General features: G+C 57.0%; 49 protein-coding genes (2 of these 49 running past the window's edge). 17 read left to right on the top strand and 32 right to left on the bottom strand.

Annotated elements, in window-relative coordinates; genetic code table 11:
- From J0X19_RS15525 to J0X19_RS15470, 12 genes are all read right to left on the bottom strand, one after another.
- Nucleotides 1-653 carry the 5' portion of a TlpA family protein disulfide reductase gene (locus J0X19_RS15525; protein ID WP_206985297.1) on the bottom strand. The gene continues 28 nt to the left of window position 1, outside the view, so only the first 653 of its 681 coding nucleotides appear in the window; it begins with the start codon at nt 651-653; its stop codon lies off the left edge, out of view.
- Between the two features lie 270 nt (nt 654-923).
- Entirely contained in the window at nt 924-1,460 is a 537-nt protein-coding gene (locus J0X19_RS15520) for a pyridoxamine 5'-phosphate oxidase family protein (RefSeq protein WP_206985296.1), read from the bottom strand.
- A gap of 154 nt (nt 1,461-1,614) precedes the next feature.
- Nucleotides 1,615-1,911, bottom strand: a complete 297-nt coding sequence (locus J0X19_RS15515) for a GIY-YIG nuclease family protein (RefSeq protein ID WP_206985295.1) — start codon at nt 1,909-1,911, stop codon at nt 1,615-1,617.
- 243 nt (nt 1,912-2,154) lie between these two features.
- Nucleotides 2,155-2,565, bottom strand: a complete 411-nt coding sequence (locus J0X19_RS15510; protein WP_206985294.1) for a DUF3592 domain-containing protein — start codon at nt 2,563-2,565, stop codon at nt 2,155-2,157.
- Between the two features lie 3 nt (nt 2,566-2,568).
- A complete protein-coding gene (locus tag J0X19_RS15505) occupies nt 2,569-7,575 on the bottom strand; it encodes a DNA repair ATPase (RefSeq protein ID WP_206985293.1) in 5,007 nt (1,668 codons plus the stop codon).
- A 39-nt stretch (nt 7,576-7,614) separates the two neighbouring features.
- Entirely contained in the window at nt 7,615-8,037 is a 423-nt protein-coding gene (locus tag J0X19_RS15500) for an endonuclease domain-containing protein (protein ID WP_206985292.1), read from the bottom strand.
- A gap of 166 nt (nt 8,038-8,203) precedes the next feature.
- Entirely contained in the window at nt 8,204-10,372 is a 2,169-nt protein-coding gene (locus tag J0X19_RS15495; protein WP_242582743.1) for a flotillin family protein, read from the bottom strand.
- 90 nt (nt 10,373-10,462) lie between these two features.
- The gene (locus J0X19_RS15490; protein ID WP_206985291.1) at nt 10,463-10,870 is read right to left on the bottom strand and encodes a PH domain-containing protein; all 408 of its coding nucleotides are present in this window, start codon (nt 10,868-10,870) and stop codon (nt 10,463-10,465) included.
- Between the two features lie 29 nt (nt 10,871-10,899).
- Nucleotides 10,900-11,559 carry a hypothetical protein gene (locus J0X19_RS15485; RefSeq protein ID WP_206985290.1) on the bottom strand — a complete coding sequence of 220 codons (660 nt, stop codon included), beginning with the start codon at nt 11,557-11,559 and terminating at the stop codon, nt 10,900-10,902.
- A 74-nt stretch (nt 11,560-11,633) separates the two neighbouring features.
- Nucleotides 11,634-11,879, bottom strand: coding sequence for a hypothetical protein (locus tag J0X19_RS15480; RefSeq protein WP_206985289.1), 246 nt, complete (start codon nt 11,877-11,879; stop codon nt 11,634-11,636).
- Nucleotides 11,880-11,904: 25 nt separating this feature from the next.
- A complete protein-coding gene (locus J0X19_RS15475; protein ID WP_206985288.1) occupies nt 11,905-12,609 on the bottom strand; it encodes a PspA/IM30 family protein in 705 nt (234 codons plus the stop codon).
- Between the two features lie 65 nt (nt 12,610-12,674).
- Nucleotides 12,675-13,094 carry a CesT family type III secretion system chaperone gene (locus J0X19_RS15470; RefSeq protein WP_206985287.1) on the bottom strand — a complete coding sequence of 140 codons (420 nt, stop codon included), beginning with the start codon at nt 13,092-13,094 and terminating at the stop codon, nt 12,675-12,677.
- A 211-nt stretch (nt 13,095-13,305) separates the two neighbouring features.
- Here J0X19_RS15470 and J0X19_RS15465 point away from each other — a divergent pair, with 211 nt between their 5' ends.
- From J0X19_RS15465 to J0X19_RS15455, 3 genes are all read left to right on the top strand, one after another.
- Nucleotides 13,306-14,088, top strand: coding sequence for an XRE family transcriptional regulator (locus J0X19_RS15465; protein WP_206985286.1), 783 nt, complete (start codon nt 13,306-13,308; stop codon nt 14,086-14,088).
- A gap of 419 nt (nt 14,089-14,507) precedes the next feature.
- On the top strand, nt 14,508-14,792 hold the full coding sequence (locus tag J0X19_RS15460) for a hypothetical protein (protein ID WP_206985285.1): 285 nt from the start codon (nt 14,508-14,510) through the stop codon (nt 14,790-14,792).
- A gap of 177 nt (nt 14,793-14,969) precedes the next feature.
- Nucleotides 14,970-15,785, top strand: a complete 816-nt coding sequence (locus J0X19_RS15455; RefSeq protein WP_206985284.1) for an alpha/beta fold hydrolase — start codon at nt 14,970-14,972, stop codon at nt 15,783-15,785.
- Between the two features lie 162 nt (nt 15,786-15,947).
- On the opposite strand, the gene J0X19_RS15450 is transcribed toward J0X19_RS15455, so the two are convergent.
- Nucleotides 15,948-16,964 carry an OmpA family protein gene (locus J0X19_RS15450; protein ID WP_317194782.1) on the bottom strand — a complete coding sequence of 339 codons (1,017 nt, stop codon included), beginning with the start codon at nt 16,962-16,964 and terminating at the stop codon, nt 15,948-15,950.
- Between the two features lie 284 nt (nt 16,965-17,248).
- Between J0X19_RS15450 and accD the strand changes: the two genes are divergently transcribed.
- The 5 genes from accD (at nt 17,249) to J0X19_RS15425 (ending at nt 22,187) form a co-directional block, all read left to right on the top strand.
- Nucleotides 17,249-18,139, top strand: coding sequence for an acetyl-CoA carboxylase, carboxyltransferase subunit beta (accD, locus tag J0X19_RS15445; RefSeq protein WP_206985283.1), 891 nt, complete (start codon nt 17,249-17,251; stop codon nt 18,137-18,139).
- A gap of 213 nt (nt 18,140-18,352) precedes the next feature.
- The gene (locus J0X19_RS15440) at nt 18,353-19,099 is read left to right on the top strand and encodes an OmpA family protein (protein ID WP_242582739.1); all 747 of its coding nucleotides are present in this window, start codon (nt 18,353-18,355) and stop codon (nt 19,097-19,099) included.
- 450 nt (nt 19,100-19,549) lie between these two features.
- Nucleotides 19,550-20,257: an OmpA family protein gene (locus J0X19_RS15435; protein WP_206985282.1), complete on the top strand. Its 708-nt coding sequence runs from the start codon at nt 19,550-19,552 to the stop codon at nt 20,255-20,257.
- Between the two features lie 97 nt (nt 20,258-20,354).
- The gene (locus tag J0X19_RS15430; RefSeq protein WP_206985281.1) at nt 20,355-21,113 is read left to right on the top strand and encodes an endonuclease III domain-containing protein; all 759 of its coding nucleotides are present in this window, start codon (nt 20,355-20,357) and stop codon (nt 21,111-21,113) included.
- Nucleotides 21,114-21,203: 90 nt separating this feature from the next.
- Nucleotides 21,204-22,187, top strand: coding sequence for a radical SAM protein (locus tag J0X19_RS15425; protein WP_206985280.1), 984 nt, complete (start codon nt 21,204-21,206; stop codon nt 22,185-22,187).
- 3 nt (nt 22,188-22,190) lie between these two features.
- Here J0X19_RS15425 and J0X19_RS15420 read toward each other — a convergent pair whose 3' ends face one another.
- Nucleotides 22,191-22,550, bottom strand: a complete 360-nt coding sequence (locus J0X19_RS15420) for a DUF4870 domain-containing protein (RefSeq protein ID WP_206985279.1) — start codon at nt 22,548-22,550, stop codon at nt 22,191-22,193.
- A gap of 173 nt (nt 22,551-22,723) precedes the next feature.
- Between J0X19_RS15420 and J0X19_RS15415 the strand changes: the two genes are divergently transcribed.
- Nucleotides 22,724-23,236 carry a gamma carbonic anhydrase family protein gene (locus J0X19_RS15415; RefSeq protein ID WP_206985278.1) on the top strand — a complete coding sequence of 171 codons (513 nt, stop codon included), beginning with the start codon at nt 22,724-22,726 and terminating at the stop codon, nt 23,234-23,236.
- A 51-nt stretch (nt 23,237-23,287) separates the two neighbouring features.
- Here the strand turns inward: J0X19_RS15415 and J0X19_RS15410 are convergent, their stop codons facing one another.
- A complete protein-coding gene (locus J0X19_RS15410) occupies nt 23,288-24,619 on the bottom strand; it encodes a hemolysin family protein (protein WP_206985277.1) in 1,332 nt (443 codons plus the stop codon).
- A 201-nt stretch (nt 24,620-24,820) separates the two neighbouring features.
- Between J0X19_RS15410 and J0X19_RS15405 the strand changes: the two genes are divergently transcribed.
- The 4 genes from J0X19_RS15405 to J0X19_RS15390 all read left to right on the top strand — a co-directional run bounded on the left by J0X19_RS15405 (nt 24,821) and on the right by J0X19_RS15390 (nt 30,489).
- The gene (locus J0X19_RS15405; protein ID WP_206985276.1) at nt 24,821-27,046 is read left to right on the top strand and encodes a protein-disulfide reductase DsbD family protein; all 2,226 of its coding nucleotides are present in this window, start codon (nt 24,821-24,823) and stop codon (nt 27,044-27,046) included.
- Between the two features lie 85 nt (nt 27,047-27,131).
- On the top strand, nt 27,132-28,274 hold the full coding sequence (locus J0X19_RS15400) for an isoaspartyl peptidase/L-asparaginase family protein (protein WP_206985275.1): 1,143 nt from the start codon (nt 27,132-27,134) through the stop codon (nt 28,272-28,274).
- Nucleotides 28,275-28,854: 580 nt separating this feature from the next.
- Nucleotides 28,855-29,325, top strand: coding sequence for an Lrp/AsnC ligand binding domain-containing protein (locus tag J0X19_RS15395; RefSeq protein ID WP_022822369.1), 471 nt, complete (start codon nt 28,855-28,857; stop codon nt 29,323-29,325).
- Nucleotides 29,326-29,523: 198 nt separating this feature from the next.
- On the top strand, nt 29,524-30,489 hold the full coding sequence (locus tag J0X19_RS15390; protein ID WP_206985274.1) for an energy transducer TonB: 966 nt from the start codon (nt 29,524-29,526) through the stop codon (nt 30,487-30,489).
- A gap of 83 nt (nt 30,490-30,572) precedes the next feature.
- On the opposite strand, the gene trxA is transcribed toward J0X19_RS15390, so the two are convergent.
- From trxA to dnaE, 6 genes are all read right to left on the bottom strand, one after another.
- On the bottom strand, nt 30,573-30,902 hold the full coding sequence (trxA, locus tag J0X19_RS15385) for a thioredoxin (RefSeq protein WP_022822371.1): 330 nt from the start codon (nt 30,900-30,902) through the stop codon (nt 30,573-30,575).
- A 192-nt stretch (nt 30,903-31,094) separates the two neighbouring features.
- Complete coding sequence (locus J0X19_RS15380) at nt 31,095-31,478, bottom strand: hypothetical protein (RefSeq protein WP_206985273.1); 384 nt, start codon at nt 31,476-31,478, stop codon at nt 31,095-31,097.
- A gap of 45 nt (nt 31,479-31,523) precedes the next feature.
- On the bottom strand, nt 31,524-32,450 hold the full coding sequence (locus J0X19_RS15375; RefSeq protein ID WP_206985272.1) for a TIGR01777 family oxidoreductase: 927 nt from the start codon (nt 32,448-32,450) through the stop codon (nt 31,524-31,526).
- Between the two features lie 119 nt (nt 32,451-32,569).
- Nucleotides 32,570-33,088, bottom strand: coding sequence for a GbsR/MarR family transcriptional regulator (locus J0X19_RS15370; protein ID WP_206985271.1), 519 nt, complete (start codon nt 33,086-33,088; stop codon nt 32,570-32,572).
- A 63-nt stretch (nt 33,089-33,151) separates the two neighbouring features.
- Nucleotides 33,152-33,583 carry a hypothetical protein gene (locus J0X19_RS15365; RefSeq protein ID WP_206985270.1) on the bottom strand — a complete coding sequence of 144 codons (432 nt, stop codon included), beginning with the start codon at nt 33,581-33,583 and terminating at the stop codon, nt 33,152-33,154.
- Between the two features lie 100 nt (nt 33,584-33,683).
- Complete coding sequence (dnaE, locus tag J0X19_RS15360) at nt 33,684-37,367, bottom strand: DNA polymerase III subunit alpha (protein ID WP_206985269.1); 3,684 nt, start codon at nt 37,365-37,367, stop codon at nt 33,684-33,686.
- A gap of 730 nt (nt 37,368-38,097) precedes the next feature.
- Here dnaE and J0X19_RS15355 point away from each other — a divergent pair.
- Entirely contained in the window at nt 38,098-39,171 is a 1,074-nt protein-coding gene (locus J0X19_RS15355; protein WP_206985268.1) for a fatty acid desaturase family protein, read from the top strand.
- Nucleotides 39,172-39,255: 84 nt separating this feature from the next.
- Here the strand turns inward: J0X19_RS15355 and J0X19_RS15350 are convergent, their stop codons facing one another.
- The 6 genes from J0X19_RS15350 to J0X19_RS15325 form a co-directional block, all read right to left on the bottom strand.
- Nucleotides 39,256-41,514 (bottom strand): LysM peptidoglycan-binding domain-containing protein, encoded by a 2,259-nt coding sequence (locus J0X19_RS15350; protein WP_206985267.1) that lies wholly within the window; start codon nt 41,512-41,514, stop codon nt 39,256-39,258.
- A gap of 163 nt (nt 41,515-41,677) precedes the next feature.
- Nucleotides 41,678-44,617 carry a TonB-dependent receptor gene (locus J0X19_RS15345; RefSeq protein ID WP_206985266.1) on the bottom strand — a complete coding sequence of 980 codons (2,940 nt, stop codon included), beginning with the start codon at nt 44,615-44,617 and terminating at the stop codon, nt 41,678-41,680.
- Nucleotides 44,618-44,796: 179 nt separating this feature from the next.
- Nucleotides 44,797-45,441 (bottom strand): O-methyltransferase, encoded by a 645-nt coding sequence (locus J0X19_RS15340; protein WP_206985265.1) that lies wholly within the window; start codon nt 45,439-45,441, stop codon nt 44,797-44,799.
- A gap of 142 nt (nt 45,442-45,583) precedes the next feature.
- On the bottom strand, nt 45,584-46,027 hold the full coding sequence (locus J0X19_RS15335; RefSeq protein WP_206985264.1) for a YDG/SRA domain-containing protein: 444 nt from the start codon (nt 46,025-46,027) through the stop codon (nt 45,584-45,586).
- Between the two features lie 124 nt (nt 46,028-46,151).
- Complete coding sequence (locus tag J0X19_RS15330) at nt 46,152-47,384, bottom strand: M16 family metallopeptidase (protein WP_206985263.1); 1,233 nt, start codon at nt 47,382-47,384, stop codon at nt 46,152-46,154.
- Between the two features lie 196 nt (nt 47,385-47,580).
- Nucleotides 47,581-48,618, bottom strand: a complete 1,038-nt coding sequence (locus tag J0X19_RS15325; RefSeq protein ID WP_206985262.1) for a glycosyltransferase family 9 protein — start codon at nt 48,616-48,618, stop codon at nt 47,581-47,583.
- A gap of 200 nt (nt 48,619-48,818) precedes the next feature.
- Here J0X19_RS15325 and J0X19_RS15320 point away from each other — a divergent pair, with 200 nt between their 5' ends.
- From J0X19_RS15320 to J0X19_RS15310, 3 genes are all read left to right on the top strand, one after another.
- Complete coding sequence (locus tag J0X19_RS15320) at nt 48,819-50,114, top strand: aminopeptidase P N-terminal domain-containing protein (protein ID WP_206985261.1); 1,296 nt, start codon at nt 48,819-48,821, stop codon at nt 50,112-50,114.
- Between the two features lie 345 nt (nt 50,115-50,459).
- Nucleotides 50,460-51,923 (top strand): OmpA family protein, encoded by a 1,464-nt coding sequence (locus J0X19_RS15315; RefSeq protein ID WP_206985260.1) that lies wholly within the window; start codon nt 50,460-50,462, stop codon nt 51,921-51,923.
- Nucleotides 51,924-52,208: 285 nt separating this feature from the next.
- Complete coding sequence (locus J0X19_RS15310) at nt 52,209-53,774, top strand: OmpA family protein (protein WP_206985259.1); 1,566 nt, start codon at nt 52,209-52,211, stop codon at nt 53,772-53,774.
- Nucleotides 53,775-54,127: 353 nt separating this feature from the next.
- On the opposite strand, the gene J0X19_RS15305 is transcribed toward J0X19_RS15310, so the two are convergent.
- The 5 genes from J0X19_RS15305 to J0X19_RS15285 all read right to left on the bottom strand — a co-directional run.
- The gene (locus J0X19_RS15305) at nt 54,128-54,676 is read right to left on the bottom strand and encodes a DUF4252 domain-containing protein (protein WP_206985258.1); all 549 of its coding nucleotides are present in this window, start codon (nt 54,674-54,676) and stop codon (nt 54,128-54,130) included.
- Between the two features lie 116 nt (nt 54,677-54,792).
- Nucleotides 54,793-56,379, bottom strand: coding sequence for a hypothetical protein (locus J0X19_RS15300; RefSeq protein WP_206985257.1), 1,587 nt, complete (start codon nt 56,377-56,379; stop codon nt 54,793-54,795).
- Between the two features lie 169 nt (nt 56,380-56,548).
- On the bottom strand, nt 56,549-56,965 hold the full coding sequence (locus J0X19_RS15295; protein WP_206985256.1) for an EVE domain-containing protein: 417 nt from the start codon (nt 56,963-56,965) through the stop codon (nt 56,549-56,551).
- Nucleotides 56,966-57,012: 47 nt separating this feature from the next.
- Nucleotides 57,013-57,402 (bottom strand): hypothetical protein, encoded by a 390-nt coding sequence (locus J0X19_RS15290; protein WP_206985255.1) that lies wholly within the window; start codon nt 57,400-57,402, stop codon nt 57,013-57,015.
- A gap of 71 nt (nt 57,403-57,473) precedes the next feature.
- Nucleotides 57,474-57,671, bottom strand: partial view of a hypothetical protein gene (locus tag J0X19_RS15285; RefSeq protein ID WP_206985254.1) — the 3' portion only. Its footprint extends 195 nt past the window's final position; only the last 198 of its 393 coding nucleotides appear in the window; the start codon falls outside the window, past its right edge; its stop codon occupies nt 57,474-57,476.

Raw genomic sequence — 57,671 nt, 5'->3', positions numbered from 1 at the left:
TCTTCCAGCCGAACCGTATTGTCGGTGTACTCCTGGTCGTAGATGTATTGGCCCTGCTTGTTGAGCACGATGGTAGTGGGGTAGCCCGCAATGGCAAACTGCTGCGCAAAACTTTTGGCTTCCGGAACAACCGCAAACCCAAAGTCGCCGCGCTGCTCCAAAAACTTCTTCAGCCGTTCGGGCTTGTCGAGCGCGAAAGAGAGGAACACCACGCTGTCCTGGGGCTGGTAGGAAGTGACTACGCGTTTCAGGTTGGGCATTTCCTCAAGGCAGTAGGGACAGTTGACAAACCAGAAATTGAGCACCACCACTTTGCCGCGCAAGGTTTCCAGGGTAAGCGTGCGGCCCTGCAAATCGGTGGCAGTGAAACTAGGTGCCGCAGTGTTGAAGGCGCGCAGCGGGGTAAGGGCCTTCAGGCGCACCGCATCGGGCGTGTCGGCCGGCTGCAGGGACAGGGAGACGAACGACTTGCCTTCGGCCTGCGGATTGTACACCTTGAATTGGCCGGTGCGCAGCTTGGCTTTGTATTCGTCCTTGGATAGCACCCGGCCATCGACGTCGGTAAAAACCGTCTTGCGGTTAATACTAGCCCGTTGGGCGGTGGCCGTAAGCGTAAGCAGGCCTAGGGCCGAAGCAAGAAGGAACGGGCGCATCACGGAGCAGTATATAGTTGACACTAAGAGGCTAACAGCCGCTAAGTAACCTACTTTTATTTGTTAAGCTACCTAGGCTGTGTGGACAGCAAATAAAAAGAATGTCATGCTGAGCTTGTCGAAGCATGACGTTCCATGAGCAGCAAACTCCTTTTTCTCAATTGCTGTCCACGCGGCTTAGGTAGGCTACTCTATTTTAACGCTTCCTGCTTAGCTCCTAGGAGTATAGCACAGCAGGGGTAGGGGGGCTATGTATCGGTGCGGCCTAGCTTAGATACCGGTGGGCTTACCATCAATACTTTGAGCGTTGCGGGTGTGCCAGTACTGCTCCACCTGCTCGGGGCCGCGCTGTGCCATGTAGTCGTTTAGCTCGTCGCGCTCGGCCCGGTACTCGAAGAATGGCACGGCCATACCGCAGGAAGTTTGCACCAAATCCACGTCAACCACCACTACCTGCCGGGAGCCGGGCAGAGAAGGAAATAGTGGCAGCAACTCGGCCCATTCCGGGTCGCGCGGGTGGTACACGGTGGCGGTGCCGTAGAGGCGCAGGATATTGGGCTTGCCCTCGAAGGCGCACCACATCAGCGTAATGCGGTTTACCTCCAGCAGGTGGGCGGCGGTTTCGTTGCCGCTGCCGGTCAGGTTCAGCCAGGCCACGCGGTTGGCGTCGAGCACGCGCAGGGTATCCTGGCCCTTGGGCGAGATATTGACGCGCCCATCCGCGGCAGCCGTGCCCACGAAGAAGATGTGCTGCTGCTCGATAAACCCTTGAATGTCGGAGCTGATGGCGGGGTATTGCTTGCCCATTTAGGAAGAGGGTTTTGGCCAGATGAGCAAGGTAGGGTGGTTGGGGCCAATGGCAAGGGCGTGGCCGGCAAAGGTGACGCTTGGTTGAGCATCCCATGGAGGCTGGCCGGTAGCGGAGGTTATTGGAAGTCTTCCTTCAGATGGTTGGTAGCTATTACAAGTCGTCTGACCAAGTAGCGGGGTCGATAGTAGTCCAAGTAGGATTGAAGACAGCTATCAGTGCTTCTTTTTTTGCTCGGGTCCAACCTTTTAGCTGCTTTTCGCGGGCTATAGCTTGTATGGGGGCAGAGCATAATTCGAAATAGATCAGTAGATTGGTTTGATAGAGGCCTGTGAATTTGCCTGCATCACCCAGACCATTGCTATGCTCGTACAGGCGTCGTTGCAAATCGTTAGCAATGCCGATGTAGAGTACGGTATGCGCCGGATTGATAAGGATATAGACGTACATAGGGTAATAATTAATGAGTTGATAATTGAACGTCATGCTGAGCTTGCCGAAGCATCTCGCGTGCTGACGTAGGAGTACTAACTCAACCTCAGCACGCGAGATGCTTCGGCAAGCTCAGCATGACGTTCTTTTGTAGGGAGTTACTCCCGCTCAAGCCGTCGGCAATATTTTCCAGCCTATACAGCACTACAGGATCTAGGTGGGGATGGCGTGGCGGAGGTTGTTAAAGGGAGCTAGGATTATTTATGAACTATAATACTTCATAATTCCATAGGTAATGAGGCCTATGCCGACCAGGAAAAACAGCCAAAGGAACAGACCAGAATTTTCGGATGTAATAATAAAGCAAGTGGGGTCGGCTGGGTCGAACCGCAATTGAACAGAGTCACCTTCCGCGAAGCTAGCCGGATTAGTGCCTACATCATAGCGGGCTGTTATGCATTCCTGCTCTGGCGTCAGGAAGCGGACTACCGGATAATAAGTAGGCCTTCGGTAGCCTTCCTGCTCTAGCCTGATAACCACGCCTTCGGTGGCAATACCAGTTCGATATAGCCTAGCTCTTTGCTGAAGCTTGAATAGAGCAATAATCAAAAGACCTAAGCCTGTAATTACTAGTGTAATGAACTCCTTGTCGGCATCATTTAGTCCGAACATATACTACTCTCGTTTCAACGCCTCCCGAATCCCGCTCAAGCCTCCAGCAATGCTTTCCAGCTTGTCGAGCATCTGTAGGAGCTGGCCGGCGCCGGAGTTGCGGAGGTTGTCGCGGAAGGTGGCTTTTATTTCCTGCCAGCGGGCTTCCTCGGCGGGGGTGAGCCAGCCCAGTAGCTCGCGCAGCTTGAGCAGGTTGGCTTCGGTGGCGCTGGTCAGGGTTTGGGCTTCGCTTTCGTAGTGGGCGGCCAGCAGGTCGGTTATTTCCTGGTCGTTCATCACGGGGCGCACTTTCTCGGCCAGCTTGTTCATGTTGCGGTAGGAGCCCTGCAGCTTGAACGGCGGCTCGGTGCGGTAGGCATCGGCCTGGGCGGCGCTGGCAATGTAGGCGGTATTTACGCGGGCCACCACGTCGCGCAGGCGCAGCAGCTTTTGCAGCACGGCCACGTACTCGTCTAGCTCCTCGGGCGTGTGGTTGCCCTCGAAGCTGAGGCCGTCCTGCTGCCCGGTTTCGGCCAAGCGGATGAGGGCGGGCACGTCCTGGGGGCTTTGGGTGGCGAGGCGGCCCAGGGCGGCGTTGCTGGTGAGGGCGTTTTCGAGGTAGGAGAGGCGGAAGGCGTCTTCGGAGCCGGCCGTGAGAATGTCGCCCAGGTTGTAGATGTCGGCGCGGTTGGCCAGCATGTCGGGCAGCTGAAACACGTCGCCGCTTTCGGTGTAGGGGTTGCCGGCCATCACCACCGCCACCTTGCGGCCGCGGAAGTCGTAGGTGCGGGCGCGGCCCTCGTACACGCCCTCAATCTTGCGCTGGGCGTCGCAGAGGGAAATGAACTTCTGCAGAAACTCGGGGTTGCAGTGCTGGATGTCGTCCACGTAAATCATCACGTTGTCGCCCATCTCGAAGGCTAGGTTCAGCTTCTCCAGCTCCTGCCGCGCCCCGGCGTTGGGGGCCTGGGCGGGGTCTACGCTGGTCACGGCGTGCCCAATGGCTGGCCCGTTGATCTTCATAAAGATGAGGCCTAGCCGGTTGGCGACGTACTCCATGAGCGTGGTTTTGCCGTAGCCGGGCGGCGAGATGAGCAGGAGCAGGCCCATGAGGTCGGTGCGCTTGCCCTCGCCCGCCGTCCCGATCTGCTTGGCTAGGTTTGCCCCAATCAGCGGCAGATACACTTTATCAATCAGCTGATTGCGCACAAACGAGGTCAGCACCCGCGGGCGGAAATCTTCCAGGCGCATATCCTGGGCGGCCCGCACCAGCAGCTGCTTCTTCACCTCCTGAAACTGCTCGAACTGCGCCACCGTGGCGCGGTCGTAGTGCAGCAGCCGGCGGCGGAAGTCGGGGAAGTTGAGGTGGTAGCTGCGGTTTTCGAGGATGCGCGGGTGGCTGCCCTGGAGGTTTTCGAGCGTTTCGAGGGTAGGGGTGTGCACGACGCGGGCCGGGTCGTAGGATTGGGTAAGCAGGAGGACGGCAACCTCACCCCCCGGCCCCCTCTCCTCGGGGAGAGGGGGAGCCTGACGATTATCGTTGGTCGAGTTTTGTAGTTGGGTTTGTGTTGAACCAGCGCCGTTTGCTGACGACCGTCTCCCTCCTCTCCCCGAGGAGAGGGGGGCTGGGGGGGTGAGGTTCGCCGCCTGCACCCACTGCCGCACCAGCTGAAACTGCGCTACCGGCTGGTCGCGGAGCTGGGCTATGGACTGCTGGAACAGTTCCGTGGCCTGACGCTCCTGCAGCTGCTTCTGGAACTGCTGGTACAGCTCGGCGGCTTCGGCGGCAATAATGAAGGTACCGGTGTGGGTCAGCTCGTGGAAGAGGTAGTCGCCGGCTTCCGCTACCTGGCCTAGGGTGAAGAGGCCGGTCTGCTGGACGAAGGTTTCTATGGCGCCTTGCAGCTCGGTTTTGAGCGCATCGAACTCCTGCGAATCGGGGAACACCTGGAGCAGCACCCCGATGCCTTGCAGCTGCCGCTCCCAGTGGGCGCGCTGGTCGGGGTCGGCGAAGCGCAGCCAGTAGAGGGCCGCAGCGGCGCGGGTGTCTGCCGGGTAGCGGAGCAAGTCGGCGGTGCGGGTGAGGCGCACCAGGGCCGTGAGCAGCAGGGCGGCGTCGTGGTCGTGCACGCCTTTGAGGTAGCCTTCCTGGTAGCGCGCGGCCATAAACTGCTGCACGTAGGCCAGTAGCTCGGCGGCGCTGAGGTGGCCTAGCTCCGTTACCGACAGCACCGCGGTGCGGCCGGTTTCGGGGTTGGCGGGCGTGGGGTGCTGGGCCGCCTGCAGAATGCGCCAGGCCAGAAACTCGGCCCGGTATACGTCCTGGTTTTCCGACACCACGGTTTGTTCCCACACGGGCTTGGAGGCCAGCAAGGCGGGGTCGGTTATCTTCTGGAAAAAGTTGGTGCCGGTGAGGTGGTAGTGCAGGTCACCGTCGCGCAGCACCACGGTCAGCTCCAGCGGCTGGGTATTCACCGTGAAGGCGTGGGGGCCGAACTTGAGGGTCTGGCCGCCGTCAGCAAACAGGTCCGCCCGGTCGCGGAGCTGGCGCACGGCGTCTTCGCGCAAGGTTTTCAGCCGGCTTTGCACGTCATCCGACTTCACCGAGTCGCCGAGGCCTAGCAGCTCCTGGGCGGTCTGGCGCACCTTCTCCACCATCACATCGGCGGCAAAGTACCCGTTGATATCCGCCACCGATTCCAGGCGGGTGAGGCGGCTCTGCACCGCTTTCAGCAGCCGCTCGGCGCTTTGCAGCAGGGCCGTGGCACGCTGGTTGCGGGCCGCCACCAGGGCCGTTTTCTTCGACTCGAAGGCTTCGACTACCTGTTCGCGGCGGGTGGTGAGCTGCTCGATAAACTGGTCGAAGTCGGGAAACTTGCCTTCCAGTTCTTCCAGCTGCACCATGAGCTTGGTTTGGTACTCGTCGCACTTGGCGGGCGTATCGGCCAGGTCGAGGTAGTTGGTGAGGGCCTGCTCCAGCAGCTTGAGCTGGGCGGTAAACTCGGCCTGGGCCTCGGTGCCGGCCAACGCCTGCCGCCGCCGCTTCAGCGCCGCCCGAATCTGGTTGAAGCGCGCGTACACCGTCGAGATGTTGTCGATAATGGCCGTGGTCTGGGTGGGGTCGGGGATGGGCAGGTTGCTGACTACCTCAATCAGCAGCTCCAGCTCCTGGGCTACGGCAGTGGTTTCCTGCTCGCGCTGATCGGCTTCGATGGTCTTTTGGACCTGCTCCACGCCGTCGGCAATAGCCTGCACGCGCTGGGAATAGGGGGCCAGGGCATCGGGCTTGAGCAGGAAGTCCACGGTTTGCAGGGCTACTTCCTTGCTTAGGGCTTCCAAATCAGCGGCGTGCTTCTCCACGGCCGGCAACTCCACGTAGCGCAGCTCCTTGAGCGAAATAACCTCGCCGCGCACCCCGCGCAGATCGCCCAGCAGCTGCACAAATTCCGTGACGGAATCGGGCGCTGAGCGGCGGATGCGACCCGTTAGCTCGTCGGCTTTCTGGAACACGGCGGCCGTTTGCTGGGCGGTATTCTTGCGGATGCTCCGCACCTTCTCAAACTCCTCCACGGCGGCGGTGGCCGTCTGCCGGATTTCGCCCAGCGGCTCGGCCAGGGCCTGGGCGGCGGGCTCGCGCAGCCAGTGGTAGGCGTCGGTGAGGGCGGTGGTCTGGCGAATCAGGTCGAGGTAGAGGCCGGCGTAGGAGTCGTCCTTGCTGGTCAGCGTCAGGACCTCCTGCACCTCGCTCATGGCTCGCACAATCTCCTTGTTGCCCAGCTTGTAGAGGTAGGAATCGGAGGTGACGGGCAACTCAAAATCTGGGGCGGTGTAGGGCGTCTGCCAGATCTGCACGGCGTGGTGCTTCTTGGGCTCATCGTCGGCCCGGAAGTAGCACAGCTCCCCATTCTCAAATAGCGCGTAGCCGTGGCATACAATGGGGTTGTCGACGCGCTGGGCAATACGGTTGTAGCTCAGCAGCAGGTAGGTGCCCTGGTCCTTGTTGTAGAACACGTACAGGAAGTCCTCCCCGTTCGGCGACACGACGCGCTTCTCAAACAGCATCTCCCGCAGCCCATTGTCGAACAGCTTGTTGTCGCCGGTTTGCAGGTAGAAGCCGTGCGGGAAAATCAGGCCCTGCCCGTCGGGCAGCAGCACGCAGGCATCGGCCAGGGCATCGAGGCGCTGGGCGGTTTTGAGCTTGTGGTTGAAGATGAAGTAGCGGTACTGCTGCTCCTGGTAGGGCCGGATCTTGAGCAGAATCAGGTTGCCCACCACCGCAAAGTAGATTTCCGAGTCGTCGAGGGTCTGATCCTTGTCGTCGACCGGCTCACTCAGAATACCCTGCCCGGTGCTGGTGTTGTCCTCTACTTTGATGGTCAGGTCGCCGCCTATCGTTTCCACGAACACCTTGTCCTCGATGCTGATGTGGGGGTGCTTGCCGCCGCGCTGCATGTCGCGGGTAGCGCGCTTCCACTGAAACTCGTGCTGGGGCGGGAAAGTGTACTCGTGGTCGGACCGGTTGTCGAGGTAGCTCAGCGTGTCGCCCTGGATAAGCCACTTAAACGTCTTCACATCCGAGGCGCTGCGGCCCACCCGAAACACCATGAACAGGTGTACGCCAATAACGGCGAATTTCACAAACTGGGTGTTCTTGTAGTAACGGTACAGGTTGCGAAACTCCTCCAGAAATTGCGGGTTCTGCAGCAATTCCAGGCCCAGCGGCCGGAAGTCGTGCTCGGCGTACTCATACACGCCAAATACGTCGGCCAGGTCCGGCTCCGCCTTCAGCCCCAGCACCACGTTATACCCGAAGATAAAGCGCTGGCCCACCGGCACCATGTCCCAGGCCAGGCAGTTGTTTTCGGTGGTAATGCGGCCGGTGCCAATCAGACGGGTATCCACGGCCCCAAACACCTGCTTGCGTTCCGTGTTCAGCGCATCGAGGCGCTGGCGCAGGTCGGTGCTGCTTTTGAGCAGGCGGTTGCGCAGGATTTCGTAGGTGCCGGTTTCGAGTTGGGTAGTTTGTTCCATAAGAGTAGCCCGAACATTAGCTAGAGCTAAGACTAGAAACTAGTTCCCCTTCTCAGATGAGGAGGGGCTAGGGGTGGTTGATGAGGGTAGAACGATACGTTGAAAAGCGGCCTCAATAGCCGCCAATACACTTTCGACATGTTGCACAACTAGCTTATTCTCAAAACGCAGCACTTTCAGGCCTAAGCTGCCTAAGTAAGCATCCCGCTCTGCATCCTGCGCCTCGCCGCTAGCCGTGAAATGCCCGGCCCCATCCAACTCGACCACCAGCTTTTCGCTAGGGCAATAGAAGTCCACTATGTACGGTCCGATGCCGTGCTGGCGGCGGAATTTGCGACCGACTAGCTGGCTGCGCTGGAGGGCTTTCCAGAGCAGGGCTTCGGCAGGAGTGAGGTTGCTACGGAGTGTGCGACGAGTAGCTTTTTGATAGCCTAGGTTATGAATGTGATTTGTATCGGGCATAGCTATAGAAGTTAGAGGCTAGTTCCCCTCATTGGATTAGGAGGGGCTAGAGGTGGTTGAAAAGCTAGAGCTAGTTAATCGTTCAACGGTTGGTCAACCACCCCCAACCCCTCCTCATCTGAGGAGGGGAGCTGGATTTTAGCTCTAGTTTATAGCTAGGTAGTTGTTACTTCAGCTCCAGCATCCGGGCCGGCTTATCACTAATGCCCAGGGCGGTGGCGGTGCTAGCCAGCTGGGTAATCGTAGCGCGGGTGGCGTCGTCGCCGGCCTGGTTCATCATCTTCAGCAGCAGGGCCGAAACGCTGAGGTTTTTCATGTCCTCACTGCTGAGGCCGAACTGGTCCACGAAGCGGCGGAGGTTGGTTTTGAAGTCGCCCCCGCCGTCCACGGAGAAGAAGGCGTCTTTCACGGTGCCGAGCACTTCCGAGTTGTGCACGGCGCGGTCCACCATCTTGCCCTTCGTAATCGAGCCGATAATCTGGTCGAAGAACATGGTTTCCCCACCCACAATGTCGATTTTGGCGGCTTTAAGGGCCTCGCCAATAACCTCGGCCTGGGAGGCGGCAATGTCTTTCTGGATATTGATTTGAGCCAGCTCTACCGACTTGTCTTTGTCGAGGCGCAGCTTGAACTCCTCGTGGTCTTTGCCCACGCCGTCGAGCTTCTTCATGGCGTCGGCCTTGGCTTCGATGCCCTTGGCTTCCACCGCAAATTTCTGCTCCGATACGGCGGCTTCGGCCAAGCCTTTCTTCTGGTCGGCGTCGGCTTTGGCCTGAATGATATCGGCGTCGGCGAGGCCTTTCTCACGGTTGATTTTGGCAGCTACCAGGCCCAACTTCTCGTCGGCTTCGGCCTGGGCGCCGGCTTTGGCCTGGATGGCCTGGGCTTCGGCGGTAGCGGTAAGTTGGAGCACGGTGGCCTGGGTTTCGCCTTCCTTCTGGCGGGCGGTGGCTTTGGCCTGCATCACCTGGGCTTCGGCTAGTCCTACGGCAGTGGCTTTGCTGGCTTCGGCTTCGGCCAAGGTGCGGATGGCCTGGCCTCGGAATTCGGCCGAGGCTTTTTCAGCTTCAGCATCAATCAGAGCCTGCTTGGCGCGGAACTCGGCGGCCTGGCGTTCCATGTCGGCGGTGCCGACCAAAGCTACTGTGGCGGCTTCGGCTTGCTGCTTGGCGGCGGTAATGGCTACCAGCTTTTCGCGGTCGGCCTGGGCCTGGGCGCGGGTGTCCTTAATTTTCTCTTCCTCTTGTACCGTGGCTTTTTCCACCACAATTCTTTCGCGGATGATGGTCTGGATGTTCTTTTTCTCTTCTTCCAGCGCCTTTTCCTTTTCAATTTGAGCCAGGGCTACAATCCGCTCCCGCTCGTTGGCTTCCAGCGCCTTGGCCTGGGCTACCCGCTCGGTTTCCACGGCGTCGGTGCGCTGCTTGTTGCGCTCGGCTACCAGCACCTGCCGGTCGCGGTTTTGCTGGGCAATGCCCACTTCTTCCTCGGTGGCAATGCGGGCTTTTTCCGATTTCAGCTTTTCCTCTTGCTGCACTTTGTCGGTTTCGGCCTGCTCGCGGGCCTTGATGTTGGCTATTTCACGCTTCTGCTTTTCCTGGTTCTCAATAAGCTGCTTATCGAGCTGCAAAATGGTTTCCTGCGCTTCCACGTCCTGCTTCTTGATGGTTTTCTGCATCTCGCGGGCAATGGAGTTGGCTTGAATTTTCTGCTCCGAGGTCAGGGCCACAATCTTCTTGATACCCTCGGCGTCCAGAATATTATCCTGGTTGAGCGAGGTGAGCGGGGTTTGCTCCAGGTAGTCGATGGCGCAGTCGTCGAGCACGTAGCCGTTAAGGTCGGTGCCGATGATGCGCAGGATTTCCTGCTTGAATTGCTCGCGCGAGTTATACAGCTCGATAAAGTCGAACTGCTTGCCTACGGTTTTCAGCGCTTCCGAGAACTTGGCATCAAAGAGGTTTTCCAGCGCCGTAGGATCGGAGGCGCGGCGGCAACCGATGCTCTGGGCCACCTGCACCACGTCGTCGTGGGTTTTGTTGACGCGCACAAAGAAGTTCACTTTCACGTCGGCCCGCAGGTTGTCTTTGCACACCAAGCCTTCGGAGCCGGCCCGCGCAATTACCATGTTCTTCAGCGTGATGTCCATCACTTCCAGCTTGTGCAGCACCGGAATCACAAAGATGCCCGAAAACGACACCTTGGTGTCGCCGAGGCCGGTGCGCACCAGCGCTTCGCCCTGCACAGCCTTCTGGTACATTTTCACTACAATGGCGAGCAGGCCCAGCAGTAGCAGCGCGACGATGACAATCACCGCCAGGGAAAGTTGTTCTAACATGGAAGTAAGGAGTAAGAGTAGAGTCAGAAAGAGAGAAGAAATGAAGTTGTAAACCGGCAAATTGCCTAAGAAATATGATATTTTGACGGTCTATGGTAGAGAAATTTGAATAGCTGGATTAAGCTGCTGCAAGGCAACCAGGAAACCAGCTTTGTCGGCTGGAGAAATCAGCACCGAATCGTACTTATTGTAGCTGATTTCCAACCGGTCGAAAGAAAGAGCTGGCGAACTGGCCGGGCTGTTGCTGGGAGCTACCCGCTTGATGCTAGCCACCGGAATGGGCTGTTGCGGCCAGCCACACACAATGTAGAGCATGTCGGGGGTGAGGCGGTAATACGTGTTGGTGAATAGCCGCAACAGAAACAGTTCGACTGCGCCTAGTATTGCCACTGCCAGCCAAGCCGACTGCCAGATACCCACCACCAAAAAACCCAGCAACAGCCCGAAAACCGACCCGAAAAGCCACCAGCTGATCTTGGATTTGTAGGTCTGATTCATAGTTTAATGCAATTTAGGTAAGTTGCGGGCTAAGTGGTTTCGTAGGGCTCGATTAGGTAGCAGCGCCGGGTGGTATCGTAATCAATCACCAGCGCCGACTCGCCCTTGCGCAGCTCCGTTGTGGCCGAGGCCGCCCTGACGTTGAGCACCAGTGGCGCCCCATTGAGCAACCGGACGCTGGCTTGCCCGAGCCGGTCGTGGGTGGTGGGCAGCAGCACCGTGCACACTTTGCCTAAGGGTTGCGCGCCGCTGTCGTGGTTGCGCTCCAAGGCGGCAAACAGGTGCACAAAGGGCAGCGTCAGCACCTTGGCCAATAGCAAACTCCCAATAAACAGTGGCAGCAGCAGCAGCAAACCTACTAGGAGAGAGGTGTTGCCGAGGTAATAGTTCAGCAGGATGCTGCCCACCCACAGCGGCAGGGCCACAAAGCTCAGAAACACCATCAGGGGCACGCGGCCCAGGTTGAAAAACGCCAGCGCGTTGTTCAGCCAGCTGACGCCCATGCCCGAACTGTCGGGGGCTACGTGGGTGGCGTGGGGAAGGTCGAAGTCGTGGTGCGTGTGCAGGTCCAGCGTTTTGAAGTCCAGCAGCCCGATAATTACGGTCAGCCAGTACAGCAGCACAAATACCAGCAGCGTAGTAGGCAGTAGGTTGGGCGGCGAAACGGCCGCGTGTAGCAGCTCAGTCATAACGGGAAGGAAAAGCCGCTTTTACCAAGGAAAGTAACAGGAAGATAGAATGCAGAGTGGTAGTAATCAAGTAATTATAGCTTGGGGTATTCGCGCGGGACGGGTTGCTTTTGCCCCTGTTCCAGTAGCTCCTGCAACTCCTGGTTGTGGCGCCGCAGCCGCCGGGAGTAGCTGCTGTAGGAAAGCAAGCCCAGCAGCAAGCCAAACGTCAGCAGGGTTTGGCCATCGGATGCGCTGATACTGTGCGACAGGCGCAACCCTAAACTGCACAGTACCAGGAGTAAGGAGCCGATGCGCATCAGCTTTTCCGGCAGATTCATGGCATTATTCATCAGGCATGCCCAGCTATTCGTAGCCCAACTTAGCCTTCAGCGCCTGCAAATCAGCCGAGGCCTGGCCGTTGCCGCTGGTACCCAGCGCCTTATCAATTTCCTGGTCGATGGTTTTGTTTTCGTTGGCAATCTGCCCGTACGATTCGGCCAATGCTTCCTCAGTAGCTACCTTATCCTTCATGCGCTCCAGCAGCGCCACCGTACCCGACGAGTCAAGCTGAGCCAGCTGCTGGTTGATGGTTTTGGTGGCGGTGCTCACCGTCACGCGGGCCTTCAACGTTTTCAGCTCGTTGTCCCACTGGCTGATGGTGCTTTTGAGCTGCTGCACGTTCTGGTCGAGTTGCTGGGCCGAAGCTTCAAACTTTGCCTGGTCCTGGCTGGCGCGGGTGGCTTGGGCTTCGTGCTGGGTTTTCTTGAGCAAAGCTTCGGTGGCCAGGCGGTCGGCTTCCGGCGCAGCTATTTCCTGGCGGTGGGCTTTCTGGAGCAGCAACACGGCTTTGTTTTCGTAGTCGAGGGCGCGGTTTCGCTCGGTTTCCACTTCGTTGCGGGCCCGAATGGCCAGCGCCTTCACTTCGGCCAGCGCGTGCAAGGCCTTATCCAAGTCCTGGCGTAAGTCGCGCAGGCCTTGTTCGGTCATTTTGATAGGGTCTTCGAGCTGATTAACAGCTGAGTGGGCTTCGGCCTGCCCGATTTTGAAGATACGATTGAATAGATTCATGGGTACGGGGGCTTAGGGTCTTGGGAGCTTGGTTTTCTCGGATAATATCAACTATCAATCAAATGCTAAGCCTTCAAGGCCGCGGGTCCTGGTTTAGAAAAGGCAATCAACTCGTCGCTGAACTCGCTTAGCAACAGCGCCAGTGAATTGAACACCGCTTCCAGCTCCGGCCGGTCGAGGTGTTCCAGCTGAAGCGTATCCCGGAAAATCACCTTGCGGCCCGACTCATCCAGCACGAAAGCGCCGTGAATGATGTCGCGGTTTTTCTGGAGCAGCCGCTGGTACACGTCGCAGTTGGGCGCAGGCAGGTCGAGCAGGTATTGCTCCAGAATCAGGAGCGGCTCGCCACAACCCAGCACCAGATGCTCGATGCCCAACTCCGGCTTGCTGACTACCAGTAAGTTAGTATCGGCATCGGTATGCCGGATGTCGAAGCCCAGCTCCAGCAGGAAGCCCTGGATTTTAATGAAGTAGTGGTTAGCCATAGAATAAGGTAAGGAAGTGCCAGCTGAAACGGGTAATGAAGAGCGAACTATAAGTTAAGAGCAACGTCCTACAGAATCGGGCGGTTGTGCTCATAGCTCAAAAAACTAGCGGCTCAAGTAGGTTATGCTGGTAATGTAGTAGCTTTACGACACAAGGATACTCAAAGTTTTAGACACGCTCAAAGTTTGAGCGAAAAAAATATTTCGCCTGATGTCTTACGTTGGAAAGAACATTCGCAAGATTAGAACGGTAAAAAAGTTAAGCCAGGCGGCATTTGCCGAACTTTTTGGTTTGGCGCGGCCCAGCGTAGGAGCGTACGAAGAAGGCCGGTCGGAGCCAAAAATGGAGACGCTTATTCACATTGCTCAACATTTTGGCTTATCCGTAGACTTGCTACTAACGAAAGAACTAACGGTAAATGAGCTGTATCATTTCGATATATTCAAGCAGGATGCCTCCACTGAGAAGCCCGCCGTATCCGCCGTTGCGCAAGCCGACCAGCTGCATGCCGTAACCCCCTTTGTGCCCGCCGACCGGCTGCTGGAATACATTGTGCAGCACCACAAAGCCACTTTTCTCGATACCCTGCCGGCCCTCACATTTCCGCACCAGCTTGGCCCGGCCACCCGCGCCTTCGAGATAGTAGGGGCCGAAATGCAACACCAGCAACAAGGCCTGCGCCACCAGGATGTGGTGCTTTGCGCCCGTATCGATTTGGCAGCGCCCAACCTGCGGGTGCACCGCATCTACGCGTTTGTTACCCAGAGCCGCCTGCTGGTCCGGCGCCTGTCGGAGCGGCGGCCCGACAACACGCTCAAGCTGCGCGCCGATAACCCCGACTACGGCTCCGAGGAGTTTGCGCTGGATCAGGCGCTGGAAATATGGGAGGTAAAAGCTGTTTTCACCACGCACCTGCGCCCACCGTCCACTATGGAGGAGCGGGTCACTAGGTTGGAACGGCAGGTGGAGGAACTGTTGGCGCGGCTGGGGTAATCACGGTCTTTTACGTGAAATAACGGCCGCCAAGCAACAGGGCTGAAAGGTATATTCAGTGCTTGTGCTTAACTTCATAGCCAGGGGCACTTCTAGAATAGGTTCAATAGGTGTGCGCATTAAGTGTTGAGCATGTTCTTTTTTTTGTTCAATTAATTGGTTGTTAATAAGCTCTGCTGCACTTGATATTTTTATATATGTTCATAGACTAACGCGGTGCTCTTTTTTATTGTAAGTAATTGATTGTTAGTATAATAATTATATATATTTTAATAAAAAATACAGCTTAACAACATTGATGGATAGTTTTTGATAAGTTAAGTGCAAAAAAAATACTGCAATAAATTTGATTGTTGTTCAATCCAATGCAAATAGGCTTTCGTATTTGGATGGGTATAACCATATAATATGCAGTGCTTATGAGTAGAGAAGAAGCTATACAGCTAGCTCAAATATATCTGGCACAAGAAGATCAGAATCATCCCCTTGCCCTCGACAAGCTCCGGATGTTAAACTCACCCACCGAATATGGAGGGTACTGGTATTTTGACTACCGCTACCATCATCCGGATAAGCTGCCGGATGAGTCGCGGGATATGATTGGAGGAGCACCTGGATTTGTAATAGCCAAGCACGGAAAGCAAATTCGGGTTATTACTTGGAACGAGCTTTATGAGCTCAACCAGGTGCCAATTCAATTTTAAAGCCCCTGTTCCCGCTTTAGAAACTCACCTGGCAGAAACAGCCACATTACGCAGGCCAAGTGGTGCCGATAATTCAGTAGTAAAGCTGAATATTTGGAGCTATGCCTAGGCAGCTAGTATATTCCTAATGAAAGTACAAGATTTATATAATGATTCAATAAGAAAATTGTTTTTATCATGGATATACTCGAACGGCATCATGTTTCCACCTACGGAGCAGGAGAGCGGCCCATTGTATTTGCCCACGGATTTGGCACCAACCAGCAAACGTGGCGTTACGTTGCGCCGGCATTTGCGGCCCAAAACCAGGTTGTGCTTTTCGACTTGGTAGGAGCCGGCCAGTCCGATAAAACCGCTTATGACTTCACTCGCTACCAAACCCTGGACGGTTACGTAACCGATTTGCTGGCGCTGCTCCGAGCCCTAGACCTACCCAAGGTAGTGTACGTAGGGCACTCAGTAAGCGGCATGATTGGGGTGCTGGCGGCCATCCAGGAGCCGGAGTTATTCGACCGGCTCGTGTTGCTGGCCGCTTCGCCATGCTACCTCAACGACGGAGCCTATGCCGGCGGCTTCGACCCCGACGACCTAGAAGAACTACTCGGTTTTCTTGACCGCGACTACCTAAGCTGGTCGAATACGGTGGTACCGACGCTGGTAGGAGGGGATATGCGCCCAGAATTACTGGATGACCTGCTCGCCAGTTTCACTTCTGTAGATCCTGCCGTTGCCCGGCAGTTTGCCAAGGCCACTTTCCTGTCTGATTATCGGGCTGCACTAGCACAACTCCGAGTGCCCGCTTTAATTGTGCAGTGCGCCGATGATTCCATAGCGTCACCGGCTGTAGGTCAGTATTTGCACGAAAACATGGCCGGAAGCACGCTAACCATTCTCGATACGGAAGGCCATTACCCTCATTTAAACGCGCCAGTAGCTACAATTGCAGCCTTGGAGCGCTACTTAGGACAATCGGTAATGAGCTACGCTCAGTAAGCAATAGCGCTTCAAGACCAAGTTACTGCTATACCAGCTGCCAGAACCAACTGGCTGATTGACAGGCTAACTAATAACCGAGGCCGGTTGAACTCTTATTCTGTAAGGGTTCAACCGGCCTCGCTTGTGTTGTCCTGCCATGTAAAGCTGGAGCACTCTACTCTATTTAGGAGTGGGACCAGCTGCCGAGCTTGAATCCAGAATTTTAAATAGCTCGTTGAGCTTGGGCGTAAGGATGATTTCGGTGCGGCGGTTCATGGCCTTGTTGGTAGGCGTGTCGTTGGCGGCTACCGGTACGTATTGCGAGCGGCCCGAAGCCGTTACGCGCTCCGGCTGGATGCCGCCGGTGGTGAGCAGCCGTGCAATTTCGGTGGCTCGTAATACGCTCAGGTCCCAGTTGTCTTGCATGCCACCAGTAGGGCGGCTGAATGGCACGTTATCGGTGTGGCCTTCTACTACCACGTTCACGTCGGGCTGGGTTTCCAATACGGCGGCCAACTGCTTGAGAGCTTGCTGGCCTTTAGGGTCCACTTTGGTAGAGCCGGTTTTAAACAACAGTTGCTCCGACAGCGACACGTATACTTTGCCGTCCTTCATTTTCACCTGCAAATCGGTGCCCTGGAAGCCGCGCAAGGCGTTGGCCACGCTGGCCCGCAGGTCGTTCACGGCTTTATCTTTCTCGGCTAGGGCCTTTTCCAGTTCCGCTAAGCGGGCTTCACGGGTTTTCAGGTCGGCGTTGAGCTTGTCGATGGCGGCCCGGTTTTTCTTCAGTGAGGTATCCAACTCGCCTAGCTCGGCTTCGCGGCGGGCGAGGTCTTGCGCCACCTTATTGTAGTCCGACGACTTATTGGCTAGTTCTCGGTCACTGTTTTTTAGCAGCTTGTCGTAGCTGTCGGTGAGCTGTGTGTAGAGCTGGCGAGTGCGGCGTAGGGCATTACCGGTTTGCGTGGAGTCGTCGGTGAGGCGCTTGTTATTGAGGCGCATCTCGTTGAGTTCATCGGTGGCTTTTTGCAACTCAGCCACCGCTTTGCGCTGCTGGCGCTCGGCCTCAGCTTTGCCCTGTTCAGTGGAGGCCTGCCGGGCCTTCAGATCTTCGTACTTTTTGGATGGCACGCAGCCCGGCAGCAACGTAGCAGCCGTTAGGGTGAAAGCCAGCAAGCGGGATGGAATATTTTTCACGGAAAAGGGCATGGGGAAAATCAGAGAGCAGAAAGCAGCGTACACCACGCAGCATCTTTGTGGCAAGGTACTCAGCAGCTGCCTGCTATTGCAACCTGGCACCCGTAACCAACCGATTTCAACCTATATTTGAGCCCGCTTCGAGTAATTAAGAGTTGCGAATTGAAATCAAGAATTTCTGGATCTGCATGTTGCCGTAGGTAATTGCCTGGCAACTGGCAGCTCAGTGAATTGGCGGCCTTTCACAATTTCTGATTCATAATTTTTAATTCATAATTGAAAAGATGTCTTGGTTTAAGCGCGTAGAGAAAGGCATTGTTACGCCAACGGAGCAGAAAAAAGAGACGCCCGATGGGCTGTGGTATAAGTGCCCGGAGTGTAAAACCGTGGCTACCATGGCCGAGCATAAGCGCCTGCTCTACACCTGTGGCAACTGCAACCACCACGACCGGATTGACGCAGCCGACTACTTCGACCTGCTGTTTGACGAAGGCAAGTTCACGGAGTTGGATGCCGATATGCACTCCGCCGACCCGCTGCATTTCGTGGATACCAAAGCGTATCCGCAACGCCTAACGGCCACCGAGAAAAACACGGGCCTCACCGATGCCGTCCGGACTGGCCACGGCCAACTCAACGGTCTAGGGCTGGTAGTAGCCGCCATGGATTTCCGCTTTATCGGGGGCTCGATGGGCTCGGTGGTAGGCGAGAAAATAGCGCGCGCCATCGACTATGCCCGCCAGAATCGGCTGCCGTTCCTGATGATTTCGCGTTCCGGAGGCGCCCGTATGATGGAGGCTGGTTTCTCGCTGATGCAGATGGCCAAAACCTCGGCCAAGCTGGCTCTGCTTTCCGAAGCCGGCCTGCCCTACATTTCACTGCTCACCGACCCCACCACCGGGGGCGTTACAGCTTCCTTTGCCATGCTCGGCGACTTCAACATTGCCGAGCCCGGTGCGCTCATCGGGTTTGCGGGGCCGCGGGTAATCAAAGAAACTATTGGCAAGGATTTGCCCAAGGGCTTCCAAAGCGCTGAGTTCGTACTGGAACACGGCTTCCTCGATTTCATTGTGGACCGCAAAGAGCTGAAGACCCGCCTCACTGACCTGCTCACCATGCTTGGCCCGACGGCTGCAAAACCAAAAGCAGGCGCCAAATCAATACAGCCAGTTTAAAAGTCGGCACGCTTCTTGAGAACCCCGCTCAGTATGCAGTAGAATGCACTGGGCGGGGTTTTTACGTTTGTGGTACTAGCCGGAAACTTAGCCAACGGAAACGCCATCAGAAATAATTTGTCTGACACATCGAGCAAACATTTTTCCGCCAATTGCAGTAAGCACGTCCATCACTCTCTTCAAAACCTCATCTATTCCACCAACTTCACTTCGATGAAAGCTCCTAATTCTCTTCTTTCGTTTTTCATGGCGCTGACGTTGCTACTTGGCTCGTGCGCTTCCTCAAACACCCGCAACCCCAACATTCCGGATGCGCCTGACACCAATGGTACCGGCCCCCGCAAAACGGGCATGAGCAAAACCGCTAAGGGTGGCCTGCTGGGCGCTGGTGGTGGAGCCGTAGTAGGTGGTGTGCTAGGCCGCGTAATCGGTGGTAAGTCGGGTACGGCTGCTGGCGCTATCATTGGGGCTGCCGTGGGCGGCGGTACCGGGGCTGTAATTGGCCGCAAAATGGACAAGCAGGCCGAAGAGCTACAGCGCGACATGCAGAACGCCAAAGTGGAGCGCGTAGGCGAGGGTATCAAAATCACCTTCGACTCGGGCATCCTCTTCGACACCAACAAGAGCGACCTGCGGGCCGCTTCGCAGTCGGAAATCCAGAAAATGGCCGAAGTGCTTAAGAAGTACCCCGACACCAACGTGCTGATTGAAGGCCACACCGACGCTAGCGGCTCCGATGCTATCAACGACCCGTTGTCGCAGCGCCGGGCCCAGTCGGTTGCTAACTACACCATCCAGCAAGGCGTAGATGCTGCCCGCATCACTACGCAAGGCTACGGCTCTAAGCAGCCCATTGCTGATAACACTACCGAAGCTGGCAAGCAGGCTAACCGTCGCGTGGAAATTGCCATCTATGCCAACGAAAAAATGAAGAAAGCTGCTGAGAAAGGCACGCTGTAAGCTACACCAGCCTCTTGCAAAAAAGGCCGCACGATATGTGCGGCCTTTTTTTGTGCCTAGCAAACAGTGATTTTTTGCGCATTAGTGGCTCAGCTTAGATGCAGAAGACAGTTGGCTATTTGTTGTTCCGGGTAAGCCAATGAAGCTGAGGCGCTAGCAGAACCAGCAATGTAGTCTTATGCAAAACTCAGAACAATGGATACACACTGCTAAAAGTGCAAAGCATCAAGGTTTTTTCTGGTTAGTTTGTGCGGTTAAAAAAGCCTGATATAGGCGCAGAAGGCCTATTTCTATACTATTTTCAGGTTTCAAGCGTTTTTGGCAAGGTGGTTGCAAAATGCCTGCCATGGAGTAGTTGGTTCAGCATAACCACTATCTTCGGGCCGAATTACCAACCATACTATTTTCCGTTCTTACCACTTACTTCCGAAACCCTTAACTTTTTTCACAATGCAAAACCTTCGTTCATTTTTCCTTTTGCTGCTGGCCTTGCTTACGGTAGGCACAAGCGCAGTACAAGCCCAAACAGAGACGACCACCAAGAAGCCTTGGAGCAAAACCGCTAAAGGCGGCATCATTGGCGGCCTGGGTGGCGCTGCCGCCGGTGGCGTATTGGGCCGCGTGATTGGTGGCAAAAACAGTACCGCCAAAGGGGCCATCATCGGGGCTGCTGTAGGTGGCGCGGGTGGCGCTCTGATTGGCCGTCGCATGGACAAGCAGGCTGCTGAGCTGAAAAAGGAAATGGCCGGCGCCAAAGTGGAGCGCGTAGGCGAGGGTATCAAAATCACCTTCGATTCGGGCCTGCTGTTCGCTAAGAACTCGTCTGCTTTAACCTCTGCCGCTCAGGAAAACATCAAAGAACTGGCCCAGACCCTCATTAAGTACGGTGACACCAACGTTATTGTGGAAGGCCACACCGACAACACCGGTACCGATGCCATCAACGACCCTTTGTCGCAGCGCCGGGCCCAGGCCGTAGCCAACTATACCCAGCAGCAAGGTGTAGACGCTTCGCGCTTTACCGTAACGGGTTACGGTTCCAAGCAGCCCATTGCCGATAACTCCACCGAGGCTGGCCGGGTAGCCAACCGCCGTGTGGAAGTGGCCATCTTCGCCAACGAGAAGCTGAAGAAAGCTGCTGAAAAAGGCACTATCTAAGTAGTTAGCCATTTCCAGTTTTTAGTTGCCAGTGCGGCCCTGCGACCTTTTGGTGGCAGGGCCGTATTGTTTATCGACACTTACAACTGGCACTAGAATGGATTACGCCTCACCACCGGCCGAAAAAACCTGGCAGGACCACCTGATTCTAAACGAATTCTATCCGCTCCTCACGCTGGAGCAACCGCGCCGTACGCCCATGCGGGAGCTGATTTCCACCATTCTCTCGCACCGCACCACCCACGCCGACGAAGAGTTGGCTTACGACCGGATGCTGGAGGCCTTCGGCGACTGGGCGGGCGTGCTGGCGGCGGCTACCTCAGAGTTGGCCCACGCCATCCGGACCACCCGCTGGCCCGACACGCAGGCGCCCCGCATACAGGAAGTACTGCGCCGCATTCAAACTCAGACCGGCGGCGAATTTCACTTAGATTTTCTGGCAGAGTGGCCCGTCGAGCAAGGTATGAAGTGGCTAACCGATATGCCTGGCATCGGGCTAAAAACGGCCTCTTTGGTACTACTCTTCAACTTCCACAAGCCCGTGTTGCCCGTCGATACGCATGTGCACCGCATTGCACAGCGGGTGGGTATGATCGGGCCGAAAGCCTCCGCCGACAAAGCGCACCAAGTGCTGCTAGAGCAATTGCCCAAAGATGTGCTGGTACTGCTCAACTTCCACAAGCACAACTACTGGCATGGGCAGCGCATTTGCTTGTTCAGCAAGCCTGATTGCTCGAAATGCCCTCTGAAAGGCTTCTGTAACTACTACCTGGAACACTACGGCCCCGCCACCCCCGAGGCGCTGGCCGCTACGCCCAAGCAGTGGGATAAAGCCTGGGGCGCGTTGCCGCATTAACGTTTTGCTGGTAGCGGCTGGCTTTTAGCTGTTAGCTTTGAAGCGGCACTGCGGTAACAACTACAAGCCAGCAGCTAACAGCTCAATCCTATGCGCTTAGTTCGTCATCCGGTTCTGTGCAATTATTACGTCACGTATCGGTGCAATGCGCGGTGCTCGTTCTGTGATATTTGGGAGAAACCCTCGCCCTATATTCAGCTGGAGGATGTGGAACGCAACTTGCGCGACCTGAAGAAGCTGGGTGTGTCGGTGGTGGACTTCACGGGTGGCGAGCCGCTGCTGCACCGCCAGATACACGAGTTTGTGGGTCTGGCGCACGATATGGGCTTCATCACCACACTTACCACCAATTGCCTGCTGTATCCGAAATACGCCGAGAAGCTGCGGGGCAAAGTGGATATGCTGCATTTCTCGCTCGATGCATCCGAGAAGGAAGTGCACGACAAAGGCCGCGGCGTGGCCTGCTATGATTTTGTGCTGGAAAGCATCCGGGTGGCGCGGGAACTGGGGGAACGGCCCGACATCTTGTTCACCGTGTTCCGCGAAAACCTGCACGACCTGGAAGCTGTGTACCGCGACATCGCGCAGCCCAACAAGCTGATGTTGATTCTGAACCCGGCTTTCGAGTACAACAGCGTGGAAACCGGCGAGCAGCTAACCGCCGAGGAGTTGGACTACCTATCGGCCTTCGGGCAGCGCAAGGGCGTGTACCTCAATGAAGCCTTCATCCAACTCCGCCGCGACGGGGGCAACCACGTAGCTGCGCCGGTGTGCCGGGCCGCTAGCACTACGCTCGTTATATCCCCTTCCAACGAGCTGGTGCTGCCGTGCTACCATTTGGGCGAGCAGAAATTTGCCATCGACGGGCAGCTTTTCGACTTATATAATTCGCAGCAGGTACAGCAGTTGGCCGCGCTGGAAGGCCGGTTGCCGCAGTGCGAAGGCTGCACCATTAATTGCTATATGCAGCCCAGCTTCGCCGTTGAAACCAGCAAATACTTCTGGCAGGCGTTGCCTAGCACCCTCAAATACAACTGGGAGAAGGGCACCTGGAAACGAATGCTGGTTCGTTAGCTGCTACGAGAAAAATCGGATGGAAAGCGGGTACACCCACAACTCGCCGTTGTTGGCTTTGATGGCCCCAATAATGGGAAAGATAAGCCCTAGCACCGCTAAAATGCCTAGTAGCGGTAGACCAATCAACACAAAAATTAGCATGCCGCTGATGGCGCCGTAAATCAGGGAGCTGATTACCCAGTTGGTTACCACTTTGCCGTGGGCATCAACGCCGGGTAGTTCGTTTTTTTTGAGTTGCCAGAGCACAATCGGTAGCACAAAGCCTGCCCCCGGCACCAGCACGCCAGCCAGCAACGAGAGGTGCAGAAAAGTGGTCCACTGGCGGGTTTCCTGGTCGGCAGAGAAAAAGGGCTGCTGCATGGCGTAAACCTTTTGTGCTGCCGGAGGTGGCAGATAGTCAGCAAGTAAGTGAAATCAACTGGAAGACCTAGCGCTTGGCAAGCAGATTCACCGGGAAGAAATTTTCGAGCGTAGGTTTGCAGCGGCAGCCTCAAGCAGCCTCACCGAACGACAACCTCAACCTTCCTTTCCGTATGCCCGCTCTACTTCTCCCCGTCCACGGAATCTTACCCCAGCTCGGGGCCAACTGCTACGTAGCCGACAACGCCACCATCATCGGCGACGTGGTGCTGGGCGAAAACTGCACGGTGTGGTTCAACGCCGTTATTCGCGGCGACGTGAACAGCATCCGCATCGGCAACCAAACCAACATCCAGGATGGCGCGGTGCTACACTGCACCTATCAGAAAGCCGCCCTCACCATCGGTTCCCGCGTGAGCATCGGGCACAAAGCCATTGCCCACGGTTGCACCATCGAAGACGACGTACTGATTGGCATGGGTGCTATTGTGATGGACCACGCCGTGGTAGGTGCCGGCTGTATTATTGCGGCAGGGGCCGTGGTGCTGGAAAACACCCAGTGTGAACCGGGCTATCTGTACGCTGGCATTCCGGCCCGCCGCATTAAGCCCGTAACCGACGAGCAGCGCGCCAACTTAGCCCGCACCGCCGATAATTACGTGCTGTATGCTAGCTGGCTGAAATAATGAGTTGCGAGTTGTCGGTTACCAGTACGATATCTGACAACTGGCAACTGCTTACAGATTCAGCGCTTCGTTGGCTTCCTCTTCTTGCTCGGCCGAAGTGGTTACCCGCAGCTGCACCAGTTCTACGGCACGGCGGGAGCGTTTCAGTACCCGAAACTCGTAGTTGTCGAGCACGGCCACGTCGCCAACTTCCGGGATGTTGCCGTAAATAACGTTGAGTAAGCCGCCCACGGTTTCGTAATCGTCGCCTTCGGGCAGGGGGTAGGGGAGGTACTCGTTGGCGTCGGAAATGGCAGTGGCGGTATTCACGCGGTATTCCGTTTCCGATACTTTCTCCACTACCGGTACTTCATTATCGTACTCGTCCTGGATTTCGCCTACCAGTTCTTCCATGATATCCTCGATGGTGACGATGCCGGAGACGCCTCCAAACTCGTCGCTCACGATGGCCATGTGCATGTGCTTGCGCTGGAACTGCCGGAGCAGGCGGTTAATCTTCTTGGTTTCGGGCACGAAGTAAGCGGGCCGCATGATTTTTTGCAGCACAATCGGCTCGTTGCGCCGGATGATTTGCAGCAAATCCTTCACGTAAAGCACCCCCACAATATTGTCGATGTTGCCCTCGTACACCGGAATCCGGGAGAAACCTTCGTCGTACACCGTTTCCAGAATGCCGTCCTGGGGCGTATTCACATCAATGGCCGACAGCTTGGTGCGGGGCACCATAATCTGCTTTACCATCCGGTCGTTGAACTCGAACACGTTTTCAATCAGCTCGTGCTCGGAGTCCTGGATTTCACCGCTTTGCTTGCTTTGGTCCAGCAGCAGCCGGATTTCTTCGGCTGAGTGCGCCTCGGGGCCGTGCGTTACTTCGCCGCCTACCAGCCCCGCCACCATATTGGAAAGCGTGTTGAGCAGCCAGATGAATGGCTTGGTAATCCAGGCGAAGGCAAACAGCGGAACCGCAACGGCAATGGTGGTATTTTCAGGTTTCTGAATAGCCAGCACCTTGGGGGCCTGCTCGCCGAGCACAATGTGCAGCACCGTAATAATGGAGAAAGAGGTAACCAGCGAAATCTGGTGTACCGCATTGGCGGAGAGGGTAATATGGAAATTATCGATAACCGCCATTACCACTTCCGCCACCACGCTTTCCCCAATCCAACCCAAAGCCAGGGAAGCCAAGGTAATGCCTAGTTGGGTGGCCGACAGATAGAAGTTCAGATCGTGCAGCATGCGCTGCACCAATTTGGCCAAGCGGTTGCCGCCTTGCGCTTTTATGTCGATTTGCGAAGAACGAACCTTAACAAAGGCAAACTCTGCTGCCACAAAAAACCCGTTCACCAATACCAGTAGAACGGTCAGGAATATATTTAAAGCCATAGATCCGGGGGTCGGGCTCACGCGGCCCAGCTCCCTTGGTACTACAAAAGTACGTGATTCAGACTAAGCGGTTCCGGCTGAGTTATAATTGGTCACAACTTGCTAGGTGTTTACTTTGTTGGAAACCCCTAAACCAGTATGGCTGTTCGGCTTTCTACCGACCTTTGCTGCCCTTACGTTTTCGTTGCTTTTTCTTTTCCAATGACTTCCTTCAAGAATATTCTGTTGGTTCTGCTGCTGGTGCTAGGCACGGCGGCCGGTGCCACCGCCCAAGTTCTGACGCCCACCAAGTTGTCGGTGGCGCTTAGCTCGCCCACGGCCAAGGCAGGCGAGGAAGTGGACCTCATTGTGAATGCCCGCATCGACGACAAATGGCACCTCTACGCCACCGACTTCGACCCCGACCTGGGGCCCACGGCTTTCACGTTCAGCTTCACGAAGAGCCCGGCTTATGAGCTAGTAGGCAAGCCAAAGTCCATCAACTCGCAAAAACACTACGACGAGGTATTTAAAGGCGACGTTACCTACTTCGAGAAAACCGGCCAGATTCGGCAGCGCATTCGGGTGTTGCAGCCCGGCGCCCTCACCGTGAAGGCCAACGTGGAGTACCAAAGCTGCACCGATGTGGATGGCCGCTGCATTCCCGGCGACGAAACATTGAGCTTTGGCCCCATTACCGTAACGGGTGCCGCCGTGCCTGCCCAAGCCCCTGAGAGCAAGCCCGCCAAACCCGGCGCGCCCACTGGCGCCGTAGCCACACCAGCTGCTCCGCCTACGGCTACCGCTGTCCCCATCGATACTGCTGTTACGGCTGCTGTTGTGCCGCCGGCATCCACCATGCCTGCTGCCTCAGCCGCTACTTCTGATGATACAATGGCATCTGTGCCAGCACCTACCACCGCTACGGTAGCGGCATCGGCAGCTGTTGGGGCCAACGGAGCTGAGCCGGCTAAGGAGAGCTTGTTGGCTTTTGCGTTTGGTGCTTTTCTGTTTGGGCTAAGCGCCCTTGTTACGCCGTGCGTGTTTCCGCTGATTCCAATGACGGTTTCGTTCTTCACCAGCGGCAACGACAGCCGGCAGCGGGGCATCCTTAAAGCCTTTGTATATGGCCTCAGCATCATCGTAATCTATGTGCTGATTGGGGTGGTAGTGGCAGCGTTGCTGGGCGAAGATGGCCCGAACCTAATTGCTACGCACTGGCTGCCGAACCTGATTTTCTTCACGGTCTTCGTGGTATTCGGTTTGTCTTTTTTGGGTTTATTCGAAATTACGCTGCCCCACGGCATGGTTAATAAGATTGACGCACAAGCCGACAAAGGCGGTTGGGGCGGCGTCTTCTTCATGGCTCTCACGCTGGTAGTGGTGTCGTTTTCCTGCACCGGGCCTATTGTGGCGAGCATCCTGGGTTTGGCTGCGCGGGGTGAGCGAATCACGCCGGTTATTGGGATGTTAGGCTTCTCACTGGCTTTTGCACTGCCGTTCACCCTGTTTGCTGTCTTCCCAACCTGGCTGAAAAGCCTGCCCCGCTCGGGCGGCTGGCTGAACACGGTGAAGGTGGTGCTGGGCTTCGTGGAGTTGATGCTGGCCCTGAAATTCCTGAGCATGGCTGACCTCGCCTACCATTGGAACCTGTTGCCGCGCGACATTTACTTGGTGCTCTGGATTGCGCTGTCGGGCCTATTGGGGCTATACCTGTTGGGCCGGTTCAAACTTTCCCACGATTCCGACCTCACCCACCTGAGCGTGGGCCGACTGCTGATGGCGGTGCTGGCGTTCAGCTTCATGACTTATCTGATACCTGGCCTGTTTGGGGCGCCGCTGCCGTTGCTGGCCGGTTATCTGCCGCCCCAGTCCAGCCGCGACTTCACGCTGGCTGCTACGGCTACGCCAGTTGCCACTGCCAAAATGAATGCCTTGTGTGAGGCCCCGCGCTACAACGAGTTTCTGGAGTTGCCCCACGGCCTGCCCGGTTATTTCGACCTGGAGCAGGCTAAGCGGTGCGCCAAGGCCGAAAACAAGCCTATCTTCATCGACTTCACCGGCCACGCCTGCGTGAACTGCCGCAAGATGGAGGCCACCGTGTGGAGCAACCCGGAAGTGCTGCGCCGCCTCCGCGACGACTACGTGGTAGTGGCCCTCTACGTGGACGACAAAACCGAGCTGCCCGCGGCCGAGCAGTACACCTCCAAGTATGATAATAAGCTGAAATCTACGCTGGGCAAGAAAAACGCCGATTTGCAGCTCACCGGCTTCAACGTAAACGCCCAACCCTTCTACGTGCTGCTCGACCCCAATGCCCCCGCCGACTTGCAGCACACCTTGGCTACGCCCATTGCCTACGAGCCCGATGCCGAGGCTTTCGTGAAGTTTTTGGATGCGGGTTTGGCGCGGTATCGGCAGCAAAACCAGCCCGTTGCCAACCGCTAAGCAAGAACTGCTTATTTTTCACGGCCCGCTCTTCGGTGTACAAGCCAGGAGCGGGCCGTATTGCGTCATACCATTGCCTACTCACATGCAAAAGACCTTACTGTTACTGTTTACGGCAGTACTCAGCCACCTGGCTCCCGCCACGGCTCAAACAGCTCCGGCAACCAGTCCGGCGGGGCCCTTCACGCTGGTTATCCACGGCGGAGCGGGCACCATCACCAAAGCCAACATGACGGCCGAACAGGAAAAAGCCTACCAAGATGGGCTGAACAAGGCCCTGCAAGTTGGGCACGCTATTCTCAAAGACGGGGGCACGGCGCTTGATGCCGTAGAGGCGGCCATTCGGGTGCTGGAAGACAACCCGTTGTTTAACGCCGGCAAAGGTGCCGTATTCACCCATGAAGGGCGCAACGAAATGGATGCCTCCATCATGGAAGGCGAGCAGCTGCGTGCTGGCGCGGTGGCGGGTGTTACGGTGGTGCGCAACCCCATTACGGCCGCACGGGCAGTTATGGAGAAATCGGAGCACGTATTGCTGACCGGCCCGGGCGCCGAGCAGTTTGCTCGTGAGCAAGGGCTGGATATTGTGGAGCCTTCTTACTTTTTCACCCAGGCCCGTTACGACCAACTGCAAAAGGCACTGAGCACCGAGAAAAGCGCCGGTCCTTCCAACCAGCCGAACACGCCAATTAAAGCTGCCCCAGTTCCGGCCGCGCCCACCAAAGCCAAAGGCAAAACCAAGGCCGGTAAACCAAGCAGTGCATTAGTGCCCGCTGGCTCACAGGACTTGGCGGACCTCATCTTCACCGAAGGCCGCAAGTACGGCACTGTTGGCGCCGTCGCCCTCGACAAGCAAGGCAACCTAGCTGCCGCTACCAGCACCGGGGGCATGACCAACAAACGCTACGGCCGCATCGGCGACGCCCCCATCATCGGGGCCGGCACCTACGCCGACAACCAGTCCTGCGCCGTATCGTGTACCGGTTGGGGCGAGTATTTCATCCGGGCCACTGTGGCCCGCGACGTAGCTGCCCGTATGGAATACCAGAAGATTCCATTAAGCCAGGCCGCCCAAGCCGTTATCGATAAAGTGGGCGCTATGGGAGGCAACGGTGGCCTGATAGGCTTGGACCGCGCCGGTAATATCACCATGCCCTTCAACTCCGAAGGCATGTACCGCGGCTTTATCAAGGAGGATGGCCGCAGCCAGGTGCTCATTTATAAATAGCTGAATTAAACGAGCTAGCTTAAATGGAAACCAAAAAAGCCCGATTTGCAAATTTCATTGCAAATCGGGCTTTTTATTGAAACCTACATATAGCAGGCCGTAAGATTTGCTTTTCTTTGCAGCCAGTTGAAAACCCGGGCGTCTATGCCTGAAAATGAACCAAACCGACCTAAAAGGCAACAAAAAGGCGGCACCCACCCAGATGCCGCCTCTTGATGAAAAGGTAGCACCCACCCAGATGCTGCCTCTCGCAAAGGAACGTACCCACCCAGATACGTCCCGGTTTTTCCCTCCTCACATTAATCCACCCAGTGCTGTAGAAGAAGGATTCGAACCTTCACGGTGTAGTTAGCCGGCCGCCAAACCAGTTTTTCCCGAATCACCACCCCCGAGAGAGGAGGGTATGTCTGCCAGTTTCATCACTCTACAAGAATAATCCCGCGCCGTTCGCGTTGGATTATGACAAATGTAGTAGTTTGATTTGAATTGTAAAATTATCGCAGAGATTTGCGCTAATATTTACAAAGTTTTTTGAAAACACCTGTTCTGATTTTAATATATATAATCAAACACCTGCAAAATGGCTAAGAATTACGAACTTGACGACACCGACCGCAAAATTCTGGATTTGTTGATGCAGGATGCCAAGATGCCGTACACGGAAATAGCCCGCAAAGTCCATGTATCGGGCGGAACAGTGCACGTACGGATGGCGCGGTTAGAGGAACTTGGGATTGTGAAGGGCGCAACGCTTCAGATTGATTATCAGAAGCTCGGCTATGGCGTCAATGCTTTCTTGGGCATCTATCTGCTAAAGAGTTCGGTGTATGCCAGTGTAGCCGAGCAGCTCCGCGAAATTCCGGAAGTTGTTAGTATCCACTTCACCACCGGAGCTTACGGCATCTTCGCCCGCATCGTGTGCCGCGACACGCAGCACCTGCGCGACGTCCTCCACGACCGGATGCAGCTCATTGAGGGTATTGAACGCACGGAAACGCTCATCTCGCTCGAAGAAAGTTTGAATCGTCCGATTCAGCTACTGCCTTCTTAAACAGGCTGATTAGGTTACAAAGGCGGTTGCTATTAGTAGTAACCGCCTTTTTTAGGTTAAACAGGTATGGAAGTATAAGTAATTGATATTAGATTAGTACTGTACTGTATATAGAACTTTACTGCCTTAGCTGATGGGTGCTTGGCAACAGGTGGCAGGAATGGTATATTTCCAGAACCCCTCTTGTTTCTGTGGTTAATGAAAGCGCACTTCATCCTGTTTTGCGGAGTATTACTGGCACTGCCAGCTGTGGTATCGGCGCAAACCATGCCGGCCATTTACCTCAACGAGCAAGACCAGGAGGTGGTGCCCGATAGCGCCACCCATTACCGGCTCATTGAGCAAAAAAACGAGTTGCTGGGCACCTACGCTGTGCGCGAGTATTCGCTCACGGGTACCCTGCTGTTGCGCGGCACCTTGTCGTCGATTGAGCCGCCATTACGGACCGGAGTGCTGACCTGGTACCATCCCGGCGGGAGCAAAGCTGCGCAGGTGCACTACCGCAACGATGAAGCCGACGGCGTGTATGTGGCCTGGTACGAAGATGGACGCGTAAGCCAGCGTGGCGAATACACCCAAGGCCAGCGCGTTGGCACCTGGATTAGTGTGCACCGCAACGGGCAGAAACGCTCAAAAGGCACGTACACGGCGGGTAAGCCCACCGGCGAATGGCGCTACTACTACGACACCGGACAACTAAGCGCCATTGAGTTGCTGAGCCGGGAAAAGGGCCCGGCGTTGGCCTTTTTCAATGAAGATGCCTCTCCATACGTAGGGCGGTTGCACAAGCGCCAGTTGCCTGAGTTTCCGGGTGGTGAGGGGGCGTTGCTCAACTTCGTATCCCGGAATACTATATATCCTAAAAATACCCGCCGCAAGGGCATTACGGGCAAGGTATACGTGCGCTATACGGTAGGCGAAGATGGCCGCGTGGGGCAAGTGGAGGTGGTGCGAGGGCTGGCCCCCGAAGCCGACCAGGAAGCGCGCCGGGTGGTGGCTAGTTTACCCGCCTTTCAGCCCGGCCGGGAGTACAACGTGCCCACCGCCATGACGTTTACGCTGCCTATTTATTTCTCCCCGAACTTCTCGCTACTGAGTGGTACCCGGCCGCCGCAAGCTCCGCCCACCGAAGCCCGCGCCTCCAATCCCGACGAGCTATACTAGGCACACTAAGTCAATACCCCATACACAACAAAAGCCCGCTTTCCACGAAGGAAAACGGGCTTTTATTAATGTAAGCAAGGTAACTAGGCAGTTACTTGAGCGTCTAGCTTGCCAGCAAGTACGTGCTTCGGTACAGCACCTACTTGCTTGTCTACCACTTGGCCGTTTTTGAATACCAGCAGCGTCGGGATGCTGCGGATGCCGAATTTGGCGGAGGTTTGCGGGTTGGCGTCTACGTCCACTTTGCCAATTACAACTTTGCCTTCATATTCGCCAGCTAGTTCTTCTACCACAGGGCCTACCATGCGGCAAGGGCCGCACCATTCGGCCCAGAAGTCCACCAGAACGGGCTTATCGGAGTTGATGATTTCGTCGAAGTTAGCATCGGTGATTTCGATGGCTTTATGTCCCATAACACAAGGGGGTTAGTTGGAATGTGTGTGCTGCTATATACGGTCAAGCGGGCCGCAAGGTAGCAGATTGCGAATCAACAAGACACGGGCCGGAAAGTTCAGTGCAGACAGGTTGGCAGATACAGTAACCAGGCGTAGCACGGCCCCAATGCCGCCAGCTGCGCTCAGACTGGGCATTGGGGCCGATTTATTTTACTGCTTGTTGGCTACAAAATCGTAAGCGCGAGCTTCGTTCTGGGCCCGGCTGCGGAGCTTATAGAACACATACAGATTGAAGAAGTGCATGCCGCCCAAAATCAAGATGATAGTGCCAAGCTTGATGCTAAGCGTTTCTACCGTCTGCTGGTAGCTGTTCACGGGGTCATCGGAGCGCAGGGTAAGGGTGGCGTACCCGATGTTGATGAGGTAGAAGCCGGTAAGCAGGAGCTTGTTCACGGAGTCGGCCAGGGGCTCGTTGCCGTGGAAAATGTCAACCAAAAAAGTGCGGCCGTTGGTGAAAAGCGTGCGCGCTACCCATACCGTGAGCAATACCGTGACGGGCAGATAAACGCCGTACACCAGAAGTAAGTAATTCATGATGCGTTAGAAAAGAAGGTGAAAAAAGAAAACAAGCGCGAAATGTCAGAGTAGGTCCGCTACTGCTCGCTCACAAGTGGGGAAGCGGAACCGGAAGCCGAGGTCTAGCAGGCGCTGCGGCACCACTTTGCGGCTTTTCAAAATCAACTCGGTTTCGGTGCGCAGTACAAAAGCTCCTAGCTCCAGCAGCCATACCGGCTGCGGCAGGCGCACCAGCGGCTTTAGCTCGTGCGCCAGCAGCGCATTGAAGTCGCGGTTCAGCAGCGGGGCCGGGGCGCAGACGTTGAACACGCCAGCCTGGTCGGTTTCGTTGAGCAGGAACTCCACGGCCCGGCAGAAGTCGTGCACGTGCAGCCAGCTGATCCATTGGTAGCCACTACCCTGCGGCGTGCACAGGCCCCATTTGGCCAGCTTTTTCATCACCGGAAACGCGCCACCGTCAGCCCCCAGCACAACAGCAGTGCGGAGGGCAAGCCGGCGGGTGTTAGGGGTGTGGGCTGCCCACAAAGCCGCTTCCCAGGCCTGCGCCACTTCCACCGAAAAGCCGGTGCCTATTTTCCCATCTGCTTCGGTGTTGGCCCGTTGCCAGTTTTCATTGTGCGCATAGATAGTGGCCGTAGACGAGTTCAGCCATACCTGCGGCGGGCGTTGGCAGGTTGCAATGGCTTCACCCAACACACGGGTGCTGTCAATTCGGCTGCTCAGGATTTCTCGCTTGTTGGCCGCTGTGCAGCGGCAATCCACAGTACGTCCGGCCAGATTGATAACAGCCGCGGCGCCTTCCAATTCGGTGGCCCAAGCTCCCACAGTACGCCCATCCCATTGCACATGGTTTGGCAGGGAACTGCTGGCGCGGCTAATAACCACAATGCAATACCCTAGGCTTTGAAAGTGCCGGGCCAGATGCTGGCCCAAGAAGCCGTTGCCGCCAGCCAGCACAATTTTAGGTCGGTTTTCGGGGAAGCTATGCATGACGAGAAAGTTTGTAAGGCGAGTGAAAAAGCCGCGAGCCGTACGCATAAGAACAGGATATGAGTGTTATAGAAATTTCAAAAAATATTGAAACATAACATCAAAAAAATAAGCCTCGCTTAGCCTGGCCGCATAAGCTTCATAAACGTGCTCAAAAACCAATTTTCATCGGCCTTGATAATGGTGGCTGCCGTCCGGTCGGCCAGTTCAGCGAAGCTCTGGATATTGCCGATGGTTTCGGAAAAAGCCTGAGCCTCGGTTTCCGTAACCATAGCAGAGGGCTCTACCTGCTTGATTTCGCCGAGCACCCGCATGATGGGCTCTAGCTCGCGCCGCCGCCGCTCCTTCAAAATCAGGGTGGCTACTTTATGAATGTCTTTCTCACCCGAAAAAAACTCGCGTCGCTCACCGGGCCGCAATTCCTTGCGCACCAAGCCCCAGTCCATCAAAGCCCGCACATTCAGGTTTACGTTGCCCCTCGAAATCTGGAGCTGCTCCATAATATCCTCGGTGCTCAGCGCCTGCGCCGATATTAGTAGCAACGCGTGTACCTGCGCCATTGTGCGGCTTACGCCCCAGGCCGAGCCCAGGGTGCCCCAGCCTTCAATGAACTTGCTTTTGGCTTCTTCGAGTTGCATGGTGTAAATGTAATCGAGTATTTGAAACTTTCAATAAAAATTGAAAGTTTATTTTCTAAAATGTCATTTATCTTCTCCCCTTCTCTGTAAAGGAAGTTTTCGAGGGCGCTTGTAGCTAAAGTAATTTCTAATGAATGTCGAAGAGTCCATACGAGTGAATTTACCAAAACTTGGCATTGACACTGAAAGCGTATCTGGACTTTTATCTGGCATCAAGCGTAAAGAGACAGGAAGCAAGTAAACCATGCAACCTTGTCGAAGACTTAATGAGTCCCCTGCTTCATTAAGCTTTGCCTCATAATGGCCGTAGTAGGTCGTTAGGAATAACTGCTTGTAGCGCTTATAAATGATGATATCATCAGGTGGGTAGCCTGATTTGTGTGTATTAACGCTGCGCCAAGCGCCTGTCAAATTAGATTCAGTAACAGGTATTTTGGTTTCACAGCTAGTTAGAAGCAATAACCATCCAAAAACGAAATGGCTGTAATAAGTCATAGCAGGAGTTTAGTAAGAGAGCTGTAACAAGCAATAACGCAGATACAATCATTTAAAAGGTTATATCTGCGTTATCTGCTTCAAGGCAATACCTCTGCTACTAAATCAGCTGGCAGGCGTCGATTTCCATTTCCCGCATCCGGGCAATGAAGGCTTTCGGCTCGATGCGGTAGCGGCGCGAGTAGGTGTCCACGGCCAAGTGCTCGTGCGGCTCCGCAAACTTGATTTCCAGCTTCTTGCTGCCTTGGCTTTCTTCTACGGCCGCCATAAACCGGTCCATGAAGGGCTCGGTGATGGTGCGCAAATCGAGCTGTACCCGCACGCCGTTGGAGAGTTTTTCAGCCACATGGAACAGGGGCTCCATGGTCATGATCTTGAACTCGAACTGGTCGGAGTCGCGGAAACGCTGCTGGAACTTGCCGCGGATGAACATGGGCGGCACCTGCTCTTTGTCGTAGTTGCGGGGGTTAATCATGGGCGAGAACTTCGAGTAGTCGTCGCGGAATAAAGCTAGGTTCAAGCTCGATTCGTAGTCTTCCACGTTGAAGCTCACGAACGGGTGGCCGGTTTTGGTGGTCTTGAACTGCACGTTGGAAATCAGCCCGGCCACCGAAATATCCCGGTTCTTGTAGTTCTCAATCTTGTCGAGGCCGCAGGTGCAGTACGAGTCGATTTCCAGCTTGAAGTCGTCAAGCGGGTGGCCCGAGAGGTAGAAACCCACCACTTCTTTCTCGCGGCGCAGCTTCTCGGTGGGGCTCCAAGGCTCCATGTCCTGGATTTTGGGCATCGGAATGGCCATCATGCCGCCGCCGCCACCGAACAGGCTTTGCTGGGCCGATTCTTTGGCCGCCTGGTGCTGCTGGCCCACTTTCATGGCCTTCTCAATCAGGTTCTGGTCGCCGGAAGGGGCCTCCATGAACTGGCGGCGGTGGTAACGCTCAAACGAGTCGAAGGCCCCGGCCTGGGCCAGGCTTTCAAAGGTTTTCTTGTTCACAGCCCGCAAACTCACGCGGCGCGAGAAATCGAAAATGTCGCCGTACGCCCCGCCTTTGGTGCGCTCCTGCACGATTTCCTCCACCGCAGCTTCACCGGCCCCTTTCACGGCGGCCATCCCGAAACGAATCTGGCCCTGCTTGTTCACGTTGAACTTCAGGATGGATTCGTTGACGTCGGGCCCGAGTACGGCCACGCCTTGCTTGCGGGCTTCCTCAATAAAGAACGTCACCTTTTTGATGTCGCCCATGTTGTTGGTGAGCACCGCGGCCATGTACTCGGCAGGGTAGTGGGCCTTGAGGTAGCCGGTCTGGTAGGCCACCACCGAGTAGGCGGCGGAGTGGGAGCGGTTGAAGCCGTAGGCCGCAAACTTCTCCATTACGTCGAACACCTCGTTGGCTTTCTTGGCCTTGATGCCGTGCAGCTTCTCGGCGCCTTCGCAGAACTTCTCCCGCTCCAGAGCCATCTTCTTCATGTCCTTCTTACCCATGGCGCGGCGCAGCAAGTCGGCGCCGCCGAGCGAGTAGCCGGCCAGAATCTGGGCCGTCTGCATAATCTGCTCCTGGTACACCATGATGCCCTGCGAGTAGTTCAGGATGGGTTCCAGCAGTTCGTGCGGGTAGTCCACGGTTTCGCGGCCGTGCTTGCGGTTGATGAAGTTCGGGATGAACTGCATCGGGCCGGGCCGGTACAGGGCGTTCATGGCAATCAGGTCCTCGATGTTGGTGGGCTTGAGGTCCTTGAGGTACATGCGCATGCCCTCGGATTCAAACTGGAACGTGCCGATGGTGTCGCCGCGCTGGTAGAGCTCGTAGGTTTTCTGGTCGTCAATCGGAATTTCGTCGATGTCGATTTCAACGCCGTGGTTTTGCTTGATGAGGTTAATGGCATCGACGATAATGGTCAGGGTTTTCAGACCAAGGAAGTCCATTTTGAGCATCCCGGCACTCTCAATCACCTTGCCATCAAACTGCGTAACGAGCAGGTCCGAGTCTTTGGAGGTGGAAACGGGAATGTACTTGGTGATGTCGTCGGGGGCGATGATGACGCCGGCCGCGTGGATGCCGGTGTTCCGGACCGAGCCTTCCAGCTTCTCGGCGAGGCGCAGAATCTGACCGCGCAGGTTGTCGGGCGCATCGTCGCGCCGAATCATATCCAACTCCTGATTCTCAGCAAAGGCTTTCTGGAGCGTGGTGCCCACCTGGTCGGGCACCATCTTCACCAGGTCGTTGGCCACGGGCAGCGGCAAATCCATGGCCCGCGCCACGTCCTTGATGCTGGACTTGGCGGCCATGGTACCGAAGGTGATAATCTGGGCCACCTGGGTTTTGCCGTACTTATCCACCACGTAGTCAATGACTTTCTGACGGTTCACGTCGTCGAAGTCGATGTCAATATCGGGCATCGACACGCGCTCCGGGTTCAGGAACCGCTCGAACAGCAGCGAGTACTTAATCGGGTCGATGTTGGTGATGCCGATGCAGTAGGCCACCGCCGAACCAGCCGCCGAACCCCGGCCCGGCCCCACGGCCACGCCAATGTTGCGCCCGTGGTTGATGAAGTCCTGGGTGATGAGGAAGTAGCCCGCAAACCCCATCGTCTCAATCACGCGCAGCTCGTAGTCCAGCCGCTCCTCGATTTCGGGGGTGCGCTCGGAATAGCGGCGCTTCTCGCCCTCAAAAGCGCCCTTGAAGGTGAGGTAACGCAGGAAAGCGTCGGCGGTGGGGTGCTCGGCCGGCAGCGGGAAGTTGGGCAGCAGAATGTCGCGCTGGAGCTTGGGCGGGGTGATTTTGTCAACAATTTCGTTGGTGTTGTCCACGCTTTCCGGCACGTCACTGAACAGCGCGTTCATCTCCTCCTGGGTCTTGAAGTAGAACTGGTCGTTGGCGAAGCCGAACCGGGCCCGGGGCCGCGGGCCCTGCGCTTCCTCGTCAATGCGCTGAAGCTGGCGCCGGATGCTGGCGTCCTGGCCGGAGAGGGGCCGCAGGTTGTCGAGGTGGTCGTAGAGCACCTTGTTGTCCTGCGAAATCATGCGGAAATACTGGGTCTGGAAGTCGCCCACCGGGATGCTGTGCTCTTCGCCGGTGTTCACGCACAGCAGAATATCGTGCGGCGCGAAGTCGGTCTGGTCGACGTAGTGCGAGTCGTTGGTGCAGATGACCTTCACGTTGTACTTCTTGGCCAAACCCAGCAACACCTGGTTCACGTCTTCCTGGCTTTTGCCGGTACCGTCGAAGTTCATCAGCCCGTGCCGCTGAATCTCGATGTAGTAATCTTCCCCGAACACGTCGAGCCACCACTTCAGCAACTCCTCAGCTTTGGCCTCACTCTCGAACAGGATGGCCTGCGGAATCTCGGCCCCGATGCAACACGAGGTGGCAATCAGGCCTTCGTGGTACTTGAGCAGAATTTCCTTGTCGATGCGCGGGAATTTCGAGTACACGCCCTCGATGAAGCTCATCGAGCAGAGCTTGGCGAGGTTGTGGTAGCCGGCCTGATCTTTGGCCAGCAGCAGCTGGTGGTAGCGTTTGTCCCGCTCGCCTTTCTCGCGGCTAAAGGCCTTTTTGTGGCGGTCTTCCACCATGTAGAACTCGCAGCCCACAATCGGCTTCACGTTGTACTTGTTGGCTTCGGCCACGAAGTTGAAGGCCCCGAACATATTGCCGTGGTCGGTGAGGGCTACGGCCGGCATCCCATCGGCCTGGGCCTTTTTCATGAGGGCCGAAATGCTGGCCTGGCCATCAAGAAGAGAGTATTGCGTGTGGGAGTGCAGGTGCGAGAAAACGGGCATAGCGCGGGGCAAATTATGACTTCTGAATGCTGAGTTATGAGTTTTCGGATGGCTGCTACCGCAACGTCCGGCATTCGTGATTCAGCATTGTATAAGGTAAAGTTACCCACGAATGAGTGGCCGGGAAATATTGCGCGGCAACGGATTTTGGCGTATCATAAAGAAAAGGACGGCTATATAGGCCGTCCTTTTTGGAGCTGAATAAGTTAGCCCTAAGGGCCGCTTGGGCAGGAGGTACTTCCCAACTCGGTCGGACCCGAAGGTGTAGCGTAGTGGTGTGCTACGCCTTTTTCAGTGAGCCAGAAAGGTGGGCCAGCGGTTAGCAGCACAAAGCGGAGTGGGTGGCGCGGCCGGGCGGCCTGGCAAGAGCAGAGCTGGGAATACGAACAAGTGAAGGTGGCCGTTTTACAGGCGCCGCTGGTAACAGCGGCTGCAAGTGAGTGGCTGTGCGCTCGGAGCAGCCAGAAAATTCCGGCATCTGGAGTGCCAGCGGAACTTCGTTGGTTACAAACTGCTTACCTTGCGTAGCTCGGGTATGTGCTTCAAACCCAGAGCGGTGTTGAATGCAACTAGCAGCAACCCTCCACGAGTTTTTTATATTTTATTCTAGGTGCTTGATAGTTAGCGGTATGCAGAAGGTTGGCAGCTTCTGGAGTTACATACTTATCTCCGGGTTTTCTATTTAGCTTCTGCATCACCCACGACCAGCCTTGCTGGTCATCGTTCATCTATGAAAACCCTTGCCGCCCTCACAGACCCGGGGTACACCGAATCTGCTGCGCTTTCCTATCCTTCGCGGTTTCTACTTCGCTTCATTCAGGACAAGCGTGATTTGCCGTTTGTGCGCTTGATTCTGGAAATATCCGTCACGTTGCTGCCGCTGGTGGCCCTGCTGTTTTGGCCTGGCCTTGATAACCGCCTGTGGTGGGGCGCGCTGGGCGTGTACATGTTCCTGACCACGTTTTACTTCAAAGGGCCGTTTGGGCTGATGCTGCACTGCACCAGCCACCGCATCCTGTTCAAAAAGAAGTATGCCCAACTCAACCACTACATTCCGTGGGTGATTGGGCCGCTGTTTGGGCAAACGCCAGAAACCTACTTTACGCACCATTTGGGCATGCACCATCCCGAGAACAACCTGGAAGGCGACGAAAGCTCAACCATGGACTACCAGCGCGATTCATTGGCCAGCTTCGGGCGGTATCTGGGAGGGTTTTTTCTGGTAGGTATTCCGCGGCTGGTTCAATATTTCACCCGCAACCAGAAGCCCAAGCTGCGGCACCGGTTGCTACGCGGCGAAGTGGTGTACTTGGTGGCGTGCGTGGTGCTGGTCTTCGTGAATTTGCCGGCCACGCTGGCGGTGCTGGTGCTGCCGGTGGTGGTGGCCCGGGTAGTGATGATGCTGGGTAACTGGAGCCAGCACTCGTTTATTGACGCCCGCAACCCTGGCAACTGCTACACCAACAGCGTGACGTGCATCAACACCAAGTACAACCACAAGTGCTGGAACGACGGCTACCACATCAGCCACCACCTCAAGCCGGCCATGCACTGGACCGAACACCCCGCGCACTTCCTGAAAACCGTGGACCAGTACGCACAGAACGATGCCATTGTGTTCGACGGTATTCACTTCCTGCACATCTTCGCCTACCTCATGACCCGCCGCTACGACCTGCTGGCCCGTCATTTTGTAAACCTGGGCAACCGTTACGCCTCCGATGCCGAAATCATCACCATGCTCAAGACCCGGACGCAACGCATTGTGCCAGTAGCTGTGGCCGCCGAGCGACTAGCGGCATAAGTATCTTAGATAAGACAATACTTTAAAACAAAGAAGGCAGCCACAATGGCTGCCTTCTTTGTTTTAGAAGAAATATGCGAAGTACTACGGCTGCTTGGTGGGCTTAATAACCAAGACCTCGCCGGGCCGCACGCTGAAATCGGGCTTGTTGTTCCACTCCATAATCTGCTTGATGGTGACGCCGTACTTCTTGGAAATGGCGTACATCGACTCGCCGGCCCCTACCGTGTAGCTGATAGAAGCCGCTTGCGGTGCTGGCGTAGCGGGAGTAACCGTAGCGGCTGGTTTAGGCGTCGCATTAGGAGCGGGGGCGACTGTAGTCGGTTTGGGCGTAGTAACCGGGGCGGCCGCCGGAGTGCCCGCTGGTGCAGTGAGGCGCAACGTCTGGCCGATGCGCAACGAGGGGTTTTCCGGCAGATTGTTCCACGCAATAAGGTCGGCGGGGCGCAGGCCGTAAAGGCGGGCCACTGAATACAGGCCTTCCTTGGCTTGCACAATGTGCAGCCCATTGGCCGGCAGGGCCTCGGCCCGGCTAACCGGCACTGCATACGGGGCTGGCGCAGGCTTCGTAACGGCCGGAGCGGGAGTGGCGGGTGCCGGTGCAGCCGGTTTGGCCGCCACGGGAACCGTTGGTTTTGGCGCGGCCGGCGTGGTAGCTACTGGCTTAGGAGCTGGTTTAACTGGCGCAGCAGGGGAGGGGGTAGCCGCTACCTCCGGCGTCAGTGGCTCGTCGGCTACCGGGGTTGAGGCTACCGAGTCTTTCTTAACGGGGCGGGGGGCGTAAACGGTACGCGGCGTAGCTGGCTTAGGGGCTGGCTCCGGCGCGGGCGGCAGCTCGTTCAGGTTTTCCGTGGTGGCATCGGTGGCACTGTCGGGCTGCGTGACGAGGCCCTGCGTGGTAGCCAGCGTGTCAGGTATTTCTACAGCGTCTTCCAGCACGCGGGCGGCACCAGCCGTTTGGCCGCGGTACGGCTCTACTTCGTTGGGGCGAGCCTTTTTGGGAGCTGGTGCCACGGGAGCTGGCTGCGGCCGGGCAGCCGGGGTGTTAACCGGCCGTTCAAAGGCGGCCAGGGCGTTGGTGTCGGTGCTATTGGCGTATTCAATGGCCACGTCGCGGGGGCGGGTATGCTGGAGCCACAGCACGCGGCCCGGCCGCAACTCTTCGTTGCGCGGCATGCGGTTCTTGCTCCAGATGGCCTTCGCCCGAATGCCATATTTCTGCGACACCATAGCCACACTCTCGCCGGGCTGCGCCACGTGGTATTCGGCGGCCGCTTTGTCGCGCTTCTTTTGCACGAAGTAGGGCTGCCCCACCACAATGTTGTCGAAGGCAAACAGGTCGTTGAACTGCATGAACTTGCGCACCTTCAGGCCTGCCCGCTTGGCCAGGCTTTCCTTGGTGTCGCCGGGCAAGGCTACCAGCGCCCGAATGCCATTCACGCGCACGTAATCGGCGTTCTGCGGATCCGTCTGGGGTTTGTTGAGCAACTGGCCCGCGGTGGCGTTCTTCTGCTGCGCCGCCATGGCCGTGAGCTGAATACCATCCACTATCGGTACGATAATCGTGTAGATTTTATCGGACGGAATGGTGGGAGTAAGGAGCCAGCGGTTGTGGCGGGCCATTTCGGCGCCGTCGGTTTGTAGGGTTTGGGCAATGCTCACTAGGGTAAAGCCCGCCGGGGCCGGAAACTCCTGGAAGGTGAGCGGCGGCTTGGGGTTGTGGCCTACGGCGGGCTCATACGCCACTTTGTGCGCCAGCATGGTCAGCACGTACTGGTGGGTCCGCTCGGAAATCTCCATTTCCGTGGCGTCAAAATCAGTGGGCAGAGTGTAGGATTTCACGCCGCCCGCGCCCAGGTTGTAGCTCAGCAGGGCATCCACCCAGTTGTGCAGGGTGTTGTTGTTGCGTTTCAGGTACTTGGCAGCGGCGTGGGTAGCGGCTACAATGTGCTTGCGCTCATCCACGGCATCATTGATGAGCAAACCGTAATCCTGCGCGGTTTCGCGCTTGAACTGCCAATAGCCTACGGCATCATGAATGCTTTGGGCCTCGCCCTGCAAGCCGCTTTCCTGCACGGCCAGGTAGCGGAAATCCAGCGGCACGGCTTCTTCCTGCAATACCCTGTCAATGATGGGGAAGTAGGCATCGGCCAGGTTGACGCGCGCCTGAAACGAATTGGGATGACTGCGCAAGGCATCCACTTTCTGCTGCACGGCTTTGCGCCCGCCATCGGTTAAGCGCAGGTGCAGGCCCGCAAAATCCAGCTCGGCCGGAACCGGTACGCTCTGGGCATCGGCTAGCAGCGGCCAGCAGCACAGGAGCGTGAAAAAGAATTGTTTCATGGTCAGGGAAGAGCGGAACCCTGGCTGCGGTATGGTTGCCCACCAGGCTCCAACGCTACAAAGTAGGCGAAAAATGGGGGAAATGGCAGTATTCCACGGTAAAAGGCCTTTCCCGTAAACCACAAGCGCCCGGCCTACTAAGGCCGGGCGCTTGCCAGAAGCACTACATACCCCCACCGGGCGGGCCAAAACCACCGCCCCCGCCGGGCCGGTCGAAGCCGCCGCCTTCGGGCCGGAAGCCGCCGTTGCGCCGCTGCCGCTGCTCGGTTGGGGCTTCTTCGGGCAGGGCGCCGTTGCGGTTGTTGCCGCTGTAGCTCCGAATGTTGTAGGTGAACATCAGCATCAGGTAGCGTTGCAGGATATTGGTTTGCACATCCTCGGTGTACGCCGCGGTGGTGTTCACCTGAATGTTGTTGTTGCGGCCCAGCAGGTCGAAGGCGTACAGCTTCAGCTCGGCCTGCTGGCGGGCCATAAACTTCTTGCCCAACGACGCATTCCACAGCAGCGTGGTTTGGTTGTATCCCGCCGACAACCCGCTGTAATACTGATGGTTGATGTTGGATTGCAGCGTAATGCCCTTGGCCACAATCCAGGACAGGCGCAACGAGGTGTTCTGCCGGAAGTACTGGCGGTTGAGCTGCCGCTGCAAGGTGTTGCGGATGTAGTTCTGGTTGGAATTCGACGAAATAGTGAAGTCCAACTCGGGGCTGATGTTGCTGCTTAACACCACGCCCAGGCCCCCAGACGGGGTGCGGCTGTAGTTCAACTGCTCGAATACCAGGCCGGGCGTTTGCGAATAGCTGATGTTGCCGTTCAGGTTGAGGTTGGACTTCATGAAGGCCAGCGGCAAGCTGTAGTTGGCAAACGAGCGGAGCGAATATTGCTGGTCCAGGTTCACGGGCCGCGTCAGCTGGCCGCCCACCGGAATTACCACGCCGCCTACTTCAATGGGCTCGTTGGTGGCGTAAATGGTGCTGTTGGTGATGTACTGGTCGGTGAGCGAGCCATTCAGGGCCACAAAGAACGAGGTGGACTTTTCGGGCACCGCCGACGAATAGCGAATATTCAGGCTGTGCTGGTTGGACTGGCGCAGGTTGGGGTTGCCGGTGGTGAGCTGCAACGGATTGGAGTTGTTCACCACTTCCTGCAACTGGTTGATGCTAGGCGACTGGGTGTTCATGCGGTAATTGAGGCGCAGGTTCTGCTGCCGCGAAAAGTTGTAGCGCAGCATGGCGTTGGGCAGTACGTTCAGGAACGAGCGTTCCGTAAGGGCGGCCCGCGGGTATTCCTGGTCGCTACGCAAGTGGGCGTGTTGTACCGAGGCACCCACCATCCATTGCAGCTCCTTGTTCTGGTAGCGGTACGTGAGGCCGCCAGCGTTGGTGAGGTAGCTGCTCTGAAACACGCTGCTGAGCGTGTCGTTGAGAATGGTGTAAGCTTCTTCGCCCGGTGCGTAGTTGTAGGTGCGCTTGTCGGAATCGTTGGGCGTGTACGACACCCGGTACTCGGCCTGCAACTGGCTGAACTGGCTGAGGGGCTCGGTGTAGTTGAGGGTGCCGTTCCAGGCCCAGCCGGTTTGGTCGAGCTTGGAAAACTGGTTGAGTGTGTTGGTGTTAGTCACCGAGTCGCGGGTGGATACCGTGCTGGAAAGCAAGGTGTTGTCGCCGTCGCGGGTGTTGTAGTTGGTGTTCAGGCCGAGCGAAAACGTGCGTCCGCGCTTGGCAAACCGGTGGCGGTACAGCAACTGGTTGGAGGCGTTGATGCCGGTGTTGGCCGAGCGGTAGCTGCTGTTGTTGCTGCCCTGCGTGAAATCCGGCTCGCCCTCGCTCACCTGATACGTGCGCCCGTCGAGCAAGCTGTTGCTGGTGTTGCGCTGCACCGACAGCCGCGGCTGCCAGATAATGGAGTTCACCGAATCGAAACGGTGCTCCAAGCGCACGTTGAAGCGGTTGTTGATGTTGCGGCTGGTCGCCAGCGAGTTTTCACTGTAGCGCTGGTCCAGGGGCCGGTCGGTGGGGGATACGTAGCGCCGCAGCAAACTGGTACGGGCGGTGTTGTCGCTGAGGTTGAAGAAGTAGCTGCTCGTTACGTCGGTGTTTTTGCCCCAGGAGTTGGAGTAGTTCAAACCCAGCGCGTGCGTAGTGGAAATCCCACCCGACTGGCCTACCGAAAAGTCGCCGGCATTGCCACCCCCGCCGCCACGGCCGCCGCGGCCTCCGCCGCCACTCACGCCCAGCAAGTCTTCACTCCCAAAGTTCTGCTCGTTGATGTTGTTGCTCTGGGCCACCAACGATATGCGCTCCTTGCCCTTGAATGAGTTGATGTTGCCGCTGACCCGGTACCGGTCGTCCTTGGGGCCGTAGCCAGCTAGCACCCGCCCAAACTTGCCGGTGCGGAACTGCGGCTTGGTCACAATGTTGATGGTTTTCTGCTGGTTGCCATCATCGAAACCAGTGAACTGCGCTTGGTCGGAAGCCCGGTCGTACACCTGAATCTTGTCGATAATTTCGGCCGGAATGTTCTTGAGCACCGCGTCGGGGTCGTCGCCGAAAAACTCCTTACCATCCACCAGCACCCGCCGAACCTGCTCGCCCTGCGCCTGCACCTTGCCAGTGGTAGGGTCCACGGTTACGCCGGGCATTTTGGTGATAAGGTCCTGGGCGTTGGCGTCGGGGTTGGTTTTGTAGGAACCCGCATTGAACTGCGAGGTGTCGCCTTTCTGGATGGCGGCCGCGGCTTTGCCCACCACTTCCACGCCTTTCAGCGTAACGCCGCCCGTGCTCAGCGGCAGGGTGCCCAGGGCCAGCGGCTGGCTGGTAAGCGTGAGTTGACGCTTCACCGTTTGGTAGCCCAAAAATGAAATCGTTAGTTCGTAGCGCCCGGTTTTCAGCCCGGAAACCGTGAAATTACCCTCGGTATCTGCCGCCGCGCCGTTCTTGGTGGAATCGGCGGCCAAGCTGCGCACCAGCACGTTGGCCCCAATCAGCGGCGACTGGTTGGCCCCGTCCAGAATACGTCCGCTAATGGAGCTGGTCTGCTGCGCCCGCGCAACCCCGCTACTCGTGATAAGCAGGAAAAAAAATAGTAAAAATCGTTGATGCATCAGTAAGAAATAGAGGTTCGCTCAGGCATAGACGCAAACGCGCCCCGAACGTTTAATTCGTTGGGGGCAGATTACGCCATTTTTTAAGTTGCAGGAGTTGCAGCATGGACGCGCGCCGGTAGGCCGGGGCTGCCGCTACGGTAAGGCCAAGACCCTATTTTAATAGGCTACAGGACCATTCAGCCCAGCTTGCGCACCAGCAGCAAACCGTCGCGCAGGGGCAAAAACACGTTTTCCACTCGTGGGTCGGCCTGCACTTTGTCGTTGAAGGCGCGGACGGCGCGGGTATCTTTATCGGAAGGTTTTAGGGGGTGGGAGCTTAAGACTTTACCTCCCCAAAGTACATTGTCGATGAGCACGAACCCTCCTGCTCTCACCTGCGGCAGCACCAGCTCGTAATACGTGTCGTTGTTGATTTTATCGGCGTCGATGAACACCAAATCCCACATTCCGCCTAGTGTAGGCACTACCGCCGCTGCCGCCCCGATGTGCAGATGCAGTTTTTCTTCCAGGCCCGCCGCTGCTATGTAGCGCCGGATTCGGGTTTCCAATTCGGGGTTAAACTCAACAGTGTGCAATTCGCCACCGGGGGCCAAGCCCTCCGCCAGGCACAGCGCCGCGTAGCCCGTGAAGGTGCCCAGCTCTAGTACGCGCCGGGGCCGTACCATGTGGCTAATCATGCTCAGCAACCGCCCCTGCGCGTGCCCCGACAGCATGCGGGCGTACAGCATTTGCACGTGCGTTTCGCGGTTGAGTTGCGCCAGCAATGGTGGCTCCGGGCTGGTGTGCTGGTCGGCGTAGCGTTGGGTTTCGTCGTCGGACATCAGGCAAAAGTAAGCAGGCGTGGACCTCACCCCCTAGCCCCCTCTCTAAAAGAGAGGGGGAACTAGCTGCTAGTTTTCTAGAACTAGCGGTACATAGAATTAGAGTCTAAAAACTAGTTCCCCCTCTCTTTCGGAGAGGGGGCTAGGGGGTGAGGTCCGGTACCAGCCTGAACAAGAAAACCTGATAGCCGGCTTTGCCCCTCACAAACTCATGGCTGATTACGCGGTAGAGCCCTTCGTAGCGAAACTTCTCGCCCTCCTCGTGCGCTACGCGTTGGAAAACCCGCACGGGCTGGCCGGTTTCCTGGCTGCGGCGCAGGGCCAAGTTGCGGCCGGTCATTTCCTGGTCGGTTACTTGCCTGCCGCTTTGCAAGTCGCGCCCGCCACTGCCCGAGTAAATAATTTCGTCTTCACTGAACGCATCATCTTCGTAGGCACCGGCCAGTACAATGGAGTCGGCCCCTTCGGCTTGGGTGCCACTAACGCCGGCCCGGCGTGGCTTGTGCAACCCCGTTAAGCTCAACTCCAGCCGATTCGCAAATAAATCACCGGGGCGGTAGGTGCCTACGTGGCCGAAAACGCGCATGAAAGGTGAGATAGTGAGGTGGTGAAATGGTGAGTTTTTCTCCTGTTGCGTGACTTATACAATACGGGCAGTCGGTAAAAGAGCACGTCAAACTCACCATTTCACTACTTCACCAACTCACCACTTATTCCGGCACGTATTGCAATACGCTCAGGTTGTCGTCGCGGAAGATGTCGTTGGCGAGGTCCAGAAGCTCGGAGGCTGTGACGGCGCGCACCCTATCGAAGATTTCGTTGATGGATTCCACCCGGCCGATGTCGAGGGTGCTTTTGGCCAGCAGCTGCATCATGCCGCCGTTGCTTTCCTCGGCCATGGCCATCTGGCCCATCAGCTGCTCTTTGGAAGTGTGCAGCTGCGCGGTACCCAGGGCCTGCTCGCGTAGGCGCTTCAGCTCCTTCTGCACCAAGGCCAGCGTCCGGTTTACCTGCTTTTTCTCGGTGCCGAAATACACCCCGAACAGGCCCGTATCGGTGTAGGGCGAGTAGGTGGCGTCGATGGTGTACACGAGGCCGTATTTCTCGCGGATGCCCAGGTTGAGGCGCGAGTTCATGCCGGGGCCACCCAGGATGTTGCTGAGCATGAAAAACGGAATCCGGCGCGGGTCGTTGATGGCGTAGGCGGGCCCGCCAATCAGGCAGTGCGCCTGCGAAATAGGCTTGCGTTCCAGCTTGTCGAGGCGCTGATGGCCGCTGAAAGCCGTGCGGGGCCGCACTCCGAGCCGCGCCGGCAGCGGCGCCAGAAACTTGTCGGCGAGGCGCTTCACTTCCTTGAACGGCAGGTTGCTCACCGAGCTGAACACCAGCCGGTCGGTGCGGATATTCTCGGTCAGGAACTGCCGGAAATCCGGCTGCTGAAAGCTGCTGACGCTTTCCCGTGTGCCCAGAATGTTGTGCCCCAAGGAATGCTGCCCGAATACCACGTCGTCGAAATCGTCGATAATGGCGTCTTCGGGTGCGTCCTCGTACATGGCCATTTCCTCCAGAATCACGCCGCGCTCCTTCTCGATTTCCTTTTCCGGGAACACCGAGTTGAACGTGAGGTCGGTGAGTAGCTCGAAGGCCCGCTCGAAATGGGTGCTGAGCAAGGACGCGTAGAAGCAGATTTTCTCCTTGGTGGTATAGGCGTTCAGCTCGCCGCCCACAGTTTCGAGGCGGTTGAGAATGTGGAAGCTTTTGCGCTTTTCGGTGCCTTTGAAGGCCATATGCTCCCAAAAGTGCGCCAAGCCCTGCTGGGCCGGCTTCTCGTCGCGGGAGCCAATATCGAGCAGAAAACCCAGGTGGGCAATTTTGGTGTGTAGCACTTGCTTATGCAACACCCGAATACCGTTGGGCAACTCGTATAAGTCGTAATCAGACATGTAAGGGGACTTGGGGTCGTGGGGACGTAGGGTCTTGGCTTGCTAGTCCCGGTCGTGTATAACCACTAAGCCAGGCAATTGGGTTTCCAAGAACAACAAAGGTACTTATTGGTGAGGTGGTGAAATTGTGAAATGGTGAGTTTCATGTTCAGGAGGCGCTAGTCTGCGCAAGTGGCGTAAGCGGAACGTCAACTCACTATTTCACCATCTCACCCTTCGCCATTTCCGCCTCGGCCAGCACGGCCAGTAGTTGCGCGGTTTCGATGCCGTAAGCGCAGCGGAAATGGCCCAGCGGGCACTTGCGGTAGCCGTGCAGCCCGCACGGCCGGCATGCCAGCGGCTCCGGAATTTCCACTATCCGCGCAAACGGACTCAGCGGCCCGAACCCAAATGCCGGCACCGTGGAGCAGTACACGGCGCAGGTGGGCGCACCCACCGCCGAGCACAAATGCATGGGCGCCGAATCGTTGACGTAGTTCAAAACCGCCCCGCGCATCAAAGCCGCCGAAGCCAGCAACGACAGTTTACCAGCCAGGTTCACGATGTTGGGGTGGGAACTGGCCTGTATCAGCGCCGCGCAGTCGGCCACGTCGGGCGGGCCGCCCAGCAGATACACTCGGTAGCGTGGGGGCAAAGCGGCCAGCAGCTTCAGCCACTGTTCCTGCGGAAACTGCTTGGTAAACCACACCGAGGTAGGCGCAATGCACAGGTAAGGGCCGTCGGCGGCGTACGGCGCGGCGGCGGCTTCATCGGTGGGAGTGGGGTAGAGGCGCGGCGCTACTACCGGGCCCTCGTAGGTGGGGTCGAGCAGGTGCAGGTTGCGCGTTACCTCGTGCACCCCGTCGCCGATAACGTGGGGCTGGGTGCGGGTGAAGTTCCAGGCAAACGGGTTCTTGTCGAAGCCGATGCGTTCCGGCGCGCCTGAAAAGGCCGTCAGGAAGCCCGTGGACGCAAACCGCTGCAACGTTACCACCCGACCATAGCCGGTGGCGCGTATCTGCCGGAGCAGCTGCCACAGGCCTTTGTATTTCGCCTGTTTCTTGTCCCAAATCAGTACCTGCCGCACATGGGGGTGCCCTTTAAGCAAACCTTCATTGCCCTTGCGCACCAGAAAATCCACGGGGGTAGTGGGCTCGGTTTGGTGCAGGTAATCCAGCAAGGCCGTGGCCAGAATAACGTCGCCGATGAAGGCGGTTTGGATAAGCAGAATAGCCTTGGAAGACGCAGCAGACATACAAGCGCACAGAAAAGAAGCGGGCGGCAAAAGTACGCAACCCGCTGCCATTCGCTTTCAGGCCTTGCTCTTTACTACCGGGGCACACGGCAACTAGGCTTAGGTAGTTACCTCGGAAACTTGTTCGGCAGTCCAGCCAAACTTCTAACTTGCGGCCGGCGCCTCCGGTGCGCTTTTTCTGTCTTTACCAAGTCTCGCTCATGCGCTACGGCTCCATTGCTCCCGAACTGTTCATTGAAAACCGCCGCCGCTTCACCCAGTTGCTGCCGCCGGCCTCGTTGGCTATTTTCCACTCCAACGACATTATGCCGACCAACGCCGACGGCACCATGGCCTTCCGCCAGAACAACGACCTGTTCTATCTGTCGGGCGTCGACCAGGAAGAAAGCATCCTCGTGATTTTCCCCGATGCCGTGCTGCCGCAGTACCGCGAAATCCTGTTTCTGAAGGAAACCAGCGAGCATATTCTGGTGTGGGAAGGCTACAAGCTCACCAAGGACGAAGCCCGCGCCCAATCCGGCGTGCCTACTATCATGTGGCTGGACTCGTTCAAGTCGGTGCTGCCGGCCCTGATGAACGAGGCCGAAAACGTGTTCCTGAACTCCAATGAGCACATTCGGGCCGTGGTGGAAGTGGAAACCCGCGACGCCCGCTTCATCAAATGGATTCGGGAGGCGTACCCGCTGCACACCTACCGCCGTGCCGCGCCGCTGCTGCACCAGCTACGGGCCATCAAGAGCGCCGAGGAAATCCGGCTGATGCGCCGCGCCGCCGACATCACCGACAAGGCGTTTCGGCGCTTGCTGGGTTTTGTGAAGCCCGGCGTAATGGAATACGAAATCGAGGCCGAAATTTTCCACGAGTTTCTACGCCACGGCTCCCGCGGCCCGGCCTACGGCAGCATCATTGCCTCGGGCGCCAATGCCTGCATCCTGCACTACGTCAGCAACGACCGGGAATGCAAAGATGGCGACGTGCTGCTGATGGATTTCGGGGCCGAGTTTGCCAACTACGCCGCCGACCTGTCGCGCTCCATCCCCGTGAATGGCACCTTCACCAAGCGCCAGCGCGACGTGTACGAGGCCGTGCTGCGCGTTATGAAAACTGCCACCGCCAACCTGGTGGCCGGCAACCAGATTGAAGAGTACCACGCCGCCGTGGGCCGCACCATGGAGCAGGAGCTTATCAAGCTGGATTTGCTGAACGAGTCGGACGTGAAAAACCAGGACCCCGCTGCGCCGCTCTACAAAAAGTACTTCATGCACGGCACCAGCCACTACCTGGGCCTCGATGTGCACGACGTGGGCGCCAAGTATCGGGTGTTTGAGCCCGGTATGGTGTACACCTGTGAGCCCGGTATTTACATCCGGGAAGAGGGTCTCGGTATCCGCCTCGAAAACGACATCCTTATCACCGCTTCCGGCAACGACGACCTGATGAAGAACATTCCGCTGGAGGTAGCGGACATCGAGCGGCTGATGCGGGAAGGCCGCTAGCTGATTGCCGGAATAGCAAAGAAATGCTAAAAAGGAAAACCATCTGATATAATCAGATGGTTTTTTTTGTGGATTTATCTGGGAAATCAAAAGAGGTTCAATAATTATTGTCTGCGAAGTGAAATTGTGCCCTAAATGCTCTGATAAGCTGAAATTTAGCACCAGGCCCTTCTCTGCAAACCCGGGAAAATACATAGATAAGTAGCCATAATAACTGCCGAGTTGACTGTATTAATCAACGGAAATACAACTTTCCTAAATGTGAGGGGGTATAGTAGGCTGTTTCCGCTGTGTGCCACTCCTCTGGCATGCACTGGCATTGTACCTCCATCAAACCTCTCACCTATGAGACACCTGCTTACCATCAGCACAGCGCTGGGACTCACGCTGCTGGCGGCTGCCCCAAAGGCGCACGCACAGACTGCGGACCGCAAAACGGCCATCAGCTTGTCGGCCAACGCGTTCCAGTACAAAGGCAACTACGGTTCCGACTACTGGAACTTCACCCGCAGCCAGTGGGGCCCGGGCATCAGCATCAACCGCTACCTGAGCAAGGGCCTGGACCTGGGCCTGAGCGGCAACTATGTCGAGTTCAAGAACCCGAGCCAGCCGGCGGGCAGCACCAACTTTTTCGCCAACAACGTGGTGAACGTGCAGCTGGCCTTCAAGCTCAAGCTCAACAATGGCTGGGCCCTCAAGGAGGACGCCTTTGTGCAGCCCTACCTGGTGGTAGCACCGGGCGTGGCCTTCACCAGCTTGGAGGGGCGCTATAATGGGCAGGCGCTCAACGGCGACGACACGCGTTTTTCGGGCATGGCCGCGGCGGGCCTCAACTTCCGCATCTCGGACGCCATCGGCGTGTTTGTGCAGACGGGGCAGACCGTGCCGTTCGGCGTGAACCTGGACGGGGTGACCCCGCGCGACAACGACAGCTGGGATGACCGCTACTTGCAGCACACGGCTGGGGTAACGGTTGCTTTCGGCAAGCCCAAAGACGAAGACGGTGATGGTGTTCCAGACCGTAAGGATAAGTGCCCCGGCACGCCCGCTGGCGTAGCCGTAGATGAAAAAGGCTGCCCACTTGATGGCGACGGCGACGGTGTGCCAGATTACCAGGACAAGTGCCCCACCGAGAAAGGCGTGGCTTCACTGGAAGGCTGCCCCGACCGGGACAACGACGGTGTGCGTGACTCAGAAGACGAGTGCCCCGACCAGGCTGGTACTGCTGCCCTGCGTGGTTGCCCCGATGCTGACGGTGACGGTGTAGCCGACAAAAACGACAAGTGCCCTGACACCCCACGTGGTACCCAAGTAGATGCCACGGGTTGCCCACTAGTAGTTGATGCCGACGGCGACGGTGTGCCAGATGCACAGGATACCTGCCCGAACACGCCAGCCGGTACCCGCGTTGACGCCAATGGTTGCCCACTCACGATTGACCCAGCTGTTCAGAAACTGGAGCAGCCAATCCGCTTCGCTACCAACAGCACGGTTATCACGACTAGCTCGTATCCGAAGCTCAACAAAATGGTGCAGGCCCTGAAAGACCACCCCGAGTACAGCATCCGCGTAATCGGCCATGCTGACAGCCGTGGCACCGACGAATTCAACCAGGCTCTGTCGGAGCGTCGTGCTAACTCGGTGAAACGCTACTTCACGGGCAAGCAGGTTGACCCATCACGGGTAGTAACCGAAGGCCGTGGCGAAAGCGAGCCAGCCGCTCCAAACTCGTCGAAAGCCAACATGTCGAAAAACCGTCGGGTTGAGTTCAAGTTCGAGTTCTTCATCCCAGGTCAGCCGCAGCCATAAGGCTCCGACACGACCCACTTAAGAAAGCGGCAGGCCACTAGGTCTGCCGCTTTTTTTGTGCGCTGTATAGGCTGTCTGCTGCTTGGCCTGGGAGTGCTGCCCTCGAAAGCAACAAAGCGGGTGAAACCGTTTCGGCGACTAATTCCTATGGTTCAGCTTCATGGAAATATAATATATCGAGAATTATAGGATAAACACAACCTCAGCGGCAATAGATAGGTATAGCAGCCTACGTTCCTTGAATGGAACAACTTGCTCCCCTCCCCACACCATTCTTTTCTTCACATGAGAAATCTATTTACCACTAGCGTACTGCTGGGGGCCTCCTTGCTAGCGGCTAGCCCCAGAGTGCACGCACAGACTGCGGACCGCAAAACGGCCATCAGCTTGTCGGCCAACGCGTTCCAGTACAAAGGCAACTACGGTTCCGACTACTGGAACTTCACCCGCAGCCAGTGGGGCCCGGGCATCAGCATCAACCGCTACCTGAGCAAGGGCCTGGACCTGGGCCTGAGCGGCAACTATGTCGAGTTCAAGAACCCGAGCCAGCCGGCGGGCAGCACCAACTTTTTCGCCAACAACGTGGTGAACGTGCAGCTGGCCTTCAAGCTCAAGCTCAACAATGGCTGGGCCCTCAAGGAGGACGCCTTTGTGCAGCCCTACCTGGTGGTAGCACCGGGCGTGGCCTTCACCAGTTTGGAGGGGCGCTATAATGGGCAGGCCCTGAACGGGGACGACACGCGTTTTTCGGGCATGGCCGCGGCGGGCCTCAACTTCCGCATCTCGGACGCCATCGGCGTGTTTGTGCAGACGGGGCAGACCGTGCCGTTCGGCGTGAACCTGGACGGGGTGACCCCGCGCGACAACGACAGCTGGGATGACCGCTACTTGCAGCATAGTGCGGGCCTGACCGTGGCGCTGGGTAAAGCCAAGGATGAAGACGGCGACGGCGTGGCCGACCGCAAAGACAAATGCCCCGGCACGCCCGCTGGCGTAGCAGTCGACGCCAACGGTTGCCCCTTAGACGGCGACGGTGACGGCGTTCCAGATTACCAGGACAAGTGCCCCACCGAAAAAGGTTTGGCCGCTCTCGAAGGCTGCCCCGACCGTGACGGTGACGGTGTGCGCGACGGTGACGACAAATGCCCCGACACGCCCGGCAAAGCCGAACTGCAAGGCTGCCCCGATGCCGACGGCGACGGTGTAATCGACTCGCTTGATAAGTGCCCCAACACGCCAGCCGGCGTATCGGTAGATGCCAATGGCTGCCCCCTCGACCGTGACGGTGATGGTGTACCCGACTACCAGGACCGTTGCCCGAACCGCCCAGGTCCGGCTTCCAACAAAGGCTGCCCGGAAATGAAGGTGGAAGAAAAGAAGAAACTCCAGGAAGCCACCAAGTTCATCCAGTTTGAGTTCGACAAGGCTACCCTGAAAACCTCGTCGTATCCCACGCTTGATGGCCTCGTGGAAATCCTGAATGCCTACCCGGATTACAGTCTGGGTATTTCGGCCCACGCCGACAACAAAGGCGACGACAACTACAACCTGCGCCTGTCGGATGAGCGTGCCGCCTCGGCCCGTACCTACATGCTCAGCAAAGGCATCCCCGCCGACCGGATTGTGTCGCACGGTTACGGTGAAAGCAAGCCCATTGCCGACAATGCCACCGAAGCCGGCCGCGCCATCAACCGCCGCGTAGAGTTCGACGTGTACCTGCCCGGCGACCCGAACCCCGCCGAAACCAAGTACGGCCCCGCCCCTGAAATTCCGGCTGCTCCCGCCAAAGCTGCTCCGAAAGCGCCCGTGAAAAAGGCACCAGTCCGGAAAGCTGCTCCACGCCGGAAGTAACACTTCCAACTGGCATAGTGCCACATAATACTAAGTGAGAAGGGCCTGCTTCATTGGAGCAGGCCCTTTTGTATAGATGGCTAAGGATTATATGGTTGAAAGAACAAGTTAAGTCTTACTCTGTGTGCTGTTGAGACACCCACCAATCATACCTGTCATCCTGAGCTTGCGAAGGACCTTTTCTCGATAAAACGGCAGGTGCTACAACGTTTCGTTCTGCGGGCATGAGGTCCTTCACAAGCTCAGGATGACAGTGGGTGCATTTAAGGCAGAACTCTACAGCATCATTTTTTACACACAAAAATGGCCGCCCTAACATGGAGCGGCCGTTTTGTATGAGAAGCAGAAAGAAATTACTTGGTCATGTCGGCAACGCCGGGCAGGATTTTGAGAAGCTGGTCGAGTTGGCCTTGGGTGAAATTGCCGCCGATGGACATCAGCATAAACGAATCGGGGGCGCCGGTGACGCTGCTGGTGGCTACCACCTCGCTGATTCGGTCGCCCTGCTTGCGGGTGGCGTAGCGGATGTTGCTGTCGCCGGACGGCGTGAGGGGGCTGTACCGCTCGTTGGCTAGCAGGCCGTTCACTTCGCTCACCAACCCATCGGCAACCAGCTTTTGTGCGCTGTTGCTGGTGGGGGCGAAGGTCAGCACCTTGAAGCTCCGGATAGAAGATAGCGCCTGCGTTAGGTCGCTGCCCCCGCCGAGGCTACCCAGGCGGCCCAGCAGCAGGCGGGTGGTGAGACCGGCATTCCAGTCGGTAGCCTTGAAGCCCGAGCGGTTTTCGTATTTGTTGAAGAACTCGGCCACGGTGCGGGCGGGCCGCACGGGGCCGGCGGCGCGGCAGCCCGCCATCAGCAATAAGGCCACCAAGGGCACCCAGGAGAGAAAACGGAATTTCATATGGTAGAGAAAGAGTGAATGATGGGCTTATACGGCGCGGCGAAAATAAGGCGTCGGCAAGCAACCAAAAATTCTTTTAGTAGCCCTCCGGCCAGTTGCCATCGGCACCCGCTTCCTCACTCAAACCCAATAACATTCACAAAGAACACCTCCCGGTTAGGCGCTTTCTCGGTGCGGATGTTCTGGTAGCCAAATGCCAGAAACTTGCTGCCATACCACGTCAGTAGTCGTTCCTGATTGGTGCTGGTGGCTTTTTCCTTCACAGTAGGCAGCGCCGAGGTTTGTAGCTCCACGTGCAGGTCGTTAGGTGAAGGCGCACTGTGGTCGATAACCTTGTAATTGAACTTCTCTTGGTCGAGGTAGGCAATGGCTACGCGCTGGCCGTCGGGCAAGGGGCGCAGGTGCACCGTTTCGGTGAGGCTGTTGCTGTACACATCTTTCAGTACGAAGGTGTTGTCCCAGAGTAAGTTGCCGCGGTTGTCAAAGCCGCAAACCAGCGCGTGGGTGATGCGGTAGCCCTCGGCTTGCCGGCTGCCGCCGTACCAGTTGTTATTGTTGTAGTTGCCGTAGCGGTAGGGGCTGTAGGGCAGAAATGGCCCGCCCCACATGCCGTAGTTGTTCTGGCGATACTGCGGGTAATAGATTTCCGCCACCATCACGTAGCCCCCCTGAAACGGCACCAGGTCGTGGATGAGCGTGCGGTAGTGCAGCCGCAGCACCTTATCGGAGGCGCGCATTTTCTCGCTGCGGCGCCGCAGCCGGGCGGCGCGGCTGGGGCTCATGAAGTCGAAAAAGTGCTTGAGGTTGGCAAAGTCGTAGAAGCGCAAGGAGCGGCGCGAACCAGTAGGCGTGACGCCCGCCGAGAGGTCGGCTGCAAACAGGCCCTGCGAGTACCGGGCATCACGCAACGTATAGGTGCCCGCCAGCAGCCGCCCGCTGGCCGAATCGGTGGCCGGGCTGATTTGGGCCGAAATCAGGCCCCGCTCACTTTCGGCCTGCACAAACTCCGAGCGAAGCAGCTTGCCCTCCGCCGACAGCTGCTTGAGTTGCAGCCGGTTCTTGAAGCCGTTGGTTTGGCTGAGCACAAATTCGGCCCGCCGCGCCGCCGAATCGGCCAGAAAGGACAGCTGCGTAGGCAGCGGCTCGTACACCGACGGCAAAAACTGAAACTTGTTGGCCGCCAAATCCAGCAGCAGAATCGTCAGGTGGTTGTCTACCAGCACCGACACGAACAGGTTGCCGCCGATAACTTTCAGGTCGTAGATGCTACGGGCCAGCTTGGTGTCGAAGGAGAAGGTCTTTACCTGCCCATTGTCGCCGTTGATGGCGGCCACCCACAAGCGGTGCTCCACCGATTCCGACTGAAACAGCACGTAGGCGCAGTTGCCCTCATTGGACAGCTGCCGCATCTCGAACTCCCGGGGTACTTCCAGCGCCTTCGTCCAGCGGGGTTGCAGGCGGTGGTCATATTTCTGAATGCTGTATTCGAGGCGCCGGTTGCCCAGCGGGTTTTTGTCAACCAGCAGTAGCAGGCTGCTGTCTTGGGGCATGGGCAGCACCTGCACGTCGCTGTTGTACATTTCCAGCGGCAGTTCCAGGCGCTGGCCCTGCACGGGGGTAGGCGGGGTGAGCGGCTGGGCCAGCGTGAGCCGGGGTGTTCCCGCTGACAGCAAAAAAAACAGGAAAGCGGATACGTACTTCATAAGCAAGGCCAGCTGCCAGCTTCGGCATCTGCGCTCAGTAAGATACGGGAAGTACCGGATTTGGTAAGGGGTTTAGGAAATAGTAGAGCAAGCAGTGAAAATGGCCGCAGGAAAACCAGTTATCAAGGTTTCCTGCGGCCATTTTCGGGTTCTTTATGGTTCTGTTTCCTTATTCTGCTGCTTCACTCAGCTCCAGAATAGCATCGAATTCAGCGGCCTTCAACGGCATCACCGACAGTCGCGACTGACGCAGCAGCCCCACTCCACTAAGGCGCTCATCACGCTTGATGGCCGCCAACGAAACCGGTTTGGTGAGAGCCTGTTGCGGCTTCAGGTGTACGGCTACCCAGTTGCTGCCGGCTTCGGCGGTAGCATCGGGAGCCGCCAGGGCGGCCACTTCCGCCACGCCTACCACTTGCTTATCAGTGACGCTATGGTAGTACAGCACCAGGTCTTGCGGCTGCATTTGCAGTAAATAGTTGCGGGCCTGAAAGTTGCGGACGCCGGTCCAGTCGGTGCCACCATCTCCCACGAAAGTTGCCCAGGAGTACGCGGCGGGTTCTGATTTAACGAGCCAATAGTTCATGCGGCGAAGCTACCACCGAATGAGCAGGGTTTGAAATTGCAGCTTACTTATGGTAAAATCTGGGCCTTGAGTTTGGTGGGCGTTAGCGCATCAATAACGATATCGTATTCTGGAAGCTGAGTGTTGTTAGGCTTTATGTGAAATTTCACGTCGTCGGTTGTGGTCCAGGTAGAAGGCGTTTGGATGATACCGTCGGTTGGCGCGAAGCTGTAGAGAACGAACGTGCCACTAGCTTCAAACCGGAAACCAGTATTGCCCCAAGGCATAGTTTGGCCGGGGCTATTATATTTTCTGAAACCCACGGAATCTGGCTGACGAGCATCAAACCAATCCTTACCAAATAAATTCGTATTTGTAATTCGGGCTTCTTCCTTTTCGCAGCCGCTAGCTAATAGCACGAAAGACATAAGAACTAAAGGAGCATAAGCGTAGCGCATGGTATGATGAAGTTAGAGTGGTGAAGAATTTTTAATAAGAGCCACGCCTCCCGCCAAACAGTTGCAAGCGCCTATTCTATCCGTTTCACTTTCAGCAGGTCCTTGTTCATCGACACGATTTCCAGCTTGTAGTCGGGGTCTTTCTTGTCGTCGAGGCTGATGAGCAGGGTGTGGTCATTTTCGGCGGTCCACTTGCCTTTGCGGCCTTCAAGGCCGTCAGTCGGGGCAATATCGAACTGCGTGAACAGGCCGTTGTGGTCGAAAGCAAA

It is taken from the genome of Hymenobacter telluris (genome assembly GCF_017313265.1).
Taxonomy (GTDB): Bacteria; Bacteroidota; Bacteroidia; order Cytophagales; family Hymenobacteraceae; genus Hymenobacter; species Hymenobacter telluris.
Note: the sequence above shows the minus strand (reverse complement) of the source record. Positions and strands in the feature narration are given on the sequence as shown.

Coding starts and splice junctions, on each gene's coding strand:
- J0X19_RS15390 (WP_206985274.1), top strand. CDS start 29,524: ATGAAAGCGCACTTCATCCTGTTTTGCGGAGTATTACTGGCACTGCCA.
- J0X19_RS15305 (WP_206985258.1), bottom strand. CDS start 54,676: ATGAAATTCCGTTTTCTCTCCTGGGTGCCCTTGGTGGCCTTATTGCTG.
- J0X19_RS15460 (WP_206985285.1), top strand. CDS start 14,508: ATGAGTAGAGAAGAAGCTATACAGCTAGCTCAAATATATCTGGCACAA.
- J0X19_RS15495 (WP_242582743.1), bottom strand. CDS start 10,372: ATGTTAGAACAACTTTCCCTGGCGGTGATTGTCATCGTCGCGCTGCTA.
- J0X19_RS15375 (WP_206985272.1), bottom strand. CDS start 32,450: ATGCATAGCTTCCCCGAAAACCGACCTAAAATTGTGCTGGCTGGCGGC.
- J0X19_RS15400 (WP_206985275.1), top strand. CDS start 27,132: ATGCAAAAGACCTTACTGTTACTGTTTACGGCAGTACTCAGCCACCTG.
- J0X19_RS15405 (WP_206985276.1), top strand. CDS start 24,821: ATGACTTCCTTCAAGAATATTCTGTTGGTTCTGCTGCTGGTGCTAGGC.
- J0X19_RS15455 (WP_206985284.1), top strand. CDS start 14,970: ATGGATATACTCGAACGGCATCATGTTTCCACCTACGGAGCAGGAGAG.
- J0X19_RS15440 (WP_242582739.1), top strand. CDS start 18,353: ATGAAAGCTCCTAATTCTCTTCTTTCGTTTTTCATGGCGCTGACGTTG.
- J0X19_RS15290 (WP_206985255.1), bottom strand. CDS start 57,402: ATGCGCTACGCTTATGCTCCTTTAGTTCTTATGTCTTTCGTGCTATTA.
- J0X19_RS15485 (WP_206985290.1), bottom strand. CDS start 11,559: ATGACTGAGCTGCTACACGCGGCCGTTTCGCCGCCCAACCTACTGCCT.
- J0X19_RS15410 (WP_206985277.1), bottom strand. CDS start 24,619: ATGGCTTTAAATATATTCCTGACCGTTCTACTGGTATTGGTGAACGGG.
- J0X19_RS15520 (WP_206985296.1), bottom strand. CDS start 1,460: ATGGGCAAGCAATACCCCGCCATCAGCTCCGACATTCAAGGGTTTATC.
- J0X19_RS15320 (WP_206985261.1), top strand. CDS start 48,819: ATGCGCTACGGCTCCATTGCTCCCGAACTGTTCATTGAAAACCGCCGC.
- J0X19_RS15350 (WP_206985267.1), bottom strand. CDS start 41,514: ATGAAACAATTCTTTTTCACGCTCCTGTGCTGCTGGCCGCTGCTAGCC.
- dnaE (WP_206985269.1), bottom strand. CDS start 37,367: ATGCCCGTTTTCTCGCACCTGCACTCCCACACGCAATACTCTCTTCTT.
- J0X19_RS15330 (WP_206985263.1), bottom strand. CDS start 47,384: ATGTCTGATTACGACTTATACGAGTTGCCCAACGGTATTCGGGTGTTG.
- J0X19_RS15315 (WP_206985260.1), top strand. CDS start 50,460: ATGAGACACCTGCTTACCATCAGCACAGCGCTGGGACTCACGCTGCTG.
- J0X19_RS15470 (WP_206985287.1), bottom strand. CDS start 13,094: ATGGCTAACCACTACTTCATTAAAATCCAGGGCTTCCTGCTGGAGCTG.
- J0X19_RS15380 (WP_206985273.1), bottom strand. CDS start 31,478: ATGAATTACTTACTTCTGGTGTACGGCGTTTATCTGCCCGTCACGGTA.
- J0X19_RS15335 (WP_206985264.1), bottom strand. CDS start 46,027: ATGCGCGTTTTCGGCCACGTAGGCACCTACCGCCCCGGTGATTTATTT.
- J0X19_RS15300 (WP_206985257.1), bottom strand. CDS start 56,379: ATGAAGTACGTATCCGCTTTCCTGTTTTTTTTGCTGTCAGCGGGAACA.
- J0X19_RS15465 (WP_206985286.1), top strand. CDS start 13,306: ATGTCTTACGTTGGAAAGAACATTCGCAAGATTAGAACGGTAAAAAAG.
- J0X19_RS15480 (WP_206985289.1), bottom strand. CDS start 11,879: ATGAATCTGCCGGAAAAGCTGATGCGCATCGGCTCCTTACTCCTGGTA.
- J0X19_RS15505 (WP_206985293.1), bottom strand. CDS start 7,575: ATGGAACAAACTACCCAACTCGAAACCGGCACCTACGAAATCCTGCGC.
- J0X19_RS15365 (WP_206985270.1), bottom strand. CDS start 33,583: ATGACTTATTACAGCCATTTCGTTTTTGGATGGTTATTGCTTCTAACT.
- J0X19_RS15415 (WP_206985278.1), top strand. CDS start 22,724: ATGCCCGCTCTACTTCTCCCCGTCCACGGAATCTTACCCCAGCTCGGG.
- J0X19_RS15475 (WP_206985288.1), bottom strand. CDS start 12,609: ATGAATCTATTCAATCGTATCTTCAAAATCGGGCAGGCCGAAGCCCAC.
- J0X19_RS15425 (WP_206985280.1), top strand. CDS start 21,204: ATGCGCTTAGTTCGTCATCCGGTTCTGTGCAATTATTACGTCACGTAT.
- J0X19_RS15370 (WP_206985271.1), bottom strand. CDS start 33,088: ATGCAACTCGAAGAAGCCAAAAGCAAGTTCATTGAAGGCTGGGGCACC.
- J0X19_RS15345 (WP_206985266.1), bottom strand. CDS start 44,617: ATGCATCAACGATTTTTACTATTTTTTTTCCTGCTTATCACGAGTAGC.
- J0X19_RS15515 (WP_206985295.1), bottom strand. CDS start 1,911: ATGTACGTCTATATCCTTATCAATCCGGCGCATACCGTACTCTACATC.
- J0X19_RS15310 (WP_206985259.1), top strand. CDS start 52,209: ATGAGAAATCTATTTACCACTAGCGTACTGCTGGGGGCCTCCTTGCTA.
- J0X19_RS15500 (WP_206985292.1), bottom strand. CDS start 8,037: ATGCCCGATACAAATCACATTCATAACCTAGGCTATCAAAAAGCTACT.
- J0X19_RS15295 (WP_206985256.1), bottom strand. CDS start 56,965: ATGAACTATTGGCTCGTTAAATCAGAACCCGCCGCGTACTCCTGGGCA.
- J0X19_RS15430 (WP_206985281.1), top strand. CDS start 20,355: ATGGATTACGCCTCACCACCGGCCGAAAAAACCTGGCAGGACCACCTG.
- J0X19_RS15395 (WP_022822369.1), top strand. CDS start 28,855: ATGGCTAAGAATTACGAACTTGACGACACCGACCGCAAAATTCTGGAT.
- J0X19_RS15340 (WP_206985265.1), bottom strand. CDS start 45,441: ATGTCCGACGACGAAACCCAACGCTACGCCGACCAGCACACCAGCCCG.
- J0X19_RS15355 (WP_206985268.1), top strand. CDS start 38,098: ATGAAAACCCTTGCCGCCCTCACAGACCCGGGGTACACCGAATCTGCT.
- J0X19_RS15490 (WP_206985291.1), bottom strand. CDS start 10,870: ATGAATCAGACCTACAAATCCAAGATCAGCTGGTGGCTTTTCGGGTCG.
- accD (WP_206985283.1), top strand. CDS start 17,249: ATGTCTTGGTTTAAGCGCGTAGAGAAAGGCATTGTTACGCCAACGGAG.
- J0X19_RS15325 (WP_206985262.1), bottom strand. CDS start 48,618: ATGTCTGCTGCGTCTTCCAAGGCTATTCTGCTTATCCAAACCGCCTTC.
- J0X19_RS15435 (WP_206985282.1), top strand. CDS start 19,550: ATGCAAAACCTTCGTTCATTTTTCCTTTTGCTGCTGGCCTTGCTTACG.
- J0X19_RS15420 (WP_206985279.1), bottom strand. CDS start 22,550: ATGCAGCAGCCCTTTTTCTCTGCCGACCAGGAAACCCGCCAGTGGACC.
- J0X19_RS15510 (WP_206985294.1), bottom strand. CDS start 2,565: ATGTTCGGACTAAATGATGCCGACAAGGAGTTCATTACACTAGTAATT.
- trxA (WP_022822371.1), bottom strand. CDS start 30,902: ATGGGACATAAAGCCATCGAAATCACCGATGCTAACTTCGACGAAATC.